A 50108-nucleotide genomic window follows, 5' to 3' on the forward strand; every position below is an offset into this window, starting at 1 on the left:
TTACCGGCTTTGCCGCCGTTACCGCCGTCACCGCCCCACCAGCTGCCGGCGTTGCCGCCGCGACCGCCGTTACCGGCTTTGCCGCCGTTACCGCCGTCACCGCCCCACCAGCTGCCGGCGTTGCCGCCGCCGCCGCCGTTACCACCGTTGCCGCCATCGCCGCCTCGGTTGTTGCCGCCGTTGCCGCCGTTTCCGGCATTGCCGCCGTTGCCGCCCTTGCCGCCATGGTAGCTGCCGCCGTTTCCGCCGCCGCCGCCATTGCCGCCATTGCCACCGTTGCCGCCGTAGTTGTCGCCGCCATTGCCGCCGTTGCCGGCATTGCCGCCGCTACCACCGCCGCCACCGCCATTGCCGTGGCCATGTCCGTGGCCATTACCATTGCCGGGGTCGTTCCAACCACCGCCATTGTTGTTGCCGCCATGATGGCGGCCACGATGACGGCCGCGACCGTTGCCGTCATCCTCGCCGCCAGGATCACTGATTACGGTGATCGGGTCGGCGCTTGCGCTACTGCTACCGCCGCCGCCACCACCATTGCTGGAAGACCCGTTGTTCCCGTTCCGGCCACGGTCATGGTTGGAATCCGTGAAGGGGTTTACGTCAAAAATCGACTGCACCGGGAAGCACAGTCGCTCCTCAATCGATCCCGGCTGCACGCTTCTGCAATCGAGATTGAGCGCCTGGGCGCTCCCTAGGCTCGTTCCTGCCAGCAGAAATCCTACACTGACAGAGAGCTTCAATAGTGTTCTGTTCATTTCGCTCACTCCCATCGTTAACGTGGCGTTAACAGGGAATTTTTATATGAGTGAGCTATAAATTAGAAAGGACAAATAAAAATGAGGAGCGTACTCATTTCGGCTGCAATTGCATTATTTAGTATAAAAGCATCATCTAATAGTAGATAATCGCGGAACCACCGAGTAACACAAGGAGCTTTATATGCGGAGAATTGCGGCCATTCTAAGTTTTGTTATGAGTATTCCTTTAATTTCTAGTCAGAGTTTTGCAGGATCTGAAATTCCCGCCAGCCGTTCTATCTCTCCACCTGTAGGCTTCGGCGCAGCCTGTGCCAAATATGGATGGGTATGCCATGGAAAGGGCGGCGTCGACATTGGCGACAAGGAAGCGCTGCGGGCGCTTCAGGAGGTCAACCGCTTCGTAAACTCGAAGGTGAAGCCCACCGAGGACCGCATCGCGAAGGGCCGTCGTTCGGACAACTGGACGCTGCCCGTCAACAACAAGGGCGACTGCGAGGACTACGCGCTCCTGAAGATGAAGACCCTGCTGGACATCGGCTTTCCGACCAGCAAGCTGGCGCTTTCGGTGGTCCTCGATCGCAGCGGCGAAAACCACCTCGTGCTGATCGCCCGCCTGAAGTCCGGCGATTACGTGCTCGACAATCTCGCCTACAACGTCAAGCCATGGCAGCGCACGGGCTACACCTTCCTCGCCAGCCAGAACTTCAACAGCAAGGCCAATTGGCAGGTGACCCTGGCAGGGCCTCGAGCCAGCCAGTTCATCAAGGGCTGAAAGGGTTTTATCGGCGCAATCGACCATTGAAGGCCGCGCATTGCGGCCTTCACAACCGGCGCTGGAATCTCTCGCCTTGCTGGTACAATTCAATATGTGGCGAATGAGATACACGTTTTGCAATGCAGCATGAGCGGCCTCACCGCCGCAATGTTGTCATCGGACTGTCATCGGCCATCCAGTAGGCAAATTCCTATCAACCACGATAGGAACGCCCCCTATGACTATCCGTACCATCCTCCTTGGCTCCGCCGCCGCCATGAGCATTATGTCGACAGCGCAGGCCGCCGACGCCATCGTCGCGGCCGAACCTGAAGCCGTCGAATACGTCCGCGTCTGCGACGCTTACGGCACCGGCTACTTCTACATCCCCGGCACCGAGACCTGTCTTTCGGTCGGCGGTTATGTCCGCGTCGAGGAACGCTTCGGCCGCAACGTCTCCGGTACGTCCGACTGGAACTCCTGGACCCGTGGCCAGGTCACCCTGAGCTCCAAGAGCGAGACCGAATACGGCACGCTGACCGGCGTCATCACGCTGCGCACCAACGCCGAAAACGCCACCAACCAGACCGCCCTTCTGCAGGAAGGCTATATCGACCTCGCCGGCTTCCGCGTCGGCATGCAGTATTCCTGGTGGGATAACGACCGCAGCATCGGCACCGGTGAAACCGACGTGATCTCGAGCAACCAGACGATCCACAACTCGGTTCGCTACATGTACGAGACGCCGAACTTCAGCGCCGGCGTGTCGGTCGACGAACTGGAAGAACGCTATCGCACCAAGGCGGGCGAAGGCCCGAACAATGTCGGCGTCACCGGCCAGCTCTTCGGCAAGGCCGGCGCCGTCAGCGGCTACCTGCTTGCCGGTTACGACACCGACACCGAGGAAGTGGCGCTGCGCGGCATCCTCTTTGCCGACGTCGGCCCAGGCCAGCTCGGCCTCTACGGCCTGTGGGCCAGCGGCGCCAACTACTATTACGAGGAGTCCGAGTGGGCGCTCGGCGCGCAATACGTCTACAAGGCCACCGACAAGCTCACGATCATCCCCGGCTACCAGTATTTCAGCAAGATCTCGCTGGATTCCAACGGCGAATTCACCGGCGGCGATGCATGGCGCGCCGGCGTGACGGTCGACTACAAGATCGCCAAAAACCTGCTCACCAAGCTCAGCGTTCAGTATTACGACCCTGACAACGCGCCCGAGCAGGTCCAGGGCTTCCTGCGCTTCCAGCGCACCTTCTAAACAAACGCAAAAAGACATGGGCCGCGCTTCGGCGCGGCTCGCTCTTCTTCTGTCTTGAGTGCTGGGCCTGCCAATCCGTGCGGAAAGTTGCATGGTGGCCACGCAATAGCCGGCTTACGAAGGAGAAAAGGCGAGGAAGTGTTTTTTTGGTGGCGGAACAATGCGATCCGACCTATCGTTTCCCCTAGGCAATGGAGGTTGCCGAAGGAGGAAAACATGAACGATAGCGTTTTTGGCTTTCTGGTCGCCGCGGAAATGTCCGCACTGTTTTGGGCTGGTGTATTCCTGGTGGCCGGCACATTGTCTTAAGACGTTGTTATTGCCGGAAGAATGGTAGCGGGGGGCGGAATTGAACCGCCGACCTCAGGGTTATGAATCCTGCGCTCTCACCAACTGAGCTACCCAGCCAAACCACCTAACGATGCCGTTTGCGATGCGCCCGGCTCGTTGAATGAGCGGCTTATAAGGCGGCCTTCACGGTCATGTCAAGCACATGATCGAGAAAATCACCGGGCTTTTGTCACGCCGCCACGGCACCTTCAAGAAGCGCCTTCAGCGATGCTTCCGCCGCAGGCTCGCGCTCCGAGCGCTCGATGAAACCACCACCATAGACACGCGCATTGTCGCCCGGCGCCGAATAAAGCGCGCAGGCCTGACCAGGCGCCACACCCGCCTCGCCCACCGCGAGATCCACATAGATGCCGGTGTGATCGGCATGCAGCACGGCCGGCGTCGGCATGCGCGTCGAGCGCACCTTGGCGAAGCAGGCAAAGCCCTCGCCCGCAGCCGCCTGCGCAAGCTCCTCGTCCCCAAGCCAGTTCACGTCGCGCAGATAGACGCGGTGCGTCTCCAGCGCTTCCTTGGGGCCGACTATGACGCGCCGCGAGCGGGCGTCGAGGTAGACGACGTAGAGCGGCTCGCCGGTGGCAACGCCGATGCCGCGCCGCTGGCCGATCGTGTAATGCAGAATGCCCTCATGCTGGCCGAGCACCCGGCCGTCGAGATGCACGATCTCGCCCGCCAGCGCCGCGTTCGGCTTCAGCTTGTTGATGATATCGGTGTACTTGCCCTGCGGCACGAAACAGATGTCCTGGCTGTCTGCCTTCTTGGCGACGACGAGGCCCATCTCTTCGGCAAGCTTGCGGGTCTCGGCCTTCGGCAGTCCGCCGAGCGGGAAGCGCAGATAGTCGATCTGCTCCTGCGTGGTGGCAAACAGGAAATAGCTCTGGTCGCGATCGGCATCGGCCGGGCGGTAGAGCGCGCGACGGCCGGGATTGCCGGGCGCCGGGTTGGCGCCGGAACGGATATAATGGCCGGTCGCCAGAGCATCGGCGCCGAGCTCGCGCGCGGTTTCCAGGAGATCGGCGAACTTGACCGTCTGATTGCAAGACACGCAGGGGATCGGCGTCTCGCCGGCGACATAGCTTTCCATGAACGGATTGATGACGGTGTCGCGGAAGCGCTTTTCATAATCCAGCACATAATGCGGAATGCCGAGCGTCTCGCAGACCCGGCGCGCATCGTCGATATCCTGGCCCGCGCAGCACGAGCCGGCACGATGCACGGCGGCGCCATGATCGTAGAGCTGCAGCGTGATGCCGAGCACATCATAGCCCTGCCGCTTCAAAATGCCGGCCACGACCGAGCTGTCGACGCCGCCAGACATGGCCACGACAACGCGCGTATCTTCCGGCCTCTTGTCAAAATCCAGTGTGTTCACGGGGGTGCTGCCAATTCAAAAGGGTATCTCGATCCGCCCTATCCTACAGAATTTTGGCGGATTTGCATCGCGACCAACGGGATCGACCGCCGGCTCTTGTCTGGCGGTGGATATAGAAAGGATTGGGGGCGCGTGCAAGGGGCGGTGATTTTGGGGAGGGAGGCTGCGGTGCTTTCGCGTTCGGCCCCTTGGTCTCATGGCTGTTGTGCCGTGAGATACCCCCCTCTGCCCTGCCGGGCATCTCCCCCACAGGTGGGGAGATCGACTCGTGGTTGGGTTTACGCCAACCAGTGAAGGTGGAGCGAGCGGCTACGCCCAGCCGATCTCCCCCCTTGTGGGGGAGATGTCCGGCAGGACAGAGGGGGGTATCACACGGTACACCCTCCCCAAAACCACACCGAACTCCCCAACGCCATCAAGCCGCCGTCGAAGCCACCACGCCCCCGCCCGCAATCAACCGCTCCGCTTCCGCAAGCGGCATCGGCTTGCCCAGCAAATACCCCTGAACCTCATGAAACCCCTCCTGGCGCAATCGCAGCAGCTGCGCCTCGGTCTCGATCCCTTCGGCCAGCGTCGTCGCGTTGAAGCCGGAGCCGATGCCGACAACGGCGCGCACAATCGCCAGATTGCCGGGGTCGGTGTCGATGCCGGCGATGAAGCTGCGGTCGAGCTTGATCTTGTCGAAGGCAAAGGCGCGCAAATAGCTGAAGGAGGAATAGCCAGTGCCGAAATCGTCGATGGCGATGCGGATGCCGAGTTCCTTCAGTGCCTTCAAGAGCGGCAGGCTCTGGCCGACATCGGCGAGGAAGACCGATTCCGTGATCTCGATTTCCAGCCGCTCCGGCCGCAAGCCGCTCTCGTCGAGCGCCGAGACGACGCTCGCAAGCAGGCTGTTGTGGCGAAACTGGCTGACCGAGAGATTGACGGCCACCTTCAGGTTCGAGGGCCAGCGCGCCGCCGTCCGGCAGGCCTCGCGCAGCACCCATTCGCCGATCGCAACGATCAGCCCGGTCTCTTCCGCAACGGGAATGAACTCCATCGGCGGCACCAGCCCGCGCTCCGGATGGTTCCAGCGGATCAGCGCCTCGAAGCCGCCGAGACCGTCATTTTCCAGCTGCACGATCGGCTGGTAGTAAAGCTCGAACTGGTTGTTCTGCAGCGCCTCGCGCAGTTCCACCGTCAGCATGTGCCGGCGCTCGGCCTCAAGCCGCATCGAGGGCTCGTAGAAGCGATAGGTCGAGCGGCCGCTTTCCTTGGCGGCATAGAGCGCGAGGTCGGCATGGCGCATCAGCACGTCGTCGTCTTCGGCATGATCGGGCGCCAGCGCGATGCCGATGCTGCAGGTGACATGCTCGTTGACGCCATCGAGATCGAAGGGCGAGGAGAGCGACGCAAGCAGCTGCTCGGCGAAACGCTCGATGCAGCCGGCCTCCCGGAAGCCGACCACCAGCGCGAACTCGTCGCCACCAAGACGCGCCACCAGATCGCCCTGGTCGGCAAGACCGGTCAGCCGCGCGGCCACCTGACAGAGCAGCGCATCGCCGGCCGCATGACCCTTGCTGTCGTTGATATGCTTGAAGTGATCGACATCGAGATAAAGCAGCGCCACCGGCTTGTCGGCGGTGGCAAGCGAAGAGACGCGCTTGATGTGCTCGGCAAAGAAGGCGCGGTTCGGCAGGCCGGTCAGAACGTCGTGCATGGCCATATAGGCCAGCCGCGCCTCGACGGAGCGCTCCTCGGTTACATCCTGCGAGATGCCGAGCAGGTAGCGCGGGGCGCTGCCATCGGGAGACGGCAGGGCGCGCTTGACGGTTCTCAAAATCCGCTGCTGGCCGTCGCTGCGTTGCATCGTCTCTTCGAAGCTGATCGCCGCGGGCGCCGCGAAGGCGCGGGCATCCTGCTCGCGAAACGCCGCTGCCTGCTCGTCGTTGAAGAAGATATGGTCGCTGCGGCCGACCACGTCGAGAGAATGACGACCGATGATGTCGCCGCAGGCTTCGTTGAAGAGGATATAGAGACCATCCGCATCCATATCCTTGACGAACACACCGACCGGCAGATTGTCGACGATGCTATCAAGCAGAGAGCGCGTGTCGCTCACCTCGCGATGCGCGGCATTGACCTCCGTGCGGTCCTGCACGATGGCAAGGATCGCATCGCGGCCGTTGAAACGCACGCCGCGCCCGTAGGTCATCACCTCGAGCATGGTGCCATCGGCCTTCAGATGCGTCCAGCGCCCGGCCCGTTCCATGTCGGAGCGCGCGTGCACGGCGGTGATCATCCGCTGGCGCTCCTGGGCGGGGCGAATGTCGAGCACGGTCATGCCTGAATAGGCTTCCCGCGAATAACCATAGAGATCGACAGCGGCGTTGTTGACGATCAGGAAACGCAACGTATCGGGGTCGTAGACCCACATCGGCGACGGATGGGTTGCGAAGAGAGACTGGAAATCATCATTGGGAGTATCGGTCGAAACGAATGCTCTCTGAATACCTGTCATCGGCAATATCACATGAATTTGATGGCTGATCCTGTCAGTTATAGTGAAAAAAGCTAAATAAAATCAGAATCATAGTTCGCACAAACTTTAGGCGAACCGCCTTCGCGCTGTGCAGCGCTAACCGCCTGTTATGAGGTTTCGCGGCTTTTCTTCACACACTGGAAAGGTCTGCACAAAGATCGACCAACTAGTGATGGCTATGCGCGCACTGCCCGTGATCGGCCAGAACCTCGATCACCCGGCACTGATCGACCCGCCCGTGCCCACAACCGGCGACCATCGCCTCCAGCTCCACCTTCAGCGCCATCAGGCTGCGGATGCGCTGCTCGACGTCGATAAGCCGCGCCTTGGCGATCGCATCGGCCGAGGCGCAGGACTGGTTCGGATCGTCCTGCAGCGTGAGAAGCGTGCGGATCGCATCGACCTCGAAGCCCAGTTCGCGGGCATGGCGGATGAACACGAGGCGGCTGATATCGGCGGGCTCGTAGGAGCGCTGGTTGCCCTCGCTGCGACTTGGCGCGCTCAACAGGCCGATGCCTTCGTAATATCGGATGGTCGGCACCTTCACGCCGCTCTGGCGCGATGCCTCGCCGATGGTGATCTTTTTCATCATTTCCCCCTTGCACCTCTAGTCGCTAGAGGATGTAGGAAGGATGCTCGTCAATGACAAGGAAGCCCAAAAGGAAGCCGATGATGAGCGACAGGATCGAGAAGCGCTACAGGGTCGAAGGCATGGATTGCGCCAGCTGCGCGGCCAAGATCGATACCGCCGTGCGCCGCGTCTCCGGCGTCGAGGACGTCTCGGTGTCGGTAACCGCAGGCACCATGACCGTGCGCCACGACGGCAGCAGCGACCTTGCCGCGATCGAAAAGAAGGTGACCGGCCTCGGCTACGGCCTGCGCCCCTTCGCGACCACCGAGGCACCCCGCCCGAGCAGCCAAAGCGCCGAACATGTGCACGGACCGGACTGCGGCCATGATCACGAACACAGCCACGCGCGGGACCACGCGCATAACGACCACGATCATGATCATGATCACCATGACCACGCACACGATCATGCTCACGACAGCCAAGGCGCACCCGCCGAAATCGAAGGCCTGCATGGTCATGACCACGCGCCCATGTCCGGCCCATGGTGGCAGAGCCGCAAGGGGCGTTTGGCGATCCTCTCGGGCGCCGCCCTCGTCGTCGCCTATATCGTCGGCCATCTCGTCCCCTCGATCGCGCCTTATGCCTTCATCGCCGCCATGCTTGTCGGTCTTGTCCCGATCGCCCGCCGCGCCGTCATGGCGGCGCTGTCGGGCACGCCCTTCTCGATCGAGATGCTGATGACCATCGCCGCCGTCGGCGCGGTCATCATCCATGCCGGCGAGGAAGCCGCGACCGTGGTCTTCCTTTTCCTGGTCGGCGAATTGCTGGAAGGTGTGGCGGCAGGCAAGGCGCGCGCCAGCATCCAGTCGCTGACGACGCTGGTGCCGAAGAGCGCCCTTCTCGAAGAGGGCGGTGCAACCCGCGAGGTTCCGGCCGAAACGCTTGCCGTCGGCTCCACCATCCTCGTGCGCCCCGGCGACCGCATCTCCGCCGACGGCATCATCCTCTCCGGCGAGAGCGCGATCGACGAGGCCCCGGTGACAGGCGAAAGCACGCCGGTGCGCAAGGGCGAAGGCGACGTGGTCTTCGCGGGAACGGTCAATGGCGACGCGGCGCTGCGCGTCAAGGTCACCGCCGCCGCCGCCGACAACACCATCGCCCGCGTCGTGCGGCTCGTGGAGGAAGCGCAAGAGAAGAAGGCGCCGACCGAGCGCTTCATCGACCGCTTCTCACGCTATTACACACCTGGTGTCGTCGTCGTCGCCGCCCTCGTCGCCATCCTGCCGCCGCTGGTCGCTGGCGGCGCATGGGACGAGTGGATCTACAAGGGCCTTGCGATCCTGCTCATTGGCTGCCCCTGCGCGCTTGTCATCTCCACGCCCGCCGCCATCGCCGCCTCGCTGTCCTCAGGCGCGCGGCGCGGATTGCTGCTCAAGGGAGGCGCGGTATTGGAGACGCTGGGCAAGATCAACGCGGTGGCGCTCGACAAGACTGGTACGCTGACGGAGGGCAAACCTGTTGTCACCGACATATTGAGCTTCGGAAAGCCGGAGGCCGAGGTGCTGACCTATGCCGCGGCGCTCGAGACCGGCTCCAGCCACCCGCTGGCGCTCGCCATTCTCGGCAGGGCCGCGCGCGACGCCATCGCCATCCCGCAGGCAACCGACGCCAAGGCGCTCGGCGGCAAGGGTGTGACCGCGACCGTCGCCGGCCTTCAGGTCCTCCTCGGCTCCCCTAAGGCGGCTGCCGAACGCGTAGCTTTGTCGGACGAGCAGCAGGCGCGCATCACGGGGCTGAACGACGAAGGCAAGACCGTCTCCGTGCTTGTCGTCGGCGATCAACTGGCCGGCGCCATCGCCATGCGCGACGAGCCGCGCGACGACGCCAAGTCGGGCCTCAAGGCGCTGACCGACGCAGGCGTCAGGATCGTCATGCTGACCGGCGACAACGCCCGCACAGCAAACGCCATCGGCAAGGAGCTCGGCATCGAGGTCCGCGCCGAGCTGATGCCGGAGGACAAGCAGCGCATCGTCGGCGAGCTGCAGAAGAGCGGACTGAAGGTCGCCAAGGTCGGCGACGGCATCAACGACGCGCCGGCGCTGGCCGCGGCCGATGTCGGCATCGCCATGGGCGGCGGCACGGATGTTGCGCTGGAGACGGCGGACGCCGCGATCCTGCACGGCCGCGTCTCCGACGTCGCCGCCATGATCGCGCTGTCGAAGCGCACCATGCGCAACATCGGCGAAAACATCTCGATCGCGCTCGGTCTGAAGGCCGTTTTCCTGGTCACCACCATCGCCGGCATCACCGGCCTCTGGCCCGCCATCCTCGCCGACACAGGCGCCACGGTGCTGGTGACGATCAACGCTTTGCGATTGCTGCGGCCGATTTCGTCAAAGGCTTAAGACTGTGTTAACAGCACGCGTGGCGCGCGATTTCCCTTGAATTTTGAGGGGTGAAGCGCGCCGCCCTCCGCAGGGCGTGCATTCTTCAATCTATTCAACTAGATGCAAAATTAGATCATTAAACATTTCTTAAAAAGCGACGGCTGTTTGAGAGGTTTTCGCAAGGGGTTGCCTCTATCCGGCGCGAGTCATTCAATTTGCAAGGCTCGCATATGTTCCTAGACGGCGTATTCCATCCCAACCAATCCTCCGGGGGATCCAGCTCCACCACAAGCCCATCGCAAGGCGCACCGGAGACAACGGCATCCCCCGAGCAATCGGCCTCCCCTTCCCCGGCAAGCGAAGAGCCCGTCAGCTATCCGCCCGAGGAAACCGACGACCAGACCTACACCGCTGAGCCGCAGACAGAGCCCCAGACCGAACCCGAGCCCGAACCTCAGGCACCGGCTGCCGACGATACGCAGCAGGCCATGCCAACACATCAGGCAAGCGAGCCGGCGACGTCAGGCCAGGCCAGCGAGCCGGCCGAGCAACCGGCATCGGAAAGCCAGCCGGCTTCCGGTACCGGCGCGACAAGCGGCACGGCCCCCGTTGCAACACCTCCGACGCACATTGCAGGCGCCTCAGCCTCGAAGGCATCGACGACATCGGCGAGCGCCGCCGGTAAGGGCGACGATATCGACCTGACTGATCTCGTACGCCAGCAGGCGCAGCAGACGAGCGAATCCCAGCGGCTCCGGTCGATGTTCGCGAACGGCTCGACCGGCGCGGCGTCGCCATTCCTGTCGCTCTTCGGCGTCGAGGCCGGCAGCGAGGAAAGCCGCGTCAACGCCGTCACGCTTCTCTACCAGCAGTTTTGACGGCGCGCGTCGCGGAACGCCCGCGATCAATATCACAAAGCCCGGCGCAGCCTCCCGCGCCGGGCTTTCGCGTTTCGTAAGCCGCAACCGGAAAGTGGCGCCTGCCACATTCTGGAACCTATCTCCTCCTCGCGCGTTTGTGATCGAGGAGGAGAAGCACCATGACCAATGATTTCAATCGTCCGAATGCCGCGAACACCCCACCGCCGAAGAGTTCGTCTAAGACGATGTGGGTTGCAATCGCACTTCTGGTCGTCATCGTCGCCCTGGCGGCAACCTATTGGCCAAGGGGTGCATCCGCTCCCACGGCAAGCGCGCCGAGCGCAACGGCACCCGTGACCGAACCCGCGGCACCGGCAACGCCGCCCGCCTCGCAGGCCACCCCGCCGGCTGCAACGCCACCGGCCGCAGCCCCCGCGACGCCTGCCCCGGCAACCCCCGCACCGGCGACGCCTGCTCCAGCAACGCCGGCTCCCGCGAACCCGCAGTAAAGCCGGTTCGATCTCAGATAACGAAAAGCCCGCCAATTCAGGCGGGCTTTTTTGCATGCGTGACCGATGCTTAGTTCTGGCCGGCCTTCAACACCCGGTGCGTGCTCTCATCGACGGCATTGCCCATCTGGCGGCCATCCTTGGCGAGGCCGTTGGCGGTGTTGGCGCAGGACGACAGCGCCAGCAGCGAGGTGAGCGCGATGGCAACGGCGGCGGCAAATCGTGTCATGGAAATCTCCCTAATGGTCGGCCGGAGCGGCACGCAATCAGGTAGATAGCGCCCGCCGGTCGGCGATCAACGCCGGCGCGAGAGCCCGAAACAGAAAACCCGGCACAGTCGCCTGCGCCGGGTCTCTTCACATCTTCCCTGGGAGGAAAGCCTCAATCAACAGCAAATACGAGCGGCTTGGCCTGTCGGATTGCTGGGTTGGCGGTCAATTTTCCAAGAACGTCGTCGCTGACGGGACCGTCAACGTAGAGCAGCGCGATCGCGTCACCGCCCTGCTCGCCGCGGCCGAGCTGGAAGTTGGCGATGTTGACGCCGGCGGCACCCAGCGTCGTGCCGATGAAGCCGATCATGCCGGGAACGTCGGTGTTGGAGATGTAGACCATGTTCGCGCCGACATCGCCGTCGAGGTTGATGCCCTTGATCTGGATGAAGCGCGGCTTGCCGTCGGAGAAGACAGTGCCGGCGACCGAGCGGGTCTGCTTGTCGGTCTTGACCGTCAGCTTGATGTAGCCGTCGTAAACGCCGGTCTTGTCGCGCTTGACCTCGGAGAGCACGATGCCCTTTTCCTTGATCATGATCGGTGCCGAAACCATGTTGACGTCGGCGACTTGGTTGCGGATGAGGCCGGCGAGCAGAGCCGAGGTCAGAGCCTTGGTGTTCATCGTCGCGGTCGCGCCGTCGAACAGGATCTCGATTTCCTTGATCGGATCTTCCGAGACCTGGCCGACAAAGGCGCCGAGAACGTCGGCGAGCTTGATGAACGGCTTCAGGATCGGCGCTTCTTCAGCGGTGATCGACGGCATGTTGATGGCGTTGGAAACGGCACCCTTGACGAGGTAGTCCGACATCTGCTCGGCAACCTGCAGGGCAACGTTTTCCTGCGCTTCCGTGGTCGATGCGCCCAGGTGCGGCGTGCAGACGACGTTGGGAAGGCCGAACAGCGGGCTTTCCTTGGCGGGCTCGACTTCGAAGACGTCGAAGCCGGCGCCGGCGACGTGGCCGGACTTGATGGCTTCGGCAAGTGCCGCTTCGTCAACCAGACCACCACGGGCGCAGTTGATGATGCGGACGCCGGGCTTGGTCTTGGCAAGGTTTTCCTTGCCGAGAATGCCGCGCGTCTTGTCGGTCATCGGCACGTGCAGGGTGATGAAGTCGGCCTTGGCCAGCAGCTCGTCGAGCTCGACCTTGGTGACGCCCATTTCCTGAGCGCGCTCGACAGAGAGGAAGGGGTCGTAGGCGAGAACATGCATGCCGAGGCCGATGGCCTTCTTGCAGACGATGCCGCCGATATTGCCGGCGCCGATGACGCCGAGCGTCTTGCCGGTGATTTCGACACCCATGAACTTCGACTTTTCCCACTTGCCGGCCTGCGTGGACGAATCCGCTGCAGGCAGCTGGCGGGCAACGGCGAACATCAGTGCGATGGCGTGTTCAGCGGTCGTGATCGAGTTGCCGAACGGCGTGTTCATGACGATGATACCGCGGCGCGAGGCGGCCGGGATATCGACGTTGTCGACGCCGATGCCGGCGCGGCCGATGACCTTGAGGTTGGTCGCGGCGGCGATCAGCTTTTCCGTCGCCTTGGTGGCGGAGCGGATGGCGAGACCGTCGTAATTGCCGATGATTTCGGCGAGCTTGTCCTTGTCCTTGCCGAGCTGCGGCTGGAAATCGACTTCGACGCCGCGATCACGGAAGATCTGGACGGCGGTTTCCGACAGTTCGTCGGATACGAGAACGCGAGGTGCCATTGGGGGCTTCCTTCAAAAAGTTCAACGATGGAATGTAATCGGGATTGCGAGGCTCCGCCTTTTCAGCGGAGCCGGATGCGATCAACTCAGGCAGCAGCCTGGGAAAGCGTTGCCTTCTGGGTCGAAAACGCCCAGGAGAGCCACGGCATCAGCTTCTGCATGTCTGCAGTTTCGATCGTGGCGCCGGCCCAGATGCGCAGGCCCGACGGCGCGTCGCGGTAATGGCCGATGTCGTAGGCGACACCTTCCTTGTCGAGCAGGCTGACGATGCCCTTGGCGAAGTTCGCCTGGCCGTCGGCGTCGAGCGCCAGAACGTCCTTGTCGGTGATCTTCAGGCAGACGGAGGTGTTGGAAGCCGTCTCGGCCTTGACCGAAAGGTTGGCGATCCAGTCATTGGCGGCGACGAAGTCGGCGATAACCTTGGCATTGGCGTCGGCGCGAGCCATCAGGCCCTTCAGGCCGCCGACATCCTTCGACCACAGCAGCGCATCGATATAATCCTCGACGCAGAGCATTGACGGCGTGTTGATGGTTTCGCCGGTGAAGATGCCCTCGATCAGCTTGCCGCCCGAGGTCATGCGGAAGATCTTCGGCAGCGGCCAGGCCGGTGCGTAGGTCGTGAGACGCTCGACGGCGCGCGGCGACAGGATGATGACGCCATGAGCGCCTTCGCCGCCGAGAACTTTCTGCCAGGAGAAGGTGACGACATCGAGCTTGGCGAAATCGAGGTTCTGCGCGAAGGCGGCAGAGGTCGCGTCGCAGATCGTCAGACCCTTGCGGTCGGCGGGAATGAAATCGCCATTCGGAACGCGAACGCCCGAGGTGGTGCCGTTCCAGGTGAAGACGACGTCGCGGTCGAAATCGATGGTCGAAAGGTCAGGCAGTTCGCCGTAACCGGCTTCGATCTTGCGGACGTCCTTCAGCTTCAGCTGCTTGACGACGTCGGTGACCCAACCGGCGCCAAAGCTTTCCCAGGCGACCATGTCGACGCCGCGCTCGCCGAGCAGCGACCAGAGCGCCATTTCGACGGCGCCGGTATCGGAAGCAGGCACGATGCCGATGCGGTAATCCGCCGGCACTTCCAGAACTTCGCGTGTGAGATCAATGGCTTGCTTGAGCTTCGTCTTTCCGATCTTCGCACGATGCGAACGGCCAAGCGGCGCGTCGGAAAGGGCTTCGAGCGACCAACCGGGGCGCTTCGAGCAAGGGCCAGAAGAAAAATGGGTGTTGTTCGGACGGACGTCCGGCTTCGCGGTGGCAGTGGCCATATGTATACCCTTCCAGGTAATTAGCCTCTCGTTGGGGAGAGGTGTCCCGCCGCCGTAGATACAGATGTGGCCAGATATCGTCAACTTACAAATGTCGCGCCCGGAGGATTTTTTGACGCAGGAGCGACGCGGCGGGAAACGAGAAAAGCCGCCCCGAGGGACGGCTTTCCAAGATCTGGAGACAATGTCTCGTTTGAATACAGGCCCTTACTTGTAGACCGGCTGCTGCAGCGGAATTTCCGGGGCCGGCTCGTAGGACGCCGTCTGGCAACCGCCGAACAGGTAGCGAGCGCCGACGCGTGCTTCGTGAACGTTGAAGCCCTTGTCGCGGCCCGGGCCGCCGCCTTCGTTGTAGCCGAACATGTCGCCGCCGTTGACGTGCAGGAAGCGGTAGCCGACGTCGGCCTTGACGTTGCAGGTGACGTCGATCGACGCACCCGCCATCAGACCGTAGCTGAAGCGCCAGCCGCCCTTGCCGCCGTGGATGAAGGTGGGATCGCAACCGAGGCCGCTGCCGCTGGAATCGCAGGACGTGTTGTTGAGGTCCTTCCACTTGACATAGGTGCCGCCGATACCGGCGCCGACGTAAGGCGTGACGTAGCCGTAGGTGCCGAGATCGACATAGGCGTTTGCCATCAGCGACCATGCGGTCAGGGAGGAGAGGTCAGTTGAGGTGCAGGCGCCCGACACACCGCAGGAGCCGCTGGTCGAACCATGGAAGTCGGACTTGCCGAGATAATCGAGCGTCAGGTCGGTGCGGAAGTAGTTGTTGACCTGGTAACCGACACCGCCGCCGATGGTCCAGGCGTCATCGAGATCGGAGCGGTCGAAATCGACTTCGCTGGCATTGCTGCCCTGGAAGTATTTCGCGCCACGCAGGTCGTTGAAGCCGTAGCCGACATCGCCGCGCAGATACCAGCCGGTCGCTTCGGTCACAGTGACCTCGGGAGCGGCGATCGGTTCGGCGGGCATGAGGTCCGCGGCATAAGCATTCGAGGTAATGAGCAATGCGGCGAAGACGCCAGACAAGCTTCTCTTCATGGATCCCACTCCAAGGTTCGACGCCTGGCAGGATCGAGCTCCGCCAGTTGAATACGTTTCGGTAAGGATAATGAAGTGGAAACGTTAAGCGCTGCTTAACTGTAATTGTCAAACATCGCCTTTTACTCAAAGGCACTGGCAAACCACTGATATCGTTCGAATTTTAATACTGAAGCACGCATCAGGTGGACGCGGTCAAAGCCTGCGGAGAGCACCACCCGCGCGTCGCTGCCACGCTAATAAAAAGCGCCCGACTTAACAAAGTTAATAGCGGTTCTGGCCATAAGCGCGTAGGGTGCATCGTCGGTCAGGACTTTAAAGGCAATGACCGCTTGGGAGTTACTAAGCGCTTCCGCCCCTTTATGGAGGTGCGCCCATGTCGAAGCTCAATAGAGCTATTTCGTTCGAAGAAGATTTATCGCCCGTTTTCGAGGCCCTGTCGCTTTGGTGCAGGGAGCAGAAGTTCGGGCCCGACAGCCTTCAGGGCTGTGCAGCCGCATCGAGGCTGCTCGACTTCTTCGAAGACGGTGCCATCACGACACCAGCGCTTCTCGAGCTCATGCGTCGAGACGTGATCTGACAAAATCGCGATGTACAAATAAGAATGCCCAGCCAAAGGCTGGGCATTGGAAGCTTGTGGAAGGTGCCTGACCAGTGTCAGGCGGCCGTGCGCACGCTTGAGATCGTGCCGATCAGGTCGTTGACGATGCGCTCGATCTGGCTGCGATCGTCGCCCTCAGCCATCACGCGGATGAGCGGCTCGGTGCCGGACGGACGGATGACCAGACGGCCGCTCTTGGCAAGCTCGGCTTCGGCATCGGCGATCGCCTGCTGCACATGCAGGTCTTCCAGCGGCTTGCCGCCGGAATAGCGCACGTTGCGCAGCAGCTGCGGCACAGGCTCGAAACGGCGGCAGATTTCGCTGACCGTCTTGCCGGTGCGCTTGACCGCGACCAGGATCTGCAGCGCGGCCACGAGGCCATCGCCGGTCGTGCCGTAATCAGACAGCACGATATGGCCGGACTGCTCGCCGCCAACATTGTAATTGTTGTTGCGCATGTGCTCGACCACATAGCGGTCGCCGACAGCCGTGCGCACCAGGCCAAGCCCCTTGCCCTGCAGGAAGCGCTCCAGCCCGAGATTGGACATGACGGTGGCGACGATGCCATCGCCGCGCAGCTGCTGGCTTTCGGCATAGCTTTCGGCAATGACCGCCATCAGCTGGTCGCCATCGACGATCGCGCCGTTCTCGTCGACGATGATGACGCGGTCGGCGTCGCCATCGAGCGCGATGCCGATATCGGCGCGCACTTCGTCTACCTTCTTCTGCAGAGCCACCGGGCTGGTGGAGCCGCAGTTGAGGTTGATGTTGGTACCATTCGGCTCGTTGCCGATGACAACGACGTCGGCGCCCAGTTCCCAGAGCACGGCCGGTGCCACCTTGTAGGCGGCGCCGTTAGCGCAATCGATGGCGATCCTGAGACCCTGCAGCGTCACGTCGCGCGGCAGCGTGCGCTTGGCATGCTCGATATAGCGGTCATGAACACCATCGACGCGCTTGGCGCGGCCGATATCGTCGGACTTGGCGAGCTGCGCGCTCATGTCCTTCTCAAGCAGATCCTCGATCTGCATTTCCAGATCATCGGAGAGCTTGTAGCCATCGGGACCGAAGAGCTTGATGCCGTTGTCTTCGTAAGGGTTGTGCGAGGCGGAGATCATCACGCCGATATCGGCGCGCAGCGAGCGCGTCAGCATGGCGACGGCAGGCGTCGGGATCGGGCCGAGAACGAAGGCGTCGAGGCCGGCGGCGGTGAAGCCCGCGACCATGGCGTTTTCGAGCATGTAGCCGGAAAGACGGGTGTCCTTGCCGATAACGACCCGGTGGCGGTGGTTGCCGCGGCGGAAGATCGTGCCCGCCGCGATACCGACCCGCATCGCGAGATCCGGCGTCATCGGAAACACATTGGACTGACCGCGAATACCATCAGTGCCGAAATAGCGTCTTTTCATATGCACCCCTGTGCCTTGAGCGCGCGTTACGCTGCGCATCGTCGTGTCTGCAATTGCACGCCTGCGCGTGTTCCCTCGCCAGAGAGGCCTTCATTGAGGCCACCTTATGTCAGCGGAATGCCACAAAACGCGGCAACCATCACGTCAATTAACGAGAAAATCGATTATATCCCGTTACCAACGAAAAAGGCCGGACACCATCTCGGGTGTCCGGCCTTCTCATGATTTCCAAAGAAAATCAGTGTGGTTGCGGCTCCATGCCGCCTTCGGCCTCATCGCCCTTGGCAGGACGCGTGCCGGTCTTCGGCACGGCCGAGCCACGGCTCGGAGGCGTATCGTCACCGAGATCACGCGACGGCTTTTCACCGCGAATCAACGCCTTGATCTCTTCGCCCGTCAGCGTCTCGTATTCGAGCAGGCCTTCGGCGATGGCCACGAACGCGTCGTGGTCGTCGGTCAGGATGCGGCGCGCTTCGGCGTAGGCTTCGTCGATCAGCTTGCGAACTTCCGAATCGATGGTCATGGCCGTCGCTTCGGACACGTTCTTCGACTGCGAAACCGAGTGGCCGAGGAAGACTTCCTGCTGGTTTTCACCATAGGAAACCTGGCCGAGCTTGTCGGAGAAGCCCCACTGGGTGACCATCGCACGGGCAAGCTTGGTGGCCTGCTCGATGTCGGACGATGCGCCCGATGTGATGTTCTCCTTGCCGAAGGTCAGTTCTTCCGCAACACGGCCGCCCATCATGATGACGAGGCGCGAGACCATCCACTTGTAGCTCATCGAGTAGCGGTCGCCCTCGGGAAGCTGCATGACCATGCCGAGTGCACGGCCGCGCGGAATGATCGTCGCCTTGTGCAGCGGATCGGCCACCGGAACCTTGAGCGCCGTGATGGCGTGGCCGGCTTCGTGGTAGGCGGTCAGCTTCTTTTCGGCTTCGGTCATGGCGGACGAGCGGCGTTCGGCGCCCATCATGATCTTGTCCTTGGCGTCTTCGAATTCCTGCATGGTGACGACGCGCTTGTTGCGACGCGCGGCCATCAGGGCAGCTTCGTTGACGAGGTTCATCAGATCGGCACCCGAGAAGCCGGGCGTACCGCGAGCCAGAACCTTGAGATCGACATTCGGTGCCAGCGGCACGTTGCGGGCGTGAACCTTGAGGATACGCTCGCGGCCGACGATATCGGGGTTCGGGACGACGACCTGGCGGTCGAAACGGCCCGGACGCAGCAGCGCCGGATCGAGAACGTCGGGACGGTTGGTCGCCGCGATCAGGATGATGCCTTCGTTTGCTTCGAAGCCGTCCATCTCGACGAGCAGCTGGTTCAGCGTCTGCTCGCGTTCGTCGTTACCGCCGCCGAGACCGGCGCCACGATGGCGACCGACGGCGTCGATTTCGTCGATGAAGATGATGCAGGGCGCGTTCTTCTTGGCCTGCTCGAACATGTCGCGGACGCGGCTTGCGCCGACACCGACGAACATTTCGACGAAGTCGGAACCCGAGATCGTGAAGAACGGAACGTTTGCTTCGCCTGCGACGGAGCGTGCGAGCAGCGTCTTACCGGTACCGGGAGGGCCGACCAGAAGAACGCCGCGCGGAATCTTGCCGCCGAGACGCTGGAACTTCTGCGGATCGCGCAGGAATTCAACGATTTCCTCGAGGTCCTGCTTGGCTTCGTCAACGCCGGCGACGTCATCAAACGTGACGCGGCCATGCGCTTCGGTGAGCAGCTTTGCCTTCGACTTGCCGAAGCCCATCGCGCCGCGCGAACCGCCCTGCATCTGCCGCATGAAGAACAGCCAGACGCCGAGGATGAGAAGCATCGGCAGCAAGGTGCCGAGATAGCTCAGGAAACCGGAAGAACCGTCGGTTTCGGGACGTGCCGAAACGAGAACATTCTTGGTCTGCAGGCGATCGAGCAGATTGTCGTCGACCACAGGCGTATAGGTTTGGAAGGTGGTGCCATTTTCAACATAGCTGCCGGAGACGCGGTTACCCGTGACGACGACTTCCTTGACGCGGCCCGCATCCACTTCACGCAGAAACTGCGAATAAGGGATATCGCGGGAGCTGGTCTGCGCCGGCGACGTCTGGAACATACTGAAGAGGGCAATCAGCAAAAGCGCTATGATTGCCCACAAGGCGAAATTACGTAAGTTAGGGTTCATCGAACTCCCCAGCACTGGAACGACCGCCTCATGGCGACCGCTTTATTCGGTCTCTAACATAGGATTGCGTCAGGCGGTTGCCAAGGCAAACCCATCAGTTAGATGGTTTTTCCGTCAATAAGACCTAAAGGCGGTTTTGGATAGGGGCGTGTTCCAAAGGCTGCCGCGAGGCTGGTCGCGAACTTGACGTCCAATCGTGTCAAAAAACGGTCGAAGGGCGCGAAATACGGCACGACGTCGAGCATGTCGGCGAGATCGGGCGACAGGTCGGCGGCAAGGATGTGCGGTTGCGCCGCACGGGCTCGGGCGAGCGTGCTTTTGGGGAGGTTTTCCAGCGGCAAAGTAGCGCGTTTCTTATAGCCAGCTTCGTCGGGTAACCCGGCGCTCCCCTGCTCTCCCGCTGCCTCGGCGCCTCGCCCCTCTCCACCCTCATTCCTGTGCTTGTCACAGGAATCCAGCGTGCCCAAGTCCTTGGGCACAAAAGAGTCTCTTACGGCGCCGACGCGCCGTTGCTGGATTCCAGTGACATCGCCCGAGCGAAGCTTGGGCACAGGAATGAGGGAGTGTGAGGCATTCGCAGCCATCACCGTCACCTCAACGCCGGAACCATTCGCCACCATATACCGCCCGTCCCAAACGCCATGCTCGCCGGGGCCAATTGCAATCGGCACCAGCCCCCGCGTCTCCCGCGCCAGATACAGCCCATCGCGCCTGAGATCGAACACCACCCGCCCGGCAGTCATCCGGCCCGGCCGGCCCGCCTCGATGAGGCCGAGCACCGCGCCAATCTGCTCCGCCCCAAGCGCAAACGCCTGCCCGCCTGTCACCGCCGCCAGCCGCGCAAGCCCATGCCCGAGCACCGCCCGATCAACAGAAAGCCCCGCAACACCAACTCGCACCAGCATGCCCTCATGCACATCGACATGCGCATCGACCCACCCAGCCGCAGCCTCGTCGAGCGCCATCCGCGAGGCCGTCATCGCCTCGATCTCGCCGACCGAGATCCCCTCGCCCGCCAATGCCTGGCGCGTGCGCACCCGCTCGTATTTTACATCCTCGTTGCTCGGATCATCGCTCCACCCGATACCGCGCAGCTCCAGCATCGAGCGGATATCCGCCCGCAGCGAAGACAGCAGCGGCCGCGCGATCCAGATGCGGCGGTCGAAAAGCACCAGATCGGCGATCCCGGTCGTGGTGGCGGCCGAGCGTTGGCCGCGCATGGCAAATGTCTCGCGCTGATCGTCGAGCGTGTGGCCGGTCACAATAATGTCAGCGCCGAGTTCGAGCGCCGCCTCGGCGAGCAGCCCGTAGCGGGCGTCGCGCGCCGCCGCCATGATGCCGGCCTTCGGCTTCGCGCCCTGCCAGACCTTGATGACATGGGGAATATCGAGCGATCGGCAGAGCGCAGCGACATCGCGCGCTTCATCGGCCGATTGCGGACGCAGCGCGTGGTCGACGGTCGCGGCGCAGAGGGAAATTTGGGGATTGGGCTCGGCCTTCAGCGCATCATGGAGCGCAATCAGCAGGCCCGTGGAATCGCTGCCGCCCGAAATCGCGACGAGAATGCGCGAGGGCTGGTCAAGCGAGGAGAGAAAGCGGCGTGTCGCCGTCTCTGGAGAGAGGATGCCGTCCGGGCGCAAGACCGGAAAGCCTTAGCAGGAGAGACGCTTCTGTTCGCTCGCGACCTTGGATATGACGGCGCGGGAAGCCTTGGGATAACGCTTCGGTACTTCGCGCAGCGTTGCGCAGGCGGTTTCCGTATTGTCGAGTGCGGCCAGCGACATGCCGAGCTTCAGAAGCATTTCCGGCGCCTTTTCCGACGTGCCGTACTTCTGGTGCGCGTTGAGGAAAGTCTTGGCCGATTCGTTGAACTTGCCCTGCGAATAGAGCGCTTCGCCAAGCCAGAAATTGGCGTCCGCCGCGCGCGCGCTGTTCGGATACTGGCCGATATAGGCGTTGAATTCCTTTTCGGCGGTCGAATAGTCACCCGAAAGAACATGGCCGTAAGCAGCCTTGTACTGATCGGCCTCGCTGCCGAGAGACGCCGTCTGCGAGCCGGCTGCACCGACCGGCGGCAGCGGGCTGGAGCCGACTTCGGCGCCCGGATTGACCGAGCCACCGATCGGATTGCCGTTCTGGTCGAACTGCATGGAGCCCAGCTGCTGTGGCGGCTGGCCGAGACCGGTGTTCTCAGGAACGTCGGTCGAGGGCGACGTTTCGGGTGCCCTCGAGGTCTGGATGGCGCGGGCGACATCGTCGCCACCGCCCTGTCCCTGGCTCATTCCCTGGCCCATTTGCTGGCCTTGGGCCGTCTGGTTGGAAGCCGGGATATCGGCTTCGCTCTTCTTCATCGGCTTGGATGCACCACCGGCGCTGCCGCCACCGCCGCCGCTCTTTTCCAGTTCCTGGAAGCGGAATTCATTGTCTTCCTGTGCCTTGCGGATGGTTTCCTGCATCTGCAGCAGTTGGAAGCTCATTTCCTCGATGCGGCCGTTCAGCTGGCGAAGCTGATCTTCGAGCTGCTGGATGCGCACTTCCGCGCCGCCGGCCTGCACGTTGACGACGGGCGCCTGCGCCGGTGCCTGGCTGGCCGTCTTGTTTCCGAAATGCAATCCGAATAGCGACGACGCGTTCGCCGATTGGCCAACCCCGGCCACCGTTGCGAGGCAGAGCATGCCCGCCACGACAAATTTCTTCATTTGGTTCGTCCTGTCCCAGTGATTCTTCGCGCCTCGATGGCACGAACAGGAGATTTTTCCAATTGCTTTCAAAAAGCAACGGAGTTCGGCCAAAGTGTGTTCAAAAAGAAAAGGCGGCCCGCGATGGAGCCGCCTTTCCAATTTGTAATAAAACCCGGCTTTTTATCGCCGGATCGGCAATTACATGCCAGCGCCACCGAGAACGGTAACGGCGCGGCGGTTCTGCGACCAGCAGGAGATGTCGTCGCAAACGGCAACCGGGCGTTCCTTGCCGTAGGAGATCGTCTTCATGCGCTGAGCCGGAACGCCGCGCGAAGCGAGGTAGTCCTTGGTGGCAGCCGCACGGCGAGCGCCGAGAGCGAGGTTGTATTCGCGCGTGCCGCGTTCGTCGGCATGACCTTCGATCGTGATTGCGTACTTCGGATAGCGGCCGAGCCACTGAGCCTGACGATCGAGCGTCTGGGCAGCGTCGGCGCGGACCGAGGTCGAGTCGGTGTCGAAGAAGATGCGGTCGCCAACGTTGACGGTGAAGTCCTGGGCCGAACCCGGCGTTGCGGCACCGGCACCGAGGCCGAGGTCACCGGCGCTGTTGGCCATGTTCTTCTTGTTGGCGCAGCCAGCAAGTGCCAGACCGGCGACGAGCGCGATCATGACCGGGTTGCGGGCGAAGTTCTGCATGCGGCTCATTGCCGGGGTATGAATTCGGCTCATGGCCGGTCTCCTTGCGACTTGATTAAGGTTGCCGGACTGTAACCGTTCTCGGTTAATCGGCTTTCAAGAACTATGGTTAACGAATGGTTGATTTGGCCCTCTGTCGCCCCATTCGTAGATTTTTGAGGCGACAAGAAGGCAGGCATGCGGACTTCCCTACTCCAGAAGCGGCGACCAGGCCGGGTCGGAAGCGTATGCGGGGGTCTTGATCATCTGCTCGTTGTAACCGCTCAGATCGATCGAATAGAGCTGTGGGCCACCTGCCCCCGCCGCCTGGCGGAAGAACATGATGACGCGGCCGTTCGGCGCCCAGGTCGGGCCCTCATTGTGGAAGCCCGTGGTCAAGATGCGCTCGCCCGAACCATCAGGCTTCATCACGCCGATCGAGAACTTGCCGCCCGACTGCTTGGTAAAGGCGATCAGATCGCCGCGCGGAGACCAGACCGGCGTGGAGTAGGAACCGTCGCCGAAGGAGATACGCGTCTGGCCGGAACCATCGGCGCTCATCTTGTAGAGCTGCTGGCGACCGCCGCGGTCACTTTCGAACACGATCTGGCTACCGTCTGGCGAATAGGACGGCGAGGTATCGATCGCGGCCGTGGACGTCAGGCGCGTCGTGGTGCGCGAACGCAGGTCCATCGTGTAGATATTGGCGTTGCCTTCCTGCTGCAGGCTCATCACCACCTTCTGGCCGTCAGGCGAGAAGCGCGGCGAAAACGTCATGCCCGGGAAGTTGCCGACCACTTCACGCTGTCCGGTTTCCAGCTGCAGCAGGTAGACGCGCGGCTGCTGGTTGGCGAACGACATGTAGGTGACTTCCTGACGGTTCGGCGAGAAGCGCGGGGTCAGAACGAGGTCGCTGCCATTGGTGAGCATGCGCACGTTGAAGCCGTCCTGGTCCATGATGGCGAGCTGGCGCTTGCGCTCCTGCTTGCTGCCAGATTCGGACACGAAGACGACGCGGGTATCGAAGTAGCCTTCTTCACCGGTGATCTGCTTGTAGATCGCGTCGGCGATGATGTGGGCCACGCGGCGCCAGTTCTCAGGCTGCGTGTAGAACTGCTGGCCGGTCATCTGGCTGCCGGCAAACGTGTCCCAGAGGCGGAACTCGGCGCGAAGACGGCCATCGGCCTCCTGCGTGACGCGGCCGGTGACCAGCGCCTGCGCGTTGATGACCTTCCAGTCCTCGAAGCGCGGAGCGGCATCCGGGTTGGAGATCTTCTCAATGAAGGCATTCTTGGCGATCGGCTTGAACAGGCCCGAGCGCTGCAGATCCGCGGCGATAACCTGCGAGACCTGGGCGCCCATGTCGCCCTGCAGGAAGTCGGTGATCGCGATCGGCAGGGGCTCGACATTGCCCTTGTTGATGTTGATTTCGACAAGCGCATGCGCCGGCGTGGCGATGACCGCGGTGGTCATCATGCCAACGGCGACCATCAGGGCGCGAAAAAGGGAACACTTGGTCATAGAGGACAAGCCTTTCAGCATTTTAAAGGGCTAGATCGCTGGGGTCGAAATTGACGATGACTTCGCCCCAGGCGTCGTATTTGTCTTTCGGCAGATTGGTGAACGGCGACGACTTCATGACGGCGCGCTTGGCACCGCTGGCGAGCGCCATACGGGTCGATTCGTTGGTGCCGCCGATGGCTTCCACTTCGGGAGCGCCAATGATGTTGCCGTCAGGGTCGAGCTTCATGTGAACCCTGATGCGGACTTCGCTGGCGCCTTCCATGCCGGGAATGACCGACCAGTTGCCGGCGATCGCGCTGCGCAGCGCATCCATTTCGCTCATCGACAGCTTGGAGCCGCCGGTCGCCTTCTTGGCGCCGAGCGAGGCAACCTCGGTCGAGCTCTTGGCGCCGCCATTCGACGGATCTTGCTTGTTCAAGAGTGCGGCGATGTCATCGGCGTTGAAGTCGCTCTTCTGCGCGGAAGAGGCTTTGGCCTTTTCCTGCTTCTTGTCGGACTTCTTCTTGTCAGACGGCTTTTCGTCGGTCTGCGCCTTGTCTTCCGTCTTCTTCTCCGCGGGCTTTTCGGCCGGCTTCTGTTCCGGCGGCTTCGGCTGCGGCTTGATTACGGGTGTCGGCACCTTGTCCGGCAATGCTTCCGCATCCGGCTTCGGCGGCTCGGGCATGTCCTGCGGCTTCTCTTCAGCCTTAGGAGGCGTCGGCGCGATTTCCGGCTTCGGCGGCGTGATCGACGCGACCTGGCTCGGCTCCACCGCCGTATCTTCCTTCATGATGTCCTTCACCTCGTTGGGCACGGGATCATTTTCCGGAAGCGGCTTTTCGGAGGCCTTGGGGGCTGCGGCCGACTCGTTGTTGTTTGGCTTGGCGTTCGGGATCGGCGGCGTCTTCAGGTCGACCTTGTTCTCGCCCATGTTTTCGGCGTTGGCCACATTGGTCGGCTTGGAGGTCGGCTTCGGCGCCGGCTTGTCGCTCGGCTTGGCCGTCTTGTCTCCCTGCTGCAACTGCGTCAGGTCCTCGACAGGCACGAGGTTGACGGGCATGGCCTCGAAATCCTCGACCTTGAACTCCGACGGGGAGCCGATCGAAATCAGCGCCCAGGCGAGCAGAGCACAGTGCAGTACAGCAGATGAGACAATACTGGCCTTCATAGCTCTACTACGGGCCCTTCTTCTCTTGGGTGACGAGACCGATGTTCTTGAAGCCCGCACCCTGGATGCGTGCCATGACATCGGCGATCACGCCGTAAGGCGCGGCCGAGTCGCCACGAACGAAGATGCGCTCATTGTAGCCGGTGGTGGCGATCGCCTCGAGCTTGGCGGCGATTTCATCGACCGGGATCGGCGTTTCCTGCAGGAACGCGGTACCGTCGTTCTTGACGGAGATCGTGATCGGCTGCGTTTCGGAATTCAGCGCCTTGGCCTGCGTTTCCGGCAGGTCGATCGGCACGCCGACCGTCATCATCGGAGCGGCGACCATGAAGATGATCAAAAGCACGAGCATGACGTCGACCAGCGGCGTCACGTTGATTTCGGAAATGGCGCCACCTCTGTGGCCACCGCGACGACGCCGACGGTTTCCACCGCCTCCGCCACCGCTTGGAGCACCCATACCCATGTCGTTCTCTCCGTTTCCGTCGGATTACTGCGCGGCCTGACGCGGCTGCAGCTTCTCGTCGATTTGGCGCGAAAGAATGGCGGAGAATTCATCCGCGAAGCCTTCCATGCGTGCCGAGAGCTTGCCCGCATCGGCGGAGAACTTGTTGTAGGCGATAACCGCCGGGATAGCGGCGACGAGGCCGATCGCGGTTGCGAGCAGCGCTTCGGCGATACCCGGTGCAACGACGGCGAGGTTGGTCGACTTCGAACCGGCGATCGCCTGGAACGAGGTCATGATACCGACGACGGTACCGAACAGACCGATGAACGGGCCGGCAGAGCCGATCGTCGCCAGCGAGCCGAGACGGGCCGAGAGCCCTTCGGATTCGCGAGCAAGCGTCACGTCCATGGCGCGGTCGATACGCATCTGCAGGCCGATCGGCGAACGTGCGCCGCGCTCGAACGACTTCTTCCACTCGCGCATGGCGGCGACGAAGATCGAGGCGAGGCCCGTGTTGTTACGCTCCGACAGCGAGCGGTAAAGTTCTTCCAGCGACTGGCCCGACCAGAATACCTGCTCGAACTTGTCGAACTGCCGGCGGGCGCGGCCGAAGGCCAGATACTTGTCGATGACGATCGCCCAGGTCCAGACGGACGCTGCGATAAGACCGAGCATGACGAGCTTGACGACGAGGCCAGCCTGCATGAAGAGCGACCAGAGACTGACGTCCGTGTGAGCCGCTGCCAATCCTACTTGTTCCATTGATCCAAAATCCCCGAATCCAAACGCCCGGCACTTGACCGGGCGGCACAAAAAGATCTCGCAAGATATGTCTGGCTGCCGCCGCCCAAAGCCCTGGTCAAGCTTCCAAGCTCTTATCCGCCTTCCTTGCCGTCAAATTTGGTCAAAGGAAGGCGTGCACCGCACAAACTCTGACAATCCGAGTAAGACACTATTATCGTTAATAGTTCGTTAGCGCCGGATCATAAAAGGCTGACTATTGGCGAGAGGTTGATCCCTTGGAATACTTGGCCAGATCTCAGATCGATGACCAAAACAGCACAAACCTTGCGCGCGGCAATTCCTTCACATGAAAGTCATGTTTTTGCAAGCAGCGTTTTCAGGAAGCTGCCATGTCGTCAGGGCTGAGCAAGATCACGCCCAACGGCGTGAAGTGACGAACATTCGCCGTGACCACCGTCAGGTTACGCACCGAAGCGGTTGCCGCGATCAGCACGTCAGCCAAGCCCGGCCTCTGGCCCCTCGCCTCCGCCTGCTCCTCGATCTGACCGGCCGCCATCGCAATATCCGCGTCGACAGGCAGAACGTGCTCACCGAACTGACCGATCAATCCGGAAAGCCATTCCGCGAGCTTGGCAGCCCTCGCATCAGCACCCTTGCGTTCGAGCTTTTTGATCCCGCGCTGGATCTCCGCAATGGTGATGGCTGAGAGATAGAGCGAGCCTTCGCCGCCTCGCTCAGACATCCAATCCCGAATATCAGGTGAAATCGCCGGCCGATCCGGCGCGAACAGCGAGATGATGTTGGTATCGAGCAGGTAACCGGTCACAGCTCGGCATCACGCATACTGGACATGTTCCGATCCAGATCGAGGTCATCGTCGAGACCGCCGGGAAATGACATCAGATATTCGCCGAGATTGAGCTTCGTCTTGGCAAGCGCCTTCTTCGCCTCCTCCGCCGCCTCAAGCGAAACGATAGCGGCGACCGGCTTTCCGTGCCGAGTAATCGTCACGAACTCGCCGCTCATCGCTTCATCGACGAGACTGGAGAATGTTGCCTTTGCATCGCGAAGTGTAACTGTCGTCATCGGGACCTCAGCGTGACCACAGGTGACTACATAGCAGCTTGCTCGCGAATTTTCAACGAACCGCCGAGGTCAGACCGCGATCATCATCTGCTTCGCCAACCCCTCCGGCAGCCGCCGCGGCCGCCCGCTGGCGTTGATGACGGCGATGATCACCTTGGCAGCGATCAGGAGTGTCTCGTCGCGACGGATCTCCTGCACGAGCACCATCTTGGCGCCGCCGGCCTTTTCGGTGCGTGTCGTCACCGTCAGGATATCGTCCATGCGCGCCGGCGACTTGAAATCGATCTCCATGCGATGGACGACGAAGACCAGCCCCTCTTCATCGGCGGTAATCAACTCGCGCTGCTCGACGCCAAGGCAGCGCAGATAGTCGGTGCGGCCGCGCTCGAGGAAGTGCAGATAGCGGGCGTGATAGACCAGACCGGAGAAATCGGTGTCCTCATAATAGACTCGCTGCAGCAGGCGGTGGCCCGCTTCCGTCAGTTCGCCCGAGATCGAATGAGAGATCGAATGCACACCGTCCGCCATAATTTTCTCCAAAGTCGCGCGCCCTCTTTGGCTGAAGACATTCCGCCTTGCAAGCATTGAACAATTGTCACGCTTTCTAAGTAATCCTCGATAGCGAAGGCCAACAAGGAGACGACACCATGAAGATTGCGGTGATGGGCGGAGATGGATTTATCGGCTGGCCAACATCATTGCATCTGTCGGACGCCGGCCACGATATTCACATTCTCGACAACCTCTCGAGACGCTGGATCGACACAGAACTCGGCGTGCAATCGCTGACCCCGATGGACTCGATCCAGGAGCGCACCCGCATCTGGCATGCCGAGACCGGCCGTCGTATCCACTTCAACCTGATCGATCTCGCGAGGGATTACGAGCTTCTGAAGAAATGGCTCGCCGAAAACCGGCCCGACGCCATCATCCACTTCGCCGAACAGCGCGCCGCGCCCTATTCGATGAAGAGCGACCGCCACAAGAACTACACCGTCAACAACAACATCAACGCCACCCATAATCTCTTGAACGCGCTGGTCGAACTGCAGCTCGACGCGCACCTGATCCACCTGGGCACCATGGGCGTCTACGGCTATTCGACGGTCGGTGCCGCCATCCCCGAAGGGTATCTGCCGGTCGGCATCGAGACGACGAGTGGCGAAACCGTCAGCCAGGAAATCCTCTACCCCGCCAATCCCGGCTCGATCTACCACATGACCAAGTGCCTGGATCAGACGCTCTTCCATTTCTACGCCAAGAACGACGGCCTCAGGATCACCGACCTGCACCAGGGCATCGTCTGGGGCACCCACACCGAGCAGACCCGCCGTCACGAGCAGCTGGTCAACCGTTTCGACTATGACGGCGACTACGGCACCGTTCTGAACCGCTTCCTGATTCAGGCGGCGATCGGCTATCCGCTGACCGTCCACGGCACCGGCGGCCAGACCCGCGCCTTCATCCACATCCAGGACTCCGTACGCTGCATCGAGCTGGCCTTGAAGAACCCGCCGACGCGCGGCGCCCGCGTCGAAATCTTCAACCAGATGACCGAAACCCATCGCGTCCGCGACCTCGCCGAAATGATTGCAAAGCTGACCGGCGCCGAGATCGCCTGGCTGCCCAATCCGCGAAAGGAAGCGCCGGAAAACGAGCTGATCGTGAAGAACGACAAGTTCCGCAATCTCGGCCTCGACCCGATCACGCTGAAGACGGGACTGATGGGCGAAATCGTCGATGTCGCCAGGAAATTCGCCTATCGCGTCGATCGCAGCCGCGTGCCGGCGGTGTCGGCCTGGACGAGGGATATCGCGCCGACGATCAACCACGATCCCGAGGGCAAGCGATTGAAGTCGGTGTCGTGAGGGGTGGCGAGACACGGGAAGCATAGAGCGGTGAGCCCCCTCATCCGCCTGCCGGCACCTTCTCCCCGCTGGGGAGAAGAGACTCGTGGCACGCGCTCGACAGAGATCACGCGTTCGGTTCCTGCGATAGGCGGCGATGCTCGCCACCTGCCTCTTCTCCCCACCGGGGAGAAGTGCCGGAGCGCCAGCGAGGCGATGAGGGGGGCGAGGTATGCCGAGCGGCCTGAGCGACAAGCGAAGGCCAACATCACGTCCCGCCCCGAGACCCTCGCACGATGACATCCCGCAACGCCTACGTCACCCTCGTCACCAACGCCGATTACGCCATGGGCGCCACCGCGCTCGCCCGCTCGCTCCGCATGACCCACACGACCGCCGACATCGTCGTCCTCCACATCGGCGGCGTCACCGAAGCTGACCTCGACCCCTTGCGCACCCTCGGATGCCGCCTCCTCCCCGTCGAGCACCTGCCGCTGTCGGACGCCTTCAACACCCGCCACGCGCGCGGCCAACTCCACGCCGCCGCCCCCTTCACCAAGGGCCGCAAGCCGCTGTTCCACTCGCCGCTCGACAATTTCTGCAAGCTCCGCCTCTGGGAACTGACCGAATACACGACCTGCGTCTTCATCGACGCCGATGCGATCGTCCTGCGCAACATCGACCGGCTGTTCGCCTACCCCGAATTCTCCGCCGCCCCGAATGTCTACGAATCGCTCGCCGATTTTCACCGCATGAACTCCGGCGTCTTCGTCGCCAAGCCCTCGCGCGACACATTCAGCGCCATGCTGGAGCGACTCGACCAGCCGGAAATCCTGTGGAAACGCACTGACCAGACCTTCTTGCAGGCGTTTTTCCCAGAATGGCATGGTCTACCGGTCTATTTCAACATGCTACAATATGTCTGGTTTACCATGCCTGCGCTTTGGGACTGGAACAGTATTTCCATCCTGCACTACCAGTATGAAAAGCCATGGGAAACAGATCATCCGAAGGCCGAAAGCCTGCGGCCGCTGATCGACCTTTGGCAGGCATTCTACACGGGCAAGGACGTGCCGGACATATCGGCCATGGCCAATCCGAAAGGGGCAGCATGAAGGTACTGGTATCGGGTGGAACAGGACTTGTCGGTCGTTATATCGTCGAGGAACTGCTTGCAGCCGGATATTCGGTCATCATCGGTGGGCGCCACGCCCCGCTGCCGCGCGCCTTCTCCCGCCCCGTCGATTTCGCACCGCTGTCGCTCGATCCCGAAAACGACCATATCGAAGCCTTCGACGACGCCTATTTCTTCGTGCACGCCGCATTCCATCACGCGCCTGGCAAATATCGCGGCGGCGAAGGCGACGATCCCGAAACCTTCAAGCGCTTCAATCTCGACGGCACCGTGCGCCTCTTCGAGGCCGCCAAGCGCGCCGGCACGCGCCGCTGTATCTTCATCTCAAGCCGTGCCGCCTATGGCGAGCATCCGCCGGGAACCACGCTGACGGAAGCCACACAGGAAAAGCCGGAAACGCTCTACGGCCAGACCAAGCTCGACGCCGAACGCAGCCTTGCGCATCTGGCCGCGCCCGGATTCGCGACCGCCAGCCTGCGCCTCACCGGCGTCTACGGCAATCTGCGCCCCAACAAATGGGACAAGCTGTTCGGCGATTACCTGAGCGGCCGGCCGATCCCGGCGCGGGCAGGCACCGAAGTGCACGGCCAGGATGTCGGCAAGGCCGTGCGCGTCATGCTCGAGGCCGATGCCGGTCGCATCTCGGGCGAGACTTTCAACGTCTCCGATCTCGCGCTCGACACCTGGGATATTCTCGAGCCGATCCGCTGGGAACATGATTGCGCCAACCGCCTGCCTGTCGCCGCCGACAAATCGTTGCTCACGCCGATGGACACGACCAAGCTGCAGGCGCTCGGCTGGCAGCCGGGCGGACTGCCGCTCTTCGAGGAAACCATCCACGCGCTCGCGACACAGCCGGCGGCCTGACATCCGAACGTCGCATTCGCGCGTTGCTTTTGCATACGCGCGTTGCATTGCGCGCCCGGCGTTCTATTGTCCCGCCAAGAGAGCAAGGCGGACACCATGAACGCAAAAGACATCAAGGCCACGATGCGCGCCGAAAGGCTGGCGCTGAGAGATGCCATTCCCCTGGAGACCAGGGCCGCGATGAGCCTTGCCATGGCCGAACACGCCGGCGAGGCCATCGCGTTTGATCCCGGCACGATCATCTCCGGCTTCCTGCCGATCCGCTCGGAAGCCGACCTTCGCCCGCTGATGGCGCGGTTTCGCGCACGCGGCGCCAGGCTCTGCGTCCCCGCCATTCTCGATCGCCAGACCATCGCTTTTCGCGAACTCGTGGATGGTGCGCCGCTGGTCTCGACCGGCTTCGGCACATCAGGTCCCGGCCCCGACGCGCCGGTACTCGATCCCGAGATCTTGCTGGTGCCGCTGTCGGCCTTCGACACACGCGGCCACCGGATCGGCTACGGCGCCGGTCATTATGACCGCGCGATCGACCGTTTGAGGCAAAAAGGCATGCATCCGAAACTCATCGGCATTGCATTCGACTGCCAGGAAGTGGCACATGTGCCCGACGAGCCGCACGATGTAAGCCTGGATGCCATCCTGACAGAAAGCGGCCTGCGCTTTTTTGCCTCTTGGATTGGATAGCAATGCGACTGCTTTTTTTGGGTGACATGGTCGGCAAGACGGGACGCACGGCGGTGTGGGATCGCCTTCCCGGCCTGATATCGGACCTGAAGCTCGACTTCGTCGTCGTCAACGGCGAAAACGCCGCCGGCGGCTTCGGCATCACCGAGGACATCTTTCTCGAGACCATCAATGCCGGCGCCGACGTGGTGACGACGGGAAACCACGTCTGGGACCAGAAGGAAGCCGTCGCTTTCGCCGGCCGCAACGACCAGTTCCTGCGCCCCGCCAACTATCCGCAGGGCACACCCGGCCGCGGCTCCGGCCTGTTCTATGCCCGCAACGGCGCCCGCGTACTGGTTGCCAACGTCATGGGCCGCGTCTTCATGCATCCGGAACTCGACGACCCCTTCAAGGCGGCCGAGACCATTCTCGACGCCTGCCCGCTGAAGGAACAGGCCGATGCGATCATCTTCGATTTCCATGCGGAAGCCACCAGCGAGAAACAGTGCTTCGGCCACTTCGTCGATGGCCGCGCCTCCTTCGTCGTCGGCACCCACACGCATGTGCCCACCGCCGACCACCAGATCCTGAACGGCGGCACCGCCTATCTCTCCGATGCCGGCATGTGCGGCGACTATGACAGTTCGCTCGGCATGGACAAGGAAGAGCCGCTCAACCGCTTCATCTCGAAGATGCCGAAAGGCCGCATGGAGGCCGCCACCGGCCCCGCCACCATCTGCGGCGTAGGCGTCGAGATCTCGGATGCGACGGGACTTGCCGAAAAGATCGCGCCGCTGCGCCTCGGCCCGAGACTGTCGGAAACCATCCCGGAATTCTGGCGCTAAACCGGGCACGGCCTGCCAGTGACGGAAAAGTGAGCAGCGGTTGCAGGATTTGATCTGGACCGCTGCCGACCCTTGCCGCATCCTTTTGCCAGTGAAAGCGCTGGGGACGTGGCATGAAGCTGCATTTTCTTGTCTTCGCAATGACCACCCTCTCCGGCCTGCTGCCGGGCTGGCTGGGTCCTGACGCCGCGCAGGCGCAGGAAGCGCGCCGCAACGTCAGCCAATGCCAGGCGATCGCGCAATCCATTCCCAAAGCGACATTCGCGAGCTTCTCCGGCGCCGTCCCGATCGCAGGCGCCGCGGACAACGAGACCGTGACGCTCACCTATATCGGCCACTCGACCTTCCTGATCGAAACACCTGGCGGCGTCAGCATCGCCACCGATTACAGCGGCTGGTACACGCCGCCGCGGATGCCGATGGTGGCGACGATGAACCGCGCCCACTCCTCGCACTACACGCTGACGCCTGATCCGGCGATCAAATATGTGCTGCATGGCTGGAGCGACGTGCCGGGAGAAAAAGCGAAGATCGATCTGACGGTCGGAGACACCTACATTCGCAACGTCACCACCGATATCAGGGGCGGCTACGGCGGACCGCAGGCGGATGGAAACTCGATCTTCATCTTCGAGGTCGCAGGCCTTTGCATCGGCCATCTCGGCCACCTGCACTACGAGCTGACCGACGCCCACTACACCGAGATCGGCCGGCTCGATATCGTCATGGTTCCCGTCGACGGCGGGCTCACCATGGGCGCCGACAGTATGAGCCGCATCATCAAGCGCCTGCGCTCCTCGCTGGTGCTGCCGATGCACCAGCAACGGCCGCTCGCCAACTTCCTCTCCATGTTCGGCCCCGACTTCGACGTCGTCTACGCCACGGGCAACAGCATCGACGTCTCGATGCGCACGCTGCCGAAGAAGCCACAGATTTTTGTGGCGAAGGGGATGCAGTAGAGGGATTGCCTGCGTCACTCAAGGCGACGGGAAAATCGGGCGGTTCTTTTCGTCATAGGCTTCGACAAGATCGCCGATCCGCGACGCCAGCAAGGCGAGCGGATGATCTTCGTCATCACCGATCTCGGCAAAGATTTCGTCAAGCTGCCCGACGAGGCGATCATACTCCGCCTCGTTCGTCGGCATGGCGAGAAGTGGTGCGATCTTCATGCAACGGCACCTTTCACGATGGCATCGACCTCATCGATCGCGTCGTCCAGGTCATGTCCTAGGCCTGCGTCGATATCCTTGCGAGCTTGATCCAGCTCGATGATTTCCCGACCCTCCGATGCGAGATAGGATTTCAGAGCGCGCACGAACACCCAGCTTCTGCTTCGGTCGAAGATGCCAGCGATCTGCTCGATCTCCACCAGCACACCGACAGGCAGACGCATGGTGATCGGGTCCGAAAGCTCATGATTGCCCATCGCCTCACCTCCGGTTGCAACACAAGCTACACCACACCAACAGACGCGTCAAACCTCCGATCCCGATGCAACCGACGCAACAAAAAAGCCCAAGAGCAAAAGCTCCCGGGCCTCGATCGACCTCGCAGCACGACCTAACTCAAGCGAACTGCAGATGCTGACGCACGCCGACATCCGGCATCTTGTCCTCGTCGAGATTGGCCTTGGCGATTTCCCAGCCGAATTTCAACTTGCTGCCGGTCGACACCCAGATTTCGGCGTCGTCGACATGCATGGCGAGCATCGTCAGTTTCGGGTCCTTCTTGCCATCCTCGTACCAGGCGGCCACGACGGAGTTCCAGTATTCCTCGATCTTGGAGGCATCCTGGCGAACCTCGATCTTGCCAGCGAGGCAGGCGTGGTAGTCGTGATCCTTGCCGACCACGCAGAAATGCGCGCGCGTTCCGGGCGTGATCGCCCGCACGATCTCCGCGTCCGACTTGGTGTAGAACCAGATGGTATTGGTCTTGGGATCGGCGTTCGGCGCCATGGGCTGCATGTGCATGTCGGCGCCATCGACGCCGAGCATGCCGGCATGAATGTCGTTGACCTGATCCCAGAGCTGGCGTGCCGGGTGTTCCCGTGCCTCGTTGAAACTAGCCATAGCGCTTCCTTCCGTTTCGAATGGTCCGTGTTTGAAACGTCATCTCGCGGGCTTTGTTCCCCAAAGTGAAAACAGATGCTACGCTCCTGGTATCGTGGGGATATGGGGGATCGTCATGCGCATAGCGGCATTGGTCACGCTGGGCTTCGCCTCGGCATTGTCTCTGGCATCGGTCTTGCCCGCCGACGCCGCCGATCGCAGCTTCATGCCCGACGAGAACGGCCAGATCGTCTTCGTCACCCCATCGAGAAACATCGGTTGCACCTATATCCCGAAGGGCGGCACGGAGATGTACAAGCCCGATGACGGCGGCCCTGAGCTCGGATGCGACCGCATCGAGCCGAAATACATCCGGTTGATCCTGTCGGCCTCGGGCAAGGCCTTCATCTTCGAGATGGAGGGCGATACCGCCTGTTGCGACGATGTCAACGTGCTAAACTACGGCGATCGCTGGAAGGCCGGACCGTTTACATGCATGTCCGATGAAAGCGGCCTCACCTGCCGCCGCAAGGACGGACACGGCTTCTTCGCGAGCCGCAACAAATACACCGTCGATTGACGCCGCGCCCCGGCGCCGCAGCCATCCGGCACGCCTGTTTTCCCTTGAACGCGCCCCGTTTCACTCTTATAAGGCGGCCCATTCCCAACAATAAGACGTGAACAGGGGTGCCATGGCTGGCCATTCACAGTTTAAAAACATCATGCATCGCAAGGGCCGTCAGGATGCCGTGCGGTCGAAAATGTTCTCCAAGCTCGCGCGCGAAATCACCGTTGCCGCCAAGGCCGGTCTGCCCGACCCGACGATGAACGCCCGTCTGCGCCTGGCGATCCAGAACGCCAAGGCCCAGTCGATGCCGAAGGACAACATCGACCGCGCCATCAAGAAGGCTGCCGGCGCCGACGGCGAGAACTACGATGAAGTGCGCTACGAAGGCTACGGCCCGGGCGGCACCGCGATCATCGTCGAAGCGCTGACCGACAACCGCAACCGCACCGCCTCCAACGTCCGCTCGATCTTCACCAAGGCCGGCGGCGCACTGGGCGAAACCGGCTCGGTATCCTTCTCCTTCGACCATGTCGGCGAGATCACCTACAAGCTCTCTGCCGGCGATGCCGACAAGATGATGGAAGCGGCGATCGAAGCCGGCGCCGACGACGTCGAGACCGACGAAGAAGGCCACTACATCACCTGCGGTTTCGAAGCCCTCGGCGAAGTGGCCAAGGCGCTGGAAGCCTCGCTCGGCGAAGCCGAAACCGTCAAGGCCGTCTGGCGCGCCCAGAACAACGTGCCCGTCGACGAAGAGCGCGCCCAGTCGCTGCTGAAGCTGATCGACAGCCTCGAGGACGACGACGACGTGCAGAACGTCTATTCGAACTTCGAAGTCTCGGAAGAAGTGCTGGCCAAGCTCTCGGCCTGATCACTTACGATCTTAATCTTCAAAAAACCGGCCCCGGAAACGCGGCCGGTTTTTTGTTGTCCACAGGCCTATCCGCGTGAACCCTCACATACTGGCCTCAAGCGGTAACACGTCCGTGAACACGGGGTGTTTGTTAAGGCCTCGGTAACCCTGGCCGCTTTGAATGCCGCCCATTCGCTCCAGCCGGTCTGCCTCAAGGCCAGCCTCACTCCATACTCTCGGCGGGAAAACGACCCATGAAAAGACTATCCCTTTCGCTCTCCATCGCACTTGCAGGCACACTCGCCGGCGCGATCTCGGCTCATGCGCAGCCATCCATGGTCAAGCAGTTCGACGATTGGGGTGTCTATTCCTACGACCGTTCGGGCAAGACGGTGTGCTATATTCTGACAGTTCCGAAGACCATGCAGCCCGCCGCCGTCGATCACGGCCGCAACTATTTCGTGGTCGGCCGCGCCCCCGGCCGTGGCACCAATTACGAGCCGCAGGCGATCATGGGCTATGACCTGAAACCCGGCTCGCGTGCCAAGGTGGAGATCGGCGGCAAGGAATTCACCATGTTCACCAAGGGTTCGTCCGCCTGGGTGCTGGAAGAGACCAAGGAGCCTGATCTGATCGACTCCATGCGCGGCGGCAGCGACATGACCGTCGACGCCGTCTCGCGCCGCGGCACCGCCACCAGCTACACCTACTCGCTGAACGGCGTCACCGCCGCGCTAAAGCGCATGGCACAGTGCAACTGAGCCGATCACAATGCGTAAGACAAAACTGACGAAGCGCATCTCGGCATGAGGCGCGCTCGAAAGGACGGCGCCCGGGTGCCGTCCCCTTCCCGCCTTGCTCGCGGCTGGAAACGCACGGCGGCAATCTGCCTCGCCGGAATGGCGCTGGCCTGCACCTCGATCGCCGCCAACCCGCTTTTGTCGCAACCCGCACCGGTCGCGGCGAAGGCCGACAATGGCCCAAAGGGCCGCGAGACCGGGCTGAAGGTTCCTCGCTTCGTATCGCTGCGGTCGCGCGAGGCCCGCATGCGCGTCGGCCCCTCGCTCGATTACGGCATCGCCTGGATCTACCGCGTTCCCGGCCTGCCGCTGGAGATCACCGCCGAATACGGCAACTGGCGCCAGGTGCGCGACAGCGACGGCGTTTCCGGCTGGATGCACCGCGCGCTGCTGTCGAGCAAACGCACGGCCATCGTCGGGCCGTGGCTATCGGCGCATGTGCCGCTTCGCGACGGACCGAGCAGTTCTGCCCGCAAGCTGGCCTCGCTGACCCCTCGCGTTCGAGTCGCGATCAGCGATTGCGACGGCAGCTGGTGCAAGGTGGATGTGACCGGCCACGATCTGGACGGCTTCGTCAGGCAATCCGCGCTCTGGGGCGTCTATCCCAACGAGACGATCAAGTAGAGGCTCAGACCACCGCCCTCAGGCGGCGGCCTGCATCCCGGTTGCTGCCGTCAGGCTGCGGCCTGCATCAATGTATTGAGCCCGGCGAACAGCTCGACCGACTTCAGCCGCGCCTCGATATCGTGGATCGGCATCGAGATGATCAGTTCGTCGGCCTGTGTGTCGCGCAGGAATTCCGCGAGCTTCGCCTCCGCCGTCTTCGGTGACCCGACCACGGCGTAACGCAGCGTATGCTCGACCGTCATCTTCTCCATCGGCGACCAGAAGCTCTCCATATCCTGGAGCGGCCTCGGGAACTGGCCGCGCACGTTGCGGCGCAGGTTCACGAACTGCTGCTGCGCCGAGGTGAAGTGATACGCGGCCTCCTCGTCGGTCTCCGCCACCGATCCCATGACGCCGACCATCGCATAGGGCTTGTCGAGCACGGCTGATGGCTGGAACCGGTCGCGATAGATATCGAGCGCCTCCATCAAAGAGTCGGGCGCGAAGTGCGAGGCGAACGCATAGGGAAGCCCGAGCATGCCGGCGAGCTGCGCGCTGTAGAGGCTGGAGCCGAGCAGCCAGATCGGCACGTTGCTGTTCATGCCCGGCACGGAGAGGATCGCCTGGTTTTCGACCGGTGCGCCGAGCAGCTGCTGCAATTCGACGACGTCGTTGGGGAAGCTGCTGGCATCGAGATTGCGGCGCAGTGCCTGCGCCGTGCGCATGTCGGTGCCCGGCGCGCGCCCAAGCCCGAGATCGACGCGCCCCGGAAACAGCGCCTCCAGCGTGCCGAACTGTTCGGCAATCACCAGCGGCGAGTGGTTCGGCAGCATGATACCGCCCGAGCCGATCCTGATCCTTTTCGTCGCCGCCCCGACATGGCCGATGACCACGGCAGTGGCGGCACTGGCGATCCCCGGCATGCCGTGGTGTTCGGCCAGCCAGAAGCGGTTATAGCCGAACGCCTCGGCCCGCTGCGCCATCTGCGCCGAGCTCTCCAGCGACTGCCTGATTGTGCTGCCTTCGGCAACGGGTGAGAGATCGAGGATCGAGAAGGGAACCATGGCGCGGCCTGTCGGTGGTTGGATTGGACATCCTATGTAGGTGCTCGAACGGAAGCCCCAAAGGGCAGCGCGCGAAAAACACCGACCGCAACACGGAAAGGTAGCGCGCGCATTGACAGCCCGCCGGCGGTTGTCTAAGCATGCCTCATACCGGCTGACCGGTCGTAAGCGTCTAACGTCAAGCAACGCACTTATCGATCCTCGTCGGTCGGAGTGCGTTTTTTTGTGCCCGTTGGACGAGGAATAGCCAGGAGGTTACCGTGGCTTTCCAGACTTTTCGTGATCCGCAGCAGCGCCGGCTGTATCTGCTGGCAGCGATCCTCTTCATCTCCTATCTCTGCATCGCGATCGCGCTTCCCGTCATCCCCGTTTACGTCACCGGCACGCTCAAGCTTGGAAACATGTGGGCCGGTCTTGGCGTCGGCATTGCATTCCTCTCGACCATCGTCAGCCGCGGCTATGCCGGCGGAATGAGCGACCAGCGCGGCACCAAGGTTGCCGTGCAGCGCGGGCTTGCGCTCTACGTGGTTGGCGCGCTTGTGTCGCTGATATCAGGCCTGCTGTCGCAGATGCCGGCCGCCGCCTACCTTGTGCTCATTGCCGGACGCCTGCTGCTCGGGCTTGGCGAAAGTCTCGTCGCGGTCGGTATCATCTCATGGGGTATCGGCATCGTCGGGCCGCAGCGCTCCGGCAAGGTGCTCGCCCTCGTCGGCGCCGCCATCTATGGCGCGCTTGCCGTCGGCGGCCCCATCGGCCTGTTGCTGCTCGCCCATCTCGGCTTTGCCGGAACCATGGCGGTCGGCGCGATCCTGCCCTTGCTGGGGCTCATCGCCATCAGCAGGGTTCCAGCAGTTCCGGTGCACACCGCACAGCAGCGCCCTCCGCTTCTCAGCGTGATTGGCCGCATTTGGCTGCATGGCGCGGTCATCTGCCTGCAGGGCATAGGCTTCGCCGCGATCGGCGCATTCTTCACGCTCTACTTCCAGAGCAAAGGTTGGGCGTTCGCCGGCCTCGGTCTGACGGCCTTCGGCGTCGGCTTCGTCATGGTGCGCATTCTCTTCGGCCACCTGCCGGATCGGTTCGGCGGGCTTGCCGTGGCCATGGTATCGCTTGCCGTCGAGGCGGTTGGCCAGGCCCTGATCTGGAGCGCCGGCGACCCCAGCGTCGCGCTGATCGGCGCCTTCATGACCGGCCTCGGATGCTCGATGATCTTTCCGGCCATGGGCCGCGAGGTCGTCCACCTCGTCGCGCCGCATCTGCGCGGAACGGCGCTCGGCGGCTTCTCGGCATTCCAGGATGCGTCCTATGGGCTGACGGGACCGCTTGCCGGTCTCCTCGCCGATCGGGCGGGATATGACAGCATCTTCCTTGTCGGCGGCATCACCGCCACCTTCGGCCTGCTGATCGCCACCGCCCTGCGCCGCAGAACGGCCCGTGCGGCACTCCCCGAGGGATAATGAACAGAACGATCCCGCTCATGCCGGCGCCAACGCCGGCATGAGCCTGTTGTGGTCGAGAGATCAACCAGCCTTCGCCGATCCGATACCGTCAAGCTTGGCGATGGCATCGGCGGGCAGCACGAGATCGGCAACGGCGAGGTTCTCCCGCAGATGCCCGCGCGACGAGGTGCCGGGGATGAGCAGGATATTCGGCGCGCGCTGCAGCAGCCAGGCCAGCGCCACCTGCAGCGGCGAGGCACCCAACTCGGCCGCGACATCCGACAGCGTCGAGGACTGCAGCGGCGAGAAGCCGCCGAGCGGGAAGAAGGGCACATAGGCCGTCCCCTCGCCCGCAAGCTTTTCGATCAGCGCATCGTCGCCGCGATGGGCAAGATTGTACTGGTTCTGCACGCAGACGATCTCGGCGATCTTGCGCCCATCGGCGATCTGCTTGGCGGTAACGTTGGAGAGGCCGATATGCTTGACGAGGCCCTGGCGCTGCAGGTCCGCAAGCACGGTGAGCGGCTCCTCCAGCGATCCCTCGGCCGGGCCGTGCACGTCGAACATGGCGCGCAGATTGACCACCTCGATCGCATCGAGGCCAAGGTTCTTGAGGTTGTCGTGCACAGCCTGCGTCAGCGCCTCCTTCGAAAACGCCGGGTTCCACGACGCATCCGCCCCGCGCACCGCCCCGATCTTGGTAACGATCACGAGGTCGCTCTTATAAGGATGCAGCGCTTCCTTGATGATCTGGTTCGTGACGTGCGGGCCGTAAAAATCGCTGGTGTCGATATGATCGACCCCACTCTCGACCGCCTCACGCAGCACCGCCACCGCTTCCGCGCGATCTCTCGGCGGCCCGAAGACGCCCTTGCCGGCAAGCTGCATGGCGCCATAGCCGAGCCGTTTGACGGTGCGGTTGCCGAGTTTGAATGTTCCAGACTTTTCAAGATTGGACATGATCTTTCTCCGTTTCGATCAAGACGAGAAATAGGTCAGTCTGGTTCTATCGATAAGCCAGGACAATCCGCACGGGCTGTTCGGAATATCGGACAGTGAGTTGGTATCCGCTCACGGTGAAGACGGAACGGGAACCGCCTCGGGCTTGCCGAACCGCAATCCGCAGACGAGCGGCACGCTAACCGCATAGACGACGATAACAGATAGCCAGATCGCGCCGGGCCATTGCGCTCTGACGAGAAAGTAGACGCTGGAGAAGCCGAGCGGCGTGACGATCGAGGCAAGGCTGACCGCCGACGACAATACGCCCTGAAACCGTCCCTGCTGGCTCTCGTCGACCTGCCGCGTCGCCAGCGATTGCAGCGCCGGAACGCCGATGCCGCCCAGCGCAAAGAGCGGCATGATCGCAAAGATCATCCATCCCTGCGTGGCAAACGCCATGACGACGAGCGAGAGACAAGCGCTGGCGACCCCTGTCAGGATTGCACCGCGTTCGCCGAGCAGCTTGACGGCGGGGCCCGGAAGGAAGGCCTGGGCCAGCGTCTGGCAGACACCGAAGGTGCCGAGCGAGAGGCCGACCCACAGACCGTTCCACTGAAAGCTGTCCGCGCCCCAAAGCGCCCAGCAGGTGCCATAGACCTCGCCCGTGGCGCTGAAGACGAAGAAGATGAGGACGATGGGCAGCAGGCTCTTCATGGAAAAGAGCCAATGCAGCGGCCGCAGCGGGTTCAATGCCGCAAGGTCGATCTTCTCCCGGCTCGGTTTGCGCGATTCCGGCAGCATGAGGAAAGCGAGAAGCAGGTTGAAGCCATTCAGCACCGCCGCGGCGATGAAGGGCAACCGCAGCCAATAGTCGCCCAGCGCGCCGCCGAGCACAGGGCCAACGATGAAGCCTGCCCCGAACATCGCATTGATCAGACCGAAGCGGCGGGCGCGTTTGTCCTCGGGCGATATGTCGGTGATGTAGGCCGATGCGACGGAGACATTGGCGCTGGTGAGCCCGGCGATGGCGCGGCCGAGAAGCAGCATCCAGAGGCTGGGTGCGAAGGCGAGGAACAGATAGTTGATGGCCGCACCGGCAAGCGAGATCAAAAGCACCGGGCGCCGGCCGAGCCGGTCGCTCAGCGAGCCGAGCACAGGCGCGAAGATGAACTGCATGGCCGCATAGAGCGCGGTCATGATGCCGATGGTGGAGGCGACGTTGTCGGTGTGGGTGACGTCCTTGAGCAGTGCGGGAAGGATGGGAAAGATAAGCCCGATGCCGACGGCATCTAGGACTATGGCAGTGAAGATGACGAGAAGTGGTCTGGTAGATGGTGTGGTCATGGCGTGTTCCGATCGAACGCAAGCGCACGAACGCACGCGGCGCCGATGGCTCACGATAGGGCCTGACGATGCAGGCGATTGATGTTTGGGAACGCTGGCCGATCGATGCCGGAGACGGCATGGATGGCGTGTGCTTGACCGCATGGACGACAATTCGTCCACCTGTTTTACTCCGCCACTGAGCGGATCAAGGAAAGCGGTCGCTTTTCGCGATGCGCTTATTTACGCCAATCGCGCGCTGGCGGCAAGTGGCGCGCTGCTGGCTTTAGCCGGACGGCTGGCTGCCCGGGGCAGAACATTCACGATGGGCTGATATCGCCGGAAGTTGGACGCTAGAATACGCAGGGTCAGGCACCGCCGCTTCAACCATGAGAAGTGGCGGCCTCAATGCCTATCTTACCCACGCCGCCTGAGCACATGCACCTCAGCGCTATGCTGATGTTCACCCTGCGCCAGCGTGAAATTGGCGAGCTGGCGGTCCATCTCGACAGCCTCGGTGGCGAGCAGATGGATGGCGGCCGTGCTTTCCTCGACCATCGCCGCGTTCTGCTGCGTCATCTGATCGAGCTCGGCGACGGCGCTGTTGATCTGGCGCAGCGTCTCCGCTTCCTCGCGGGTGGCGTCCATGATCTCGCTGATCTGGCCGTTGATCGCCTCGACATGGCCGCCGATGCCCGTCAGCGCCACGCCGGCCCGCTCGACCAGCGACACGCCGGCCTCGACCTCATGGGTGGATTTCTGCAGGAGATGCGAGATCTCCTTGGCAGCACCCGACGAACGCTGCGCAAGCTCGCGCACTTCCTGCGCCACGACCGCGAAGCCCTTGCCGGCCTCGCCGGCGCGTGCCGCCTCGACGCCGGCATTCAGCGCCAGGAGGTTGGTCTGGAAGGCGATGGAATCGATGACCGAGATGATCGAGTTGATCTGCCGCGACGATGCCTGGATCGCCTCCATCGCCGCAATCGTGTCGCGCATGATCTGGCCGGAGCCGGATGTCTCGCGCTTGGCGTCGCGGGCGATCCGCTCGGCCTCTTCGGCGCGCGCGAGCTGCGAGCGGACCGACTGGGTAATCGCGTCGATGGCACTTGCCGTCTCGGTGATCGACGCCGCCTGCCGTTCGGTGCGGCCGGCAAGATCATCCGAGCCGGCGCGCATCTCTTCCGAGCCCGAACGCACCGCCGCCGAATTGCCGCCGATCGCCGTCATCGTGTCGCTGAGCGTCGCCAGCGCCTGGTTGAAATTGTGGCGCAGCCCCTCGAGCTCGTTCGGGAAGCGGCGGTCGATCTGGTAGGCGAGATCGCCATTCGCCAGATGCAGCAGACCTTCGTCGATCGCCTCGACCACCTCCTGCAACGTCTTCGCCTCCGCCTCGCGCTCGGCCATATGCTGCTGGCGGTCGCGGTCGGCGCGGTCGCGCGTCTCCGCGCTTGCCGCTTCCAGCGTGCGGCTATCGATGAGCGACTGCTTGAAGCGGGCGAGCGCCTTGGCCATCGTGCCGATCTCGTCGTGGCGGTTCTGGCTGCCGATCTCGACCTCGAGATCGCCATCGGCCACCGCACGCGTGACGCCGGCAAGCTTGGCGAGCGGCGAAAACAGCATCTTGGTGATGATCCCGGTGGCAACCGCCATGACCACGAGCACGCCGCAGCCGATCATCGTCAACAGCGCCGCGATTTCAAGCGATCCGGCGTTGATCTCGCTGAGACGCATGCTCTCGACCACCAGATAGCGCGCACCCTGATAATCGACGGGCTTCACATAGGCGCGCGCAGCACCATCAGTGCGGCTGAAATCGTTGACCGACATAGCGGGATTGGCAAACGCATTCTTCAGGAAGGTGAAGGGCGCGGTATCGAGCGTCGCCAACCGGCCCGCCTCGTTGACCGTGACCGCCGACCCATCATCGGAAACAATCGCCGCCTGCGCGGTGCTTCCGGCAACGATGCCCTTGGAGAGGATGCTGGCGACGACATCGTCGCGCACCCTAAACAGCATCACGCCCTTCGGCTGGCCGAGCTTGACGACAGGCACGGCATAGAAGATCGCCGACGCGCCGTTCGCATCCACCCGCAGGCCGGAGAAGCCGGCGGGCGCGCCGTCGTCGGTCGCCTTGGCGGTGTTTTCGATCGCCTTGGCAAAGGCAAGGCCGGCGCCGGTCGATTTCCACGCATCCGACTTCAGGTTCTCGGCGAAATCGTCGTTCTTCTTGTAGGAATAGAGCACGAAGCCATCGAGATCGGCGATCAGCAGGTCGCTGAACGGCGTATTCTGCAGATCGCGCGCCACTTCGCCCTGGGTCTTCTCATGGTTGGAATAATAGAAGCCGCTCGGCGCATCCGGCTTCACCAGCTTCTCGCGCTCGCCGGCCGGGTTCGGATTGTCGGTGATGAACACCTTCTTGAGCTCGGCGCGGACATCGCCCGAGGTCTTCTCGATGGTCTTCCAGCCGCTCTTCAGGCTGGTGATCGACATCTGCAGCGCCTCGATGCGGGCGATCGAATTGGCCTGGTTTTCCAGCTGCGCCAACTGATCGTGCAGCATGTCGCCGCGAAAGATCAGCACGCTCTCCTTGGCCTTCAGCGCCTGCTCGCCGGAAATGCGGCTGCTGGCGAAATAGGCGAGACAGTTGATGGCGGCGATCGACAGCGCCGTCAGCAGAATGAAAGTAGCAATGACCTTGAAGGACAGCGACTGGAATCTCTGAACCATGGAAAACTCGAACCCCTTCCGGAACGGCTGATACCGATGGGGCTGGCGCCCCAAAGGCAGGCCTGAAAACAGAACACGGGGAGCCTTCACTCAAGAAAGCTGGCTCCTCTCATCTCTTGTGGATCATAAGTTACCGAGGGAATTTAAATTCACGTAAATGAGCCCTGACAAAAACACCGGGATGTTTTTGTTTTGTTCACATATCGATGGCAGTTATCGCTGATCTGCAATAGGATTACCGCATGCAAAGCGCGATTCGTATCATCGGCATCGACCCCGGCCTGCGCCGCACCGGCTGGGGCGTCATCGAGACGCTGGGCAATTCGCTGCGCTTCGTCGCCTCCGGCACCGTCACATCCGATGGCGACATGGACCTCGCCTCGCGCCTCTGCCAGCTGCATGATGGCCTTGCCGACGTCGTACACGTGCATCAGCCTGATGAGGCCGCCGTCGAGCAGACCTTCGTCAACAAGGACGCCGTGGCGACGCTGAAGCTCGGCCAGGCCCGCGGCATCGCCATGCTGGTCCCCGCCCGCGCCGGCCTGCAGGTCTCGGAATACGCGCCGAACGCAGTCAAGAAGGCCGTCATCGGCGTCGGCCACGCCGAGAAGAAGCAGATCCACATGATGCTGAAGATCCTGATGCCGAAAGCCGAGTTCAAGGGCGACGACGCCGCCGACGCGCTCGCCATCGCCATCTGCCACGCCCACAACCGCGGCGGCGCCCGCATGCGCATGGCAGCGCTCGCCGGCTAGCCTGTTCTTGACTTGTTCTCATTCCGTGGTAAGTAATACCTGAGAGGTATTACCATGCGTGTAACCGAAAAAGGCCAGGTGACAATCCCCAAGGAAATCCGCGACCGATTGAACATCGGCCCGGGATCGGAGGTGGATTTTGTCATCTCCGATCAGGGCGCGATGCTGGTGAAGATCGGCGACAGCAAGGCCGAGATCCAGAGCTTCGAGGAATGGGCAAAAAGCGTCGAGGGCACGTTCGACACGCAAGGCATGACCACGGACGAATATATGGAATGGCTGCGGGGACCGCGTGAAGATCTCGACCGTCATTGACACCAACGTGCTGATCGACGTGCTCGGACCCGCAACAGTCTTCAGGACTTGGTCGCTGTCCGCGTTGAAGCGTTGCCACGAGGAAGGCGAGCTGGTCATCAATCCGGTTATCTGGTCGGAGCTTTCCGCATCGCCCTTGAGCGAACTGGAAATCAATCTGGCGTTCGGCTGGCTGGGTCTGAAGCGAGAAACGCTCTCCTATGAGGCTGCTTTCGAGGCAGGCAAGGCACAGTTTTCCTACCGCCGCGTCGGCGGCGCGCGCGAACGCACCCTGCCCGATTTCCTGATCGGCGCGCATGCGTCCGTTCGCTCCCATCGCCTGCTGACCCGCGATCCCGGGCGCTACAAGGCCTACTTCCCGGCGCTCGACCTCATCACGCCCGAAACCCATCCCATCTAAACTCTTAACCGGCGGACCACCAAACATGATCGGCAAGCTCAAAGGCACCATCGACGAAATCGGCGACGACTATGTGCTCGTCGACGTGCACGGCGTCTGCTACGTCGCCCATTGCTCGGCGCGCACCCTGTCGCGCATCGGCTCGGTGGGCGAAGCCTGCATTCTCTTCATCGAGACCTATGTCCGCGAAGACCAGCTCAAGCTCTTCGGCTTCATGACCGCGCTCGAGCGTGAATGGTTCAACCTGCTGCAGAGCGTCCAGGGCGTCGGCGCCAAGGTCGCCCTTGCTGTTCTCTCGACACTGACACCGGGCGAACTAGCCAACGCCATCGCCCTGCAGGACAAGACATCAATCTCCCGCGCCAACGGCGTCGGCCCCAAGGTCGCGGTCCGCATCGTCACCGAGTTGAAGAACAAGGCCCCCGCCTTCGCCGGTGAGGCATCCGCCAATATCGGCCTCAAGCAGGAACTCGGCGAGGGCGTCGCCTCCGCGCCTGTCGCAGACGCCGTCTCGGCGCTGACCAATCTCGGCTACAGCAGAGACCAGGCCGCCAACGCGGTTGCCGCTGCGATGAAGACCGCGGGAGAAGGCGCCGACAGCGCTAAGTTGATCCGGTTGGGGTTGAAGGAGTTGTCGCGGTAAGCGCAATTGCCAGGGCGATCCCGCCTTACTATTATGCAAAGGTAAGGCAGAACAACGGAGCGAGATCATGGGCTTCAACATCACGATCACATCGAAGGGACAGATGACGATCCCCAAGGATCTGCGCGATCAGCTGAACGTCAAGGCCGGCGACAAATGTTATGCTTGGGTCCGAAATGGCGAACTCATCATGGTCCCCCGCAACAAGCCGCTCAGCGAACTTGCAGGCATCCTCGGCAAGCCGCCGATTGATGCGCCACTGTCCCAGGAAGGCATCGATGAGGCGATCATGGACGCCGCCGTCGAGCGCTACGAAAATGCGATTGGAGAGAGTGAGCGTGAATGACTGAGCGCTTCGGCATCGACACGAACGTGCTCTTGCGCGTCGCCATGGCTGATGACGCCAAGCAAGCCGATGCCGTGGCGGCTCTCCTGCGCCGACTGGAGCAGGACGATGTCCTCTTCGTCAATGTCTCCGTCGTTCTGGAAGCCTATTGGGTGCTGAACCGCATGTATCGCTATCCGAGAGAGCGTATTCTCGATTTCATCCAGGCGGTCCTCGAACGACGAGAATTCGAGGTCGCCGCCTATGAAGCCGTGGGCAATGCCGTCTATCTCTGCCGAACCGCCAATGTCGATTTCGCCGATGTGCTCCTCAGTGAAATGAACCGGCTCGACGGCTGCGCCAAAACCTTTACCTTCGACCGCAAGGCCGCCCGCAAAATTCCCGGAATGGAACTTCTCGCATGACCGACACCGCCCGCCTCATCACCCCGGAAAAACGCGGCGAGGATTTCGACGCGACGCTGCGGCCGCAGTCGCTCGACGAGTTCACCGGCCAGGCCGAGGCTCGCGCCAATCTCAAGATCTTCATCGAGGCCGCAAAGAACCGTGGCGAGGCGCTCGATCACGTTCTCTTCGTCGGCCCGCCCGGTCTCGGCAAGACGACGCTGGCGCAGATCATGGCCAAGGAACTCGGCGTCAACTTCCGCTCGACATCCGGCCCGGTTATCGCCAAGGCCGGTGATCTCGCGGCGTTGCTGACCAATCTTGAGGAGCGCGACGTGCTCTTCATCGACGAAATCCATCGCCTCAGCCCCGCCGTCGAGGAAATCCTCTATCCTGCGATGGAAGACTTCCAGCTCGACCTCATCATCGGCGAAGGCCCGGCCGCGCGCTCGGTGAAGATCGACCTGTCGAAATTCACGCTGGTCGCCGCCACCACCCGCCTCGGCCTCCTGACGACGCCGCTGCGCGATCGCTTCGGCATCCCGGTGCGGCTCTCCTTCTACACCGTCGACGAACTGGAGCTGATCGTGCGCCGCGGCGCCCGGCTGATGAACCTGCCGATGACCGATGAAGGCGCCCGCGAGATCGCGCGCCGCGCCCGCGGCACGCCCCGCATCGCCGGCCGCCTGCTGCGTCGCGTGCGCGATTTCGCCGAGGTCGCGAGAGCCGAAGCCGTCACCCGCGAGATCGCCGACGAGGCGCTGACCCGGCTGCTGGTCGACAATCTCGGCCTCGACCAGCTCGACAAGCGCTATCTCAACATGATCGCGGTGAATTTCGGCGGCGGCCCCGTCGGCATCGAGACGATCGCAGCTGGGCTTTCCGAGCCGCGCGACGCGATCGAGGATATCATCGAGCCCTACATGATCCAGCAGGGCTTCATCCAGCGCACCCCGCGCGGCCGCGTCTTGACCGCCACCGCCTGGAAGCACCTCGGCATGCAGCCACCGAAGGATCTCGAAGCCGCTCAGTTCCGCCTGTTCCAGCAGGACGATTGAGGAACCCCTACCCGGCGTCGCGCATTGGCATCTCGAAAGGAGATCGTCATGCACAAGTACCGCATCGGCACTGATGTCGAATGGAAATGGGGCAAGGGAACCGGAACCGGCAAGATCAAGGAGAGCTTCACCGACGACGTCGAGCGCACGATCGAAGGTGCGGTGATCAAGCGCAAGGCGAGCACCGAGGAGCCGGCCTATCTGATCGAGCAGGAAGACGGCGGCAAGGTGCTGAAGAGCCATTCCGAGCTGAAGAAATCCGGCTGACTGAGACCATGCCTACAGTGCCGGGGCCCCCCCACCCCAAATGGGGGGGGGGGGGGGGGGGGGGGGGGGGGGGGGAGGCCGGGGGGTTTTAAAAAA

Annotated in this window: 52 protein-coding genes and 1 tRNA gene; 25 read left to right on the plus strand and 28 right to left on the minus strand. The window is 62.5% G+C overall.

The window, feature by feature from the left end:
* A partial coding sequence (locus ACCD05_RS26555) for a hypothetical protein (protein WP_413396498.1) occupies nt 1-755 on the minus strand: 755 nt, incomplete at its 3' end.
* Between the two features lie 184 nt (nt 756-939).
* Between ACCD05_RS26555 and ACCD05_RS26560 the strand changes: the two genes are divergently transcribed.
* Both ACCD05_RS26560 and ACCD05_RS26565 read left to right on the plus strand, forming a co-directional pair.
* Nucleotides 940-1530 carry a transglutaminase-like cysteine peptidase gene (locus tag ACCD05_RS26560; protein ID WP_111563280.1) on the plus strand — a complete coding sequence of 197 codons (591 nt, stop codon included), beginning with the start codon at nt 940-942 and terminating at the stop codon, nt 1528-1530.
* 220 nt (nt 1531-1750) lie between these two features.
* A complete protein-coding gene (locus tag ACCD05_RS26565) occupies nt 1751-2773 on the plus strand; it encodes a porin (protein ID WP_413396500.1) in 1023 nt (340 codons plus the stop codon).
* 331 nt (nt 2774-3104) lie between these two features.
* Here the strand turns inward: ACCD05_RS26565 and ACCD05_RS26570 are convergent.
* The 4 genes from ACCD05_RS26570 to ACCD05_RS26585 form a co-directional block, all read right to left on the minus strand.
* Nucleotides 3105-3181, minus strand: a tRNA-Met gene (locus ACCD05_RS26570).
* 112 nt (nt 3182-3293) lie between these two features.
* Nucleotides 3294-4493, minus strand: coding sequence for a tRNA 2-thiouridine(34) synthase MnmA (gene mnmA / locus ACCD05_RS26575; RefSeq protein ID WP_047509300.1), 1200 nt, complete (start codon nt 4491-4493; stop codon nt 3294-3296).
* Between the two features lie 415 nt (nt 4494-4908).
* A complete protein-coding gene (locus ACCD05_RS26580) occupies nt 4909-6993 on the minus strand; it encodes a putative bifunctional diguanylate cyclase/phosphodiesterase (protein WP_413396502.1) in 2085 nt (694 codons plus the stop codon).
* Between the two features lie 187 nt (nt 6994-7180).
* A complete protein-coding gene (locus ACCD05_RS26585) occupies nt 7181-7603 on the minus strand; it encodes a MerR family transcriptional regulator (protein ID WP_047509304.1) in 423 nt (140 codons plus the stop codon).
* Between the two features lie 83 nt (nt 7604-7686).
* Between ACCD05_RS26585 and ACCD05_RS26590 the strand changes: the two genes are divergently transcribed.
* From ACCD05_RS26590 to ACCD05_RS26600, 3 genes are all read left to right on the plus strand, one after another.
* Entirely contained in the window at nt 7687-9993 is a 2307-nt protein-coding gene (locus ACCD05_RS26590) for a heavy metal translocating P-type ATPase (RefSeq protein ID WP_413396505.1), read from the plus strand.
* A gap of 212 nt (nt 9994-10205) precedes the next feature.
* Nucleotides 10206-10853 carry a hypothetical protein gene (locus ACCD05_RS26595; protein ID WP_413396507.1) on the plus strand — a complete coding sequence of 216 codons (648 nt, stop codon included), beginning with the start codon at nt 10206-10208 and terminating at the stop codon, nt 10851-10853.
* A 161-nt stretch (nt 10854-11014) separates the two neighbouring features.
* Entirely contained in the window at nt 11015-11344 is a 330-nt protein-coding gene (locus ACCD05_RS26600; protein WP_413396509.1) for a hypothetical protein, read from the plus strand.
* A gap of 70 nt (nt 11345-11414) precedes the next feature.
* Here ACCD05_RS26600 and ACCD05_RS26605 read toward each other — a convergent pair whose 3' ends face one another.
* The 4 genes from ACCD05_RS26605 to ACCD05_RS26620 all read right to left on the minus strand — a co-directional run bounded on the left by ACCD05_RS26605 (nt 11415) and on the right by ACCD05_RS26620 (nt 15630).
* Nucleotides 11415-11573 carry a hypothetical protein gene (locus tag ACCD05_RS26605; RefSeq protein WP_047509310.1) on the minus strand — a complete coding sequence of 53 codons (159 nt, stop codon included), beginning with the start codon at nt 11571-11573 and terminating at the stop codon, nt 11415-11417.
* Nucleotides 11574-11725: 152 nt separating this feature from the next.
* On the minus strand, nt 11726-13321 hold the full coding sequence (serA, locus tag ACCD05_RS26610; protein WP_209191552.1) for a phosphoglycerate dehydrogenase: 1596 nt from the start codon (nt 13319-13321) through the stop codon (nt 11726-11728).
* A gap of 86 nt (nt 13322-13407) precedes the next feature.
* The gene (locus tag ACCD05_RS26615; RefSeq protein WP_112980013.1) at nt 13408-14589 is read right to left on the minus strand and encodes a phosphoserine transaminase; all 1182 of its coding nucleotides are present in this window, start codon (nt 14587-14589) and stop codon (nt 13408-13410) included.
* A 207-nt stretch (nt 14590-14796) separates the two neighbouring features.
* Nucleotides 14797-15630 (minus strand): outer membrane protein, encoded by an 834-nt coding sequence (locus ACCD05_RS26620; RefSeq protein WP_413396512.1) that lies wholly within the window; start codon nt 15628-15630, stop codon nt 14797-14799.
* A gap of 376 nt (nt 15631-16006) precedes the next feature.
* Here ACCD05_RS26620 and ACCD05_RS26625 point away from each other — a divergent pair, with 376 nt between their 5' ends.
* Nucleotides 16007-16210: a hypothetical protein gene (locus tag ACCD05_RS26625; RefSeq protein ID WP_289729836.1), complete on the plus strand. Its 204-nt coding sequence runs from the start codon at nt 16007-16009 to the stop codon at nt 16208-16210.
* Nucleotides 16211-16287: 77 nt separating this feature from the next.
* Here ACCD05_RS26625 and glmM read toward each other — a convergent pair whose 3' ends face one another.
* From glmM to ybgC, 12 genes are all read right to left on the minus strand, one after another.
* Nucleotides 16288-17640, minus strand: coding sequence for a phosphoglucosamine mutase (gene glmM / locus ACCD05_RS26630; protein ID WP_111563291.1), 1353 nt, complete (start codon nt 17638-17640; stop codon nt 16288-16290).
* A gap of 238 nt (nt 17641-17878) precedes the next feature.
* A complete protein-coding gene (gene ftsH / locus ACCD05_RS26635; protein ID WP_026283219.1) occupies nt 17879-19807 on the minus strand; it encodes an ATP-dependent zinc metalloprotease FtsH in 1929 nt (642 codons plus the stop codon).
* 98 nt (nt 19808-19905) lie between these two features.
* Entirely contained in the window at nt 19906-21447 is a 1542-nt protein-coding gene (tilS, locus tag ACCD05_RS26640; protein WP_413396515.1) for a tRNA lysidine(34) synthetase TilS, read from the minus strand.
* Nucleotides 21448-21459: 12 nt separating this feature from the next.
* A complete protein-coding gene (ybgF, locus tag ACCD05_RS26645) occupies nt 21460-22506 on the minus strand; it encodes a tol-pal system protein YbgF (RefSeq protein WP_413396517.1) in 1047 nt (348 codons plus the stop codon).
* A gap of 180 nt (nt 22507-22686) precedes the next feature.
* Nucleotides 22687-23217, minus strand: a complete 531-nt coding sequence (gene pal / locus ACCD05_RS26650) for a peptidoglycan-associated lipoprotein Pal (RefSeq protein WP_026283220.1) — start codon at nt 23215-23217, stop codon at nt 22687-22689.
* Between the two features lie 156 nt (nt 23218-23373).
* Nucleotides 23374-24684, minus strand: a complete 1311-nt coding sequence (gene tolB / locus ACCD05_RS26655; protein ID WP_112944936.1) for a Tol-Pal system beta propeller repeat protein TolB — start codon at nt 24682-24684, stop codon at nt 23374-23376.
* A 22-nt stretch (nt 24685-24706) separates the two neighbouring features.
* Nucleotides 24707-25834, minus strand: a complete 1128-nt coding sequence (locus ACCD05_RS26660) for a cell envelope integrity protein TolA (protein ID WP_047509331.1) — start codon at nt 25832-25834, stop codon at nt 24707-24709.
* Between the two features lie 7 nt (nt 25835-25841).
* On the minus strand, nt 25842-26300 hold the full coding sequence (gene tolR, locus ACCD05_RS26665; protein ID WP_413396519.1) for a protein TolR: 459 nt from the start codon (nt 26298-26300) through the stop codon (nt 25842-25844).
* A gap of 24 nt (nt 26301-26324) precedes the next feature.
* Nucleotides 26325-27044 carry a protein TolQ gene (tolQ, locus tag ACCD05_RS26670; RefSeq protein ID WP_026283222.1) on the minus strand — a complete coding sequence of 240 codons (720 nt, stop codon included), beginning with the start codon at nt 27042-27044 and terminating at the stop codon, nt 26325-26327.
* Nucleotides 27045-27402: 358 nt separating this feature from the next.
* Nucleotides 27403-27852, minus strand: coding sequence for a type II toxin-antitoxin system VapC family toxin (locus ACCD05_RS26675; protein ID WP_112980018.1), 450 nt, complete (start codon nt 27850-27852; stop codon nt 27403-27405).
* Entirely contained in the window at nt 27849-28112 is a 264-nt protein-coding gene (locus tag ACCD05_RS26680; protein WP_112980019.1) for a type II toxin-antitoxin system prevent-host-death family antitoxin, read from the minus strand. Before ACCD05_RS26680 ends, ACCD05_RS26675 begins: the two co-directional genes overlap by 4 nt.
* A gap of 69 nt (nt 28113-28181) precedes the next feature.
* Nucleotides 28182-28640: a tol-pal system-associated acyl-CoA thioesterase gene (gene ybgC, locus ACCD05_RS26685; protein ID WP_413396522.1), complete on the minus strand. Its 459-nt coding sequence runs from the start codon at nt 28638-28640 to the stop codon at nt 28182-28184.
* Nucleotides 28641-28759: 119 nt separating this feature from the next.
* Between ybgC and ACCD05_RS26690 the strand changes: the two genes are divergently transcribed.
* The 6 genes from ACCD05_RS26690 (at nt 28760) to ACCD05_RS26715 (ending at nt 34431) form a co-directional block, all read left to right on the plus strand.
* Nucleotides 28760-29980: an NAD-dependent epimerase/dehydratase family protein gene (locus ACCD05_RS26690; protein WP_413396524.1), complete on the plus strand. Its 1221-nt coding sequence runs from the start codon at nt 28760-28762 to the stop codon at nt 29978-29980.
* A 275-nt stretch (nt 29981-30255) separates the two neighbouring features.
* Entirely contained in the window at nt 30256-31074 is an 819-nt protein-coding gene (locus ACCD05_RS26695; RefSeq protein ID WP_413396526.1) for a glycosyltransferase, read from the plus strand.
* Nucleotides 31071-31961 carry an NAD-dependent epimerase/dehydratase family protein gene (locus ACCD05_RS26700; protein ID WP_413396528.1) on the plus strand — a complete coding sequence of 297 codons (891 nt, stop codon included), beginning with the start codon at nt 31071-31073 and terminating at the stop codon, nt 31959-31961. Before ACCD05_RS26695 ends, ACCD05_RS26700 begins: the two co-directional genes overlap by 4 nt.
* A gap of 96 nt (nt 31962-32057) precedes the next feature.
* Entirely contained in the window at nt 32058-32645 is a 588-nt protein-coding gene (locus ACCD05_RS26705; RefSeq protein ID WP_413396530.1) for a 5-formyltetrahydrofolate cyclo-ligase, read from the plus strand.
* A 2-nt stretch (nt 32646-32647) separates the two neighbouring features.
* Nucleotides 32648-33472 (plus strand): TIGR00282 family metallophosphoesterase, encoded by an 825-nt coding sequence (locus tag ACCD05_RS26710; protein ID WP_026283224.1) that lies wholly within the window; start codon nt 32648-32650, stop codon nt 33470-33472.
* Between the two features lie 113 nt (nt 33473-33585).
* A complete protein-coding gene (locus ACCD05_RS26715) occupies nt 33586-34431 on the plus strand; it encodes an MBL fold metallo-hydrolase (RefSeq protein WP_413396532.1) in 846 nt (281 codons plus the stop codon).
* A gap of 18 nt (nt 34432-34449) precedes the next feature.
* Here the strand turns inward: ACCD05_RS26715 and ACCD05_RS26720 are convergent, their stop codons facing one another.
* From ACCD05_RS26720 to ACCD05_RS26730, 3 genes are all read right to left on the minus strand, one after another.
* A complete protein-coding gene (locus ACCD05_RS26720; protein WP_413396534.1) occupies nt 34450-34641 on the minus strand; it encodes a hypothetical protein in 192 nt (63 codons plus the stop codon).
* The gene (locus tag ACCD05_RS26725) at nt 34638-34898 is read right to left on the minus strand and encodes a CopG family ribbon-helix-helix protein (protein ID WP_413396536.1); all 261 of its coding nucleotides are present in this window, start codon (nt 34896-34898) and stop codon (nt 34638-34640) included. Before ACCD05_RS26725 ends, ACCD05_RS26720 begins: the two co-directional genes overlap by 4 nt.
* A 139-nt stretch (nt 34899-35037) precedes the next feature.
* Entirely contained in the window at nt 35038-35541 is a 504-nt protein-coding gene (locus tag ACCD05_RS26730; protein WP_413396538.1) for a pyridoxamine 5'-phosphate oxidase family protein, read from the minus strand.
* A gap of 115 nt (nt 35542-35656) precedes the next feature.
* Here ACCD05_RS26730 and ACCD05_RS26735 point away from each other — a divergent pair, with 115 nt between their 5' ends.
* The 4 genes from ACCD05_RS26735 to ACCD05_RS26750 all read left to right on the plus strand — a co-directional run bounded on the left by ACCD05_RS26735 (nt 35657) and on the right by ACCD05_RS26750 (nt 38365).
* Nucleotides 35657-36100: a DUF6636 domain-containing protein gene (locus ACCD05_RS26735; RefSeq protein WP_413396540.1), complete on the plus strand. Its 444-nt coding sequence runs from the start codon at nt 35657-35659 to the stop codon at nt 36098-36100.
* 112 nt (nt 36101-36212) lie between these two features.
* Complete coding sequence (locus tag ACCD05_RS26740) at nt 36213-36959, plus strand: YebC/PmpR family DNA-binding transcriptional regulator (RefSeq protein ID WP_018899637.1); 747 nt, start codon at nt 36213-36215, stop codon at nt 36957-36959.
* Between the two features lie 236 nt (nt 36960-37195).
* Nucleotides 37196-37702 (plus strand): invasion associated locus B family protein, encoded by a 507-nt coding sequence (locus ACCD05_RS26745; protein WP_113200099.1) that lies wholly within the window; start codon nt 37196-37198, stop codon nt 37700-37702.
* 75 nt (nt 37703-37777) lie between these two features.
* Nucleotides 37778-38365 (plus strand): SH3 domain-containing protein, encoded by a 588-nt coding sequence (locus tag ACCD05_RS26750; protein ID WP_413396543.1) that lies wholly within the window; start codon nt 37778-37780, stop codon nt 38363-38365.
* 50 nt (nt 38366-38415) lie between these two features.
* Here ACCD05_RS26750 and ACCD05_RS26755 read toward each other — a convergent pair whose 3' ends face one another.
* The gene (locus ACCD05_RS26755) at nt 38416-39411 is read right to left on the minus strand and encodes an LLM class flavin-dependent oxidoreductase (protein ID WP_413396545.1); all 996 of its coding nucleotides are present in this window, start codon (nt 39409-39411) and stop codon (nt 38416-38418) included.
* 260 nt (nt 39412-39671) lie between these two features.
* On the opposite strand from ACCD05_RS26755, the gene ACCD05_RS26760 reads away from it, so the two are divergent.
* Nucleotides 39672-40868, plus strand: a complete 1197-nt coding sequence (locus ACCD05_RS26760; protein WP_413396547.1) for an MFS transporter — start codon at nt 39672-39674, stop codon at nt 40866-40868.
* Nucleotides 40869-40931: 63 nt separating this feature from the next.
* Here the strand turns inward: ACCD05_RS26760 and ACCD05_RS26765 are convergent, their stop codons facing one another.
* From ACCD05_RS26765 to ACCD05_RS26775, 3 genes are all read right to left on the minus strand, one after another.
* On the minus strand, nt 40932-41810 hold the full coding sequence (locus ACCD05_RS26765; RefSeq protein ID WP_413396549.1) for an aldo/keto reductase family oxidoreductase: 879 nt from the start codon (nt 41808-41810) through the stop codon (nt 40932-40934).
* Nucleotides 41811-41921: 111 nt separating this feature from the next.
* Nucleotides 41922-43136, minus strand: a complete 1215-nt coding sequence (locus ACCD05_RS26770; RefSeq protein ID WP_413396551.1) for a TCR/Tet family MFS transporter — start codon at nt 43134-43136, stop codon at nt 41922-41924.
* Between the two features lie 396 nt (nt 43137-43532).
* Nucleotides 43533-45845, minus strand: a complete 2313-nt coding sequence (locus tag ACCD05_RS26775; protein ID WP_413396553.1) for a methyl-accepting chemotaxis protein — start codon at nt 45843-45845, stop codon at nt 43533-43535.
* A 242-nt stretch (nt 45846-46087) separates the two neighbouring features.
* On the opposite strand from ACCD05_RS26775, the gene ruvC reads away from it, so the two are divergent.
* The 8 genes from ruvC to ACCD05_RS26815 all read left to right on the plus strand — a co-directional run bounded on the left by ruvC (nt 46088) and on the right by ACCD05_RS26815 (nt 50012).
* Nucleotides 46088-46600: a crossover junction endodeoxyribonuclease RuvC gene (gene ruvC / locus ACCD05_RS26780; protein ID WP_037182642.1), complete on the plus strand. Its 513-nt coding sequence runs from the start codon at nt 46088-46090 to the stop codon at nt 46598-46600.
* A 54-nt stretch (nt 46601-46654) separates the two neighbouring features.
* Nucleotides 46655-46915, plus strand: a complete 261-nt coding sequence (locus tag ACCD05_RS26785) for an AbrB/MazE/SpoVT family DNA-binding domain-containing protein (RefSeq protein ID WP_113200094.1) — start codon at nt 46655-46657, stop codon at nt 46913-46915.
* Nucleotides 46893-47315 (plus strand): type II toxin-antitoxin system VapC family toxin, encoded by a 423-nt coding sequence (locus ACCD05_RS26790; RefSeq protein WP_413396556.1) that lies wholly within the window; start codon nt 46893-46895, stop codon nt 47313-47315. The genes ACCD05_RS26785 and ACCD05_RS26790 overlap by 23 nt, the downstream gene beginning before the upstream one ends.
* Nucleotides 47316-47340: 25 nt before the next feature.
* Nucleotides 47341-47958 carry a Holliday junction branch migration protein RuvA gene (gene ruvA, locus ACCD05_RS26795; RefSeq protein ID WP_112944919.1) on the plus strand — a complete coding sequence of 206 codons (618 nt, stop codon included), beginning with the start codon at nt 47341-47343 and terminating at the stop codon, nt 47956-47958.
* Nucleotides 47959-48025: 67 nt separating this feature from the next.
* Nucleotides 48026-48304, plus strand: a complete 279-nt coding sequence (locus tag ACCD05_RS26800) for an AbrB/MazE/SpoVT family DNA-binding domain-containing protein (RefSeq protein WP_413396558.1) — start codon at nt 48026-48028, stop codon at nt 48302-48304.
* A complete protein-coding gene (locus tag ACCD05_RS26805) occupies nt 48301-48708 on the plus strand; it encodes a PIN domain-containing protein (RefSeq protein WP_413396560.1) in 408 nt (135 codons plus the stop codon). Before ACCD05_RS26800 ends, ACCD05_RS26805 begins: the two co-directional genes overlap by 4 nt.
* Entirely contained in the window at nt 48705-49745 is a 1041-nt protein-coding gene (gene ruvB / locus ACCD05_RS26810; protein WP_018899653.1) for a Holliday junction branch migration DNA helicase RuvB, read from the plus strand. The genes ACCD05_RS26805 and ruvB overlap by 4 nt, the downstream gene beginning before the upstream one ends.
* Before the next feature lie 48 nt (nt 49746-49793).
* Nucleotides 49794-50012 (plus strand): DUF2945 domain-containing protein, encoded by a 219-nt coding sequence (locus ACCD05_RS26815; RefSeq protein ID WP_413396562.1) that lies wholly within the window; start codon nt 49794-49796, stop codon nt 50010-50012.
* The last annotated feature ends 96 nt before the right edge of the window (nt 50013-50108 follow it).

The organism is Rhizobium sp. Rhizsp42 (assembly GCF_047304155.1).
In the GTDB taxonomy this organism is placed as follows: domain Bacteria; phylum Pseudomonadota; class Alphaproteobacteria; order Rhizobiales; family Rhizobiaceae; genus Rhizobium.

What these genes read in the sequence shown, in the direction of transcription:
- ACCD05_RS26560 (WP_111563280.1), top strand. Translation starts at nt 940, where the DNA reads ATGCGGAGAATTGCGGCCATTCTAAGTTTTGTTATGAGTATTCCTTTA.
- ACCD05_RS26565 (WP_413396500.1), top strand. Translation starts at nt 1,751, where the DNA reads ATGACTATCCGTACCATCCTCCTTGGCTCCGCCGCCGCCATGAGCATT.
- ACCD05_RS26580 (WP_413396502.1), bottom strand. Translation starts at nt 6,993, where the DNA reads ATGACAGGTATTCAGAGAGCATTCGTTTCGACCGATACTCCCAATGAT.
- ACCD05_RS26585 (WP_047509304.1), bottom strand. Translation starts at nt 7,603, where the DNA reads ATGAAAAAGATCACCATCGGCGAGGCATCGCGCCAGAGCGGCGTGAAG.
- ACCD05_RS26590 (WP_413396505.1), top strand. Translation starts at nt 7,687, where the DNA reads ATGAGCGACAGGATCGAGAAGCGCTACAGGGTCGAAGGCATGGATTGC.
- ACCD05_RS26595 (WP_413396507.1), top strand. Translation starts at nt 10,206, where the DNA reads ATGTTCCTAGACGGCGTATTCCATCCCAACCAATCCTCCGGGGGATCC.
- ACCD05_RS26600 (WP_413396509.1), top strand. Translation starts at nt 11,015, where the DNA reads ATGACCAATGATTTCAATCGTCCGAATGCCGCGAACACCCCACCGCCG.
- ACCD05_RS26605 (WP_047509310.1), bottom strand. Translation starts at nt 11,573, where the DNA reads ATGACACGATTTGCCGCCGCCGTTGCCATCGCGCTCACCTCGCTGCTG.
- serA (WP_209191552.1), bottom strand. Translation starts at nt 13,321, where the DNA reads ATGGCACCTCGCGTTCTCGTATCCGACGAACTGTCGGAAACCGCCGTC.
- ACCD05_RS26615 (WP_112980013.1), bottom strand. Translation starts at nt 14,589, where the DNA reads ATGGCCACTGCCACCGCGAAGCCGGACGTCCGTCCGAACAACACCCAT.
- ACCD05_RS26620 (WP_413396512.1), bottom strand. Translation starts at nt 15,630, where the DNA reads ATGAAGAGAAGCTTGTCTGGCGTCTTCGCCGCATTGCTCATTACCTCG.
- ACCD05_RS26625 (WP_289729836.1), top strand. Translation starts at nt 16,007, where the DNA reads ATGTCGAAGCTCAATAGAGCTATTTCGTTCGAAGAAGATTTATCGCCC.
- glmM (WP_111563291.1), bottom strand. Translation starts at nt 17,640, where the DNA reads ATGAAAAGACGCTATTTCGGCACTGATGGTATTCGCGGTCAGTCCAAT.
- ftsH (WP_026283219.1), bottom strand. Translation starts at nt 19,807, where the DNA reads ATGAACCCTAACTTACGTAATTTCGCCTTGTGGGCAATCATAGCGCTT.
- ybgF (WP_413396517.1), bottom strand. Translation starts at nt 22,506, where the DNA reads ATGAAGAAATTTGTCGTGGCGGGCATGCTCTGCCTCGCAACGGTGGCC.
- pal (WP_026283220.1), bottom strand. Translation starts at nt 23,217, where the DNA reads ATGAGCCGAATTCATACCCCGGCAATGAGCCGCATGCAGAACTTCGCC.
- tolB (WP_112944936.1), bottom strand. Translation starts at nt 24,684, where the DNA reads ATGACCAAGTGTTCCCTTTTTCGCGCCCTGATGGTCGCCGTTGGCATG.
- ACCD05_RS26660 (WP_047509331.1), bottom strand. Translation starts at nt 25,834, where the DNA reads ATGAAGGCCAGTATTGTCTCATCTGCTGTACTGCACTGTGCTCTGCTC.
- tolR (WP_413396519.1), bottom strand. Translation starts at nt 26,300, where the DNA reads ATGGGTATGGGTGCTCCAAGCGGTGGCGGAGGCGGTGGAAACCGTCGG.
- tolQ (WP_026283222.1), bottom strand. Translation starts at nt 27,044, where the DNA reads ATGGAACAAGTAGGATTGGCAGCGGCTCACACGGACGTCAGTCTCTGG.
- ACCD05_RS26680 (WP_112980019.1), bottom strand. Translation starts at nt 28,112, where the DNA reads ATGACGACAGTTACACTTCGCGATGCAAAGGCAACATTCTCCAGTCTC.
- ybgC (WP_413396522.1), bottom strand. Translation starts at nt 28,640, where the DNA reads ATGGCGGACGGTGTGCATTCGATCTCTCATTCGATCTCGGGCGAACTG.
- ACCD05_RS26690 (WP_413396524.1), top strand. Translation starts at nt 28,760, where the DNA reads ATGAAGATTGCGGTGATGGGCGGAGATGGATTTATCGGCTGGCCAACA.
- ACCD05_RS26695 (WP_413396526.1), top strand. Translation starts at nt 30,256, where the DNA reads ATGACATCCCGCAACGCCTACGTCACCCTCGTCACCAACGCCGATTAC.
- ACCD05_RS26700 (WP_413396528.1), top strand. Translation starts at nt 31,071, where the DNA reads ATGAAGGTACTGGTATCGGGTGGAACAGGACTTGTCGGTCGTTATATC.
- ACCD05_RS26705 (WP_413396530.1), top strand. Translation starts at nt 32,058, where the DNA reads ATGAACGCAAAAGACATCAAGGCCACGATGCGCGCCGAAAGGCTGGCG.
- ACCD05_RS26710 (WP_026283224.1), top strand. Translation starts at nt 32,648, where the DNA reads ATGCGACTGCTTTTTTTGGGTGACATGGTCGGCAAGACGGGACGCACG.
- ACCD05_RS26715 (WP_413396532.1), top strand. Translation starts at nt 33,586, where the DNA reads ATGAAGCTGCATTTTCTTGTCTTCGCAATGACCACCCTCTCCGGCCTG.
- ACCD05_RS26720 (WP_413396534.1), bottom strand. Translation starts at nt 34,641, where the DNA reads ATGAAGATCGCACCACTTCTCGCCATGCCGACGAACGAGGCGGAGTAT.
- ACCD05_RS26725 (WP_413396536.1), bottom strand. Translation starts at nt 34,898, where the DNA reads ATGGGCAATCATGAGCTTTCGGACCCGATCACCATGCGTCTGCCTGTC.
- ACCD05_RS26730 (WP_413396538.1), bottom strand. Translation starts at nt 35,541, where the DNA reads ATGGCTAGTTTCAACGAGGCACGGGAACACCCGGCACGCCAGCTCTGG.
- ACCD05_RS26735 (WP_413396540.1), top strand. Translation starts at nt 35,657, where the DNA reads ATGCGCATAGCGGCATTGGTCACGCTGGGCTTCGCCTCGGCATTGTCT.
- ACCD05_RS26740 (WP_018899637.1), top strand. Translation starts at nt 36,213, where the DNA reads ATGGCTGGCCATTCACAGTTTAAAAACATCATGCATCGCAAGGGCCGT.
- ACCD05_RS26745 (WP_113200099.1), top strand. Translation starts at nt 37,196, where the DNA reads ATGAAAAGACTATCCCTTTCGCTCTCCATCGCACTTGCAGGCACACTC.
- ACCD05_RS26755 (WP_413396545.1), bottom strand. Translation starts at nt 39,411, where the DNA reads ATGGTTCCCTTCTCGATCCTCGATCTCTCACCCGTTGCCGAAGGCAGC.
- ACCD05_RS26765 (WP_413396549.1), bottom strand. Translation starts at nt 41,810, where the DNA reads ATGTCCAATCTTGAAAAGTCTGGAACATTCAAACTCGGCAACCGCACC.
- ACCD05_RS26770 (WP_413396551.1), bottom strand. Translation starts at nt 43,136, where the DNA reads ATGACCACACCATCTACCAGACCACTTCTCGTCATCTTCACTGCCATA.
- ACCD05_RS26775 (WP_413396553.1), bottom strand. Translation starts at nt 45,845, where the DNA reads ATGGTTCAGAGATTCCAGTCGCTGTCCTTCAAGGTCATTGCTACTTTC.
- ruvC (WP_037182642.1), top strand. Translation starts at nt 46,088, where the DNA reads ATGCAAAGCGCGATTCGTATCATCGGCATCGACCCCGGCCTGCGCCGC.
- ACCD05_RS26785 (WP_113200094.1), top strand. Translation starts at nt 46,655, where the DNA reads ATGCGTGTAACCGAAAAAGGCCAGGTGACAATCCCCAAGGAAATCCGC.
- ruvA (WP_112944919.1), top strand. Translation starts at nt 47,341, where the DNA reads ATGATCGGCAAGCTCAAAGGCACCATCGACGAAATCGGCGACGACTAT.
- ACCD05_RS26800 (WP_413396558.1), top strand. Translation starts at nt 48,026, where the DNA reads ATGGGCTTCAACATCACGATCACATCGAAGGGACAGATGACGATCCCC.
- ACCD05_RS26805 (WP_413396560.1), top strand. Translation starts at nt 48,301, where the DNA reads ATGACTGAGCGCTTCGGCATCGACACGAACGTGCTCTTGCGCGTCGCC.
- ruvB (WP_018899653.1), top strand. Translation starts at nt 48,705, where the DNA reads ATGACCGACACCGCCCGCCTCATCACCCCGGAAAAACGCGGCGAGGAT.
- ACCD05_RS26815 (WP_413396562.1), top strand. Translation starts at nt 49,794, where the DNA reads ATGCACAAGTACCGCATCGGCACTGATGTCGAATGGAAATGGGGCAAG.